This is a genomic window from Nocardiopsis sp. NPDC007018, from assembly GCF_040635075.1.
In the GTDB taxonomy this organism is placed as follows: domain Bacteria; phylum Actinomycetota; class Actinomycetes; order Streptosporangiales; family Streptosporangiaceae; genus Nocardiopsis.
Map to the genome: position 1 here is coordinate 1 of NZ_JBEYHA010000028.1, position 56,399 is coordinate 56,399.

The 56,399-nt window shown below is 72.0% G+C and carries 53 protein-coding genes and 1 pseudogene (1 of these 54 running past the window's edge); 20 read left to right on the forward strand and 34 right to left on the reverse strand.

Annotated elements, in window-relative coordinates:
* Window positions 1–179: 179 nt before the first annotated feature.
* Window positions 180–860 carry a hypothetical protein gene (locus ABZ635_RS16705; protein WP_357765472.1) on the forward strand — a complete coding sequence of 227 codons (681 nt, stop codon included), beginning with the start codon at window positions 180–182 and terminating at the stop codon, window positions 858–860.
* A gap of 86 nt (window positions 861–946) precedes the next feature.
* Here ABZ635_RS16705 and ABZ635_RS16710 read toward each other — a convergent pair whose 3' ends face one another.
* Window positions 947–1,414 carry a hypothetical protein gene (locus ABZ635_RS16710; protein WP_357765475.1) on the reverse strand — a complete coding sequence of 156 codons (468 nt, stop codon included), beginning with the start codon at window positions 1,412–1,414 and terminating at the stop codon, window positions 947–949.
* Window positions 1,415–1,519: 105 nt separating this feature from the next.
* Here ABZ635_RS16710 and ABZ635_RS16715 point away from each other — a divergent pair, with 105 nt between their 5' ends.
* Window positions 1,520–2,131, forward strand: a complete 612-nt coding sequence (locus tag ABZ635_RS16715; RefSeq protein WP_357765478.1) for a hypothetical protein — start codon at window positions 1,520–1,522, stop codon at window positions 2,129–2,131.
* 119 nt (window positions 2,132–2,250) lie between these two features.
* Here ABZ635_RS16715 and ABZ635_RS16720 read toward each other — a convergent pair whose 3' ends face one another.
* The 15 genes from ABZ635_RS16720 to ABZ635_RS16790 form a co-directional block, all read right to left on the reverse strand.
* Entirely contained in the window at window positions 2,251–2,535 is a 285-nt protein-coding gene (locus tag ABZ635_RS16720) for a hypothetical protein (RefSeq protein WP_357765481.1), read from the reverse strand.
* Window positions 2,536–2,542: 7 nt separating this feature from the next.
* Window positions 2,543–2,998, reverse strand: a complete 456-nt coding sequence (locus ABZ635_RS16725) for a GNAT family N-acetyltransferase (RefSeq protein WP_357765484.1) — start codon at window positions 2,996–2,998, stop codon at window positions 2,543–2,545.
* Window positions 2,998–3,204: a hypothetical protein gene (locus ABZ635_RS16730; RefSeq protein ID WP_357765486.1), complete on the reverse strand. Its 207-nt coding sequence runs from the start codon at window positions 3,202–3,204 to the stop codon at window positions 2,998–3,000. The genes ABZ635_RS16725 and ABZ635_RS16730 overlap by 1 nt, the downstream gene beginning before the upstream one ends.
* 73 nt (window positions 3,205–3,277) lie before the next feature.
* Entirely contained in the window at window positions 3,278–3,574 is a 297-nt protein-coding gene (locus ABZ635_RS16735; protein WP_357765489.1) for a hypothetical protein, read from the reverse strand.
* 41 nt (window positions 3,575–3,615) lie between these two features.
* Window positions 3,616–4,368 (reverse strand): metal-dependent hydrolase, encoded by a 753-nt coding sequence (locus tag ABZ635_RS16740; RefSeq protein ID WP_357765492.1) that lies wholly within the window; start codon window positions 4,366–4,368, stop codon window positions 3,616–3,618.
* Window positions 4,365–4,685 carry an HIT domain-containing protein gene (locus ABZ635_RS16745; protein ID WP_357765495.1) on the reverse strand — a complete coding sequence of 107 codons (321 nt, stop codon included), beginning with the start codon at window positions 4,683–4,685 and terminating at the stop codon, window positions 4,365–4,367. Before ABZ635_RS16745 ends, ABZ635_RS16740 begins: the two co-directional genes overlap by 4 nt.
* Window positions 4,682–5,077 carry an RNase adapter RapZ gene (locus tag ABZ635_RS16750; RefSeq protein ID WP_357765498.1) on the reverse strand — a complete coding sequence of 132 codons (396 nt, stop codon included), beginning with the start codon at window positions 5,075–5,077 and terminating at the stop codon, window positions 4,682–4,684. The genes ABZ635_RS16745 and ABZ635_RS16750 overlap by 4 nt, the downstream gene beginning before the upstream one ends.
* Before the next feature lie 81 nt (window positions 5,078–5,158).
* Window positions 5,159–6,316 carry a hypothetical protein gene (locus tag ABZ635_RS16755; RefSeq protein WP_357765501.1) on the reverse strand — a complete coding sequence of 386 codons (1,158 nt, stop codon included), beginning with the start codon at window positions 6,314–6,316 and terminating at the stop codon, window positions 5,159–5,161.
* A gap of 428 nt (window positions 6,317–6,744) precedes the next feature.
* Window positions 6,745–8,517: an FtsK/SpoIIIE domain-containing protein gene (locus ABZ635_RS16760; protein ID WP_357765504.1), complete on the reverse strand. Its 1,773-nt coding sequence runs from the start codon at window positions 8,515–8,517 to the stop codon at window positions 6,745–6,747.
* A 12-nt stretch (window positions 8,518–8,529) separates the two neighbouring features.
* Complete coding sequence (locus ABZ635_RS16765; RefSeq protein WP_357765507.1) at window positions 8,530–8,973, reverse strand: hypothetical protein; 444 nt, start codon at window positions 8,971–8,973, stop codon at window positions 8,530–8,532.
* A complete protein-coding gene (locus ABZ635_RS16770; protein WP_357765510.1) occupies window positions 8,973–9,161 on the reverse strand; it encodes a hypothetical protein in 189 nt (62 codons plus the stop codon). Before ABZ635_RS16770 ends, ABZ635_RS16765 begins: the two co-directional genes overlap by 1 nt.
* 31 nt (window positions 9,162–9,192) lie before the next feature.
* Entirely contained in the window at window positions 9,193–9,342 is a 150-nt protein-coding gene (locus ABZ635_RS16775) for a hypothetical protein (protein WP_357765513.1), read from the reverse strand.
* 3 nt (window positions 9,343–9,345) lie between these two features.
* Window positions 9,346–9,528, reverse strand: coding sequence for a hypothetical protein (locus ABZ635_RS16780; RefSeq protein ID WP_357765516.1), 183 nt, complete (start codon window positions 9,526–9,528; stop codon window positions 9,346–9,348).
* An 88-nt stretch (window positions 9,529–9,616) separates the two neighbouring features.
* Entirely contained in the window at window positions 9,617–9,829 is a 213-nt protein-coding gene (locus tag ABZ635_RS16785) for a hypothetical protein (RefSeq protein ID WP_357765519.1), read from the reverse strand.
* Window positions 9,830–9,930: 101 nt separating this feature from the next.
* A complete protein-coding gene (locus tag ABZ635_RS16790; RefSeq protein WP_357765522.1) occupies window positions 9,931–10,161 on the reverse strand; it encodes a hypothetical protein in 231 nt (76 codons plus the stop codon).
* Between the two features lie 203 nt (window positions 10,162–10,364).
* Between ABZ635_RS16790 and ABZ635_RS16795 the strand changes: the two are divergent.
* A pseudogene (locus ABZ635_RS16795) lies at window positions 10,365–10,991 on the forward strand (AMP-binding protein); the annotation flags it as partial.
* Between the two features lie 355 nt (window positions 10,992–11,346).
* On the forward strand, window positions 11,347–12,165 hold the full coding sequence (locus tag ABZ635_RS16800; RefSeq protein ID WP_357765525.1) for an SAM-dependent methyltransferase: 819 nt from the start codon (window positions 11,347–11,349) through the stop codon (window positions 12,163–12,165).
* Window positions 12,166–12,226: 61 nt separating this feature from the next.
* On the opposite strand, the gene ABZ635_RS16805 is transcribed toward ABZ635_RS16800, so the two are convergent.
* The 7 genes from ABZ635_RS16805 to ABZ635_RS16835 form a co-directional block, all read right to left on the reverse strand.
* Entirely contained in the window at window positions 12,227–12,964 is a 738-nt protein-coding gene (locus ABZ635_RS16805) for a methyltransferase domain-containing protein (protein ID WP_357765528.1), read from the reverse strand.
* Between the two features lie 4 nt (window positions 12,965–12,968).
* Window positions 12,969–13,745 (reverse strand): SDR family oxidoreductase, encoded by a 777-nt coding sequence (locus ABZ635_RS16810; RefSeq protein ID WP_357765530.1) that lies wholly within the window; start codon window positions 13,743–13,745, stop codon window positions 12,969–12,971.
* Complete coding sequence (locus tag ABZ635_RS16815) at window positions 13,742–14,602, reverse strand: TauD/TfdA family dioxygenase (RefSeq protein WP_357765533.1); 861 nt, start codon at window positions 14,600–14,602, stop codon at window positions 13,742–13,744. Before ABZ635_RS16815 ends, ABZ635_RS16810 begins: the two co-directional genes overlap by 4 nt.
* A 29-nt stretch (window positions 14,603–14,631) precedes the next feature.
* A complete protein-coding gene (locus ABZ635_RS16820; RefSeq protein ID WP_357765536.1) occupies window positions 14,632–19,068 on the reverse strand; it encodes an AMP-binding protein in 4,437 nt (1,478 codons plus the stop codon).
* A gap of 17 nt (window positions 19,069–19,085) precedes the next feature.
* A complete protein-coding gene (locus ABZ635_RS16825) occupies window positions 19,086–19,643 on the reverse strand; it encodes a DUF6309 family protein (protein ID WP_357765538.1) in 558 nt (185 codons plus the stop codon).
* The gene (locus ABZ635_RS16830) at window positions 19,640–20,458 is read right to left on the reverse strand and encodes a phytanoyl-CoA dioxygenase family protein (RefSeq protein ID WP_357765540.1); all 819 of its coding nucleotides are present in this window, start codon (window positions 20,456–20,458) and stop codon (window positions 19,640–19,642) included. The genes ABZ635_RS16825 and ABZ635_RS16830 overlap by 4 nt, the downstream gene beginning before the upstream one ends.
* Before the next feature lie 726 nt (window positions 20,459–21,184).
* Window positions 21,185–23,047, reverse strand: coding sequence for a CPBP family glutamic-type intramembrane protease (locus tag ABZ635_RS16835; protein WP_357765543.1), 1,863 nt, complete (start codon window positions 23,045–23,047; stop codon window positions 21,185–21,187).
* Window positions 23,048–23,141: 94 nt separating this feature from the next.
* Between ABZ635_RS16835 and ABZ635_RS16840 the strand changes: the two genes are divergently transcribed.
* Both ABZ635_RS16840 and ABZ635_RS16845 read left to right on the forward strand, forming a co-directional pair.
* Window positions 23,142–23,876 carry a TetR/AcrR family transcriptional regulator gene (locus ABZ635_RS16840; RefSeq protein ID WP_357765546.1) on the forward strand — a complete coding sequence of 245 codons (735 nt, stop codon included), beginning with the start codon at window positions 23,142–23,144 and terminating at the stop codon, window positions 23,874–23,876.
* Between the two features lie 149 nt (window positions 23,877–24,025).
* Window positions 24,026–25,591 carry an MFS transporter gene (locus ABZ635_RS16845; protein WP_357765548.1) on the forward strand — a complete coding sequence of 522 codons (1,566 nt, stop codon included), beginning with the start codon at window positions 24,026–24,028 and terminating at the stop codon, window positions 25,589–25,591.
* A gap of 26 nt (window positions 25,592–25,617) precedes the next feature.
* Here ABZ635_RS16845 and ABZ635_RS16850 read toward each other — a convergent pair whose 3' ends face one another.
* Together ABZ635_RS16850 and ABZ635_RS16855 are read right to left on the reverse strand one after the other, a co-directional pair.
* Window positions 25,618–25,989: a helix-turn-helix domain-containing protein gene (locus ABZ635_RS16850; RefSeq protein WP_357765551.1), complete on the reverse strand. Its 372-nt coding sequence runs from the start codon at window positions 25,987–25,989 to the stop codon at window positions 25,618–25,620.
* Window positions 25,990–26,292: 303 nt separating this feature from the next.
* Window positions 26,293–26,757 carry an Lrp/AsnC family transcriptional regulator gene (locus ABZ635_RS16855; protein ID WP_357765554.1) on the reverse strand — a complete coding sequence of 155 codons (465 nt, stop codon included), beginning with the start codon at window positions 26,755–26,757 and terminating at the stop codon, window positions 26,293–26,295.
* An 82-nt stretch (window positions 26,758–26,839) separates the two neighbouring features.
* Here ABZ635_RS16855 and ABZ635_RS16860 point away from each other — a divergent pair, with 82 nt between their 5' ends.
* Together ABZ635_RS16860 and ABZ635_RS16865 are read left to right on the forward strand one after the other, a co-directional pair.
* Complete coding sequence (locus tag ABZ635_RS16860; RefSeq protein WP_357765557.1) at window positions 26,840–27,844, forward strand: DMT family transporter; 1,005 nt, start codon at window positions 26,840–26,842, stop codon at window positions 27,842–27,844.
* Complete coding sequence (locus tag ABZ635_RS16865) at window positions 27,844–29,064, forward strand: aromatic amino acid transaminase (RefSeq protein ID WP_357765558.1); 1,221 nt, start codon at window positions 27,844–27,846, stop codon at window positions 29,062–29,064. Before ABZ635_RS16860 ends, ABZ635_RS16865 begins: the two co-directional genes overlap by 1 nt.
* Window positions 29,065–29,111: 47 nt before the next feature.
* Here ABZ635_RS16865 and ABZ635_RS16870 read toward each other — a convergent pair whose 3' ends face one another.
* Both ABZ635_RS16870 and ABZ635_RS16875 read right to left on the reverse strand, forming a co-directional pair.
* Window positions 29,112–30,422, reverse strand: a complete 1,311-nt coding sequence (locus tag ABZ635_RS16870) for an AI-2E family transporter (RefSeq protein ID WP_357765561.1) — start codon at window positions 30,420–30,422, stop codon at window positions 29,112–29,114.
* Between the two features lie 188 nt (window positions 30,423–30,610).
* On the reverse strand, window positions 30,611–31,570 hold the full coding sequence (locus ABZ635_RS16875; RefSeq protein ID WP_357765564.1) for a Dyp-type peroxidase: 960 nt from the start codon (window positions 31,568–31,570) through the stop codon (window positions 30,611–30,613).
* 241 nt (window positions 31,571–31,811) lie between these two features.
* On the opposite strand from ABZ635_RS16875, the gene ABZ635_RS16880 reads away from it, so the two are divergent.
* Entirely contained in the window at window positions 31,812–33,281 is a 1,470-nt protein-coding gene (locus ABZ635_RS16880) for a PQQ-binding-like beta-propeller repeat protein (RefSeq protein WP_357765567.1), read from the forward strand.
* 21 nt (window positions 33,282–33,302) lie between these two features.
* Here the strand turns inward: ABZ635_RS16880 and ABZ635_RS16885 are convergent, their stop codons facing one another.
* On the reverse strand, window positions 33,303–35,471 hold the full coding sequence (locus tag ABZ635_RS16885; protein WP_357765570.1) for a hypothetical protein: 2,169 nt from the start codon (window positions 35,469–35,471) through the stop codon (window positions 33,303–33,305).
* Window positions 35,472–35,691: 220 nt separating this feature from the next.
* Here ABZ635_RS16885 and ABZ635_RS16890 point away from each other — a divergent pair, with 220 nt between their 5' ends.
* Window positions 35,692–37,137 (forward strand): PQQ-binding-like beta-propeller repeat protein, encoded by a 1,446-nt coding sequence (locus ABZ635_RS16890; RefSeq protein ID WP_357765573.1) that lies wholly within the window; start codon window positions 35,692–35,694, stop codon window positions 37,135–37,137.
* On the opposite strand, the gene ABZ635_RS16895 is transcribed toward ABZ635_RS16890, so the two are convergent.
* Window positions 37,086–39,371: a hypothetical protein gene (locus ABZ635_RS16895; protein WP_357765576.1), complete on the reverse strand. Its 2,286-nt coding sequence runs from the start codon at window positions 39,369–39,371 to the stop codon at window positions 37,086–37,088. The genes ABZ635_RS16890 and ABZ635_RS16895 overlap by 52 nt on opposite strands.
* A 186-nt stretch (window positions 39,372–39,557) precedes the next feature.
* Between ABZ635_RS16895 and ABZ635_RS16900 the strand changes: the two genes are divergently transcribed.
* From ABZ635_RS16900 to ABZ635_RS16910, 3 genes are all read left to right on the forward strand, one after another.
* Window positions 39,558–40,052 carry a GNAT family N-acetyltransferase gene (locus ABZ635_RS16900; RefSeq protein ID WP_357765578.1) on the forward strand — a complete coding sequence of 165 codons (495 nt, stop codon included), beginning with the start codon at window positions 39,558–39,560 and terminating at the stop codon, window positions 40,050–40,052.
* 232 nt (window positions 40,053–40,284) lie between these two features.
* Complete coding sequence (locus tag ABZ635_RS16905; protein ID WP_357765580.1) at window positions 40,285–42,453, forward strand: fibronectin type III domain-containing protein; 2,169 nt, start codon at window positions 40,285–40,287, stop codon at window positions 42,451–42,453.
* Window positions 42,454–42,494: 41 nt separating this feature from the next.
* Window positions 42,495–42,950 (forward strand): hypothetical protein, encoded by a 456-nt coding sequence (locus ABZ635_RS16910; RefSeq protein WP_357765583.1) that lies wholly within the window; start codon window positions 42,495–42,497, stop codon window positions 42,948–42,950.
* A 216-nt stretch (window positions 42,951–43,166) separates the two neighbouring features.
* Here ABZ635_RS16910 and eccCa read toward each other — a convergent pair whose 3' ends face one another.
* Window positions 43,167–47,060 (reverse strand): type VII secretion protein EccCa, encoded by a 3,894-nt coding sequence (eccCa, locus tag ABZ635_RS16915; RefSeq protein ID WP_357765648.1) that lies wholly within the window; start codon window positions 47,058–47,060, stop codon window positions 43,167–43,169.
* Window positions 47,061–47,400: 340 nt separating this feature from the next.
* On the opposite strand from eccCa, the gene eccD reads away from it, so the two are divergent.
* The gene (eccD, locus tag ABZ635_RS16920) at window positions 47,401–48,747 is read left to right on the forward strand and encodes a type VII secretion integral membrane protein EccD (RefSeq protein ID WP_357765586.1); all 1,347 of its coding nucleotides are present in this window, start codon (window positions 47,401–47,403) and stop codon (window positions 48,745–48,747) included.
* A gap of 39 nt (window positions 48,748–48,786) precedes the next feature.
* On the opposite strand, the gene ABZ635_RS16925 is transcribed toward eccD, so the two are convergent.
* From ABZ635_RS16925 to ABZ635_RS16940, 4 genes are all read right to left on the reverse strand, one after another.
* On the reverse strand, window positions 48,787–49,116 hold the full coding sequence (locus tag ABZ635_RS16925; protein ID WP_357765589.1) for a hypothetical protein: 330 nt from the start codon (window positions 49,114–49,116) through the stop codon (window positions 48,787–48,789).
* A gap of 143 nt (window positions 49,117–49,259) precedes the next feature.
* Window positions 49,260–50,747 (reverse strand): hypothetical protein, encoded by a 1,488-nt coding sequence (locus ABZ635_RS16930; protein WP_357765592.1) that lies wholly within the window; start codon window positions 50,745–50,747, stop codon window positions 49,260–49,262.
* Window positions 50,740–51,360: a hypothetical protein gene (locus ABZ635_RS16935; RefSeq protein WP_357765595.1), complete on the reverse strand. Its 621-nt coding sequence runs from the start codon at window positions 51,358–51,360 to the stop codon at window positions 50,740–50,742. Before ABZ635_RS16935 ends, ABZ635_RS16930 begins: the two co-directional genes overlap by 8 nt.
* Before the next feature lie 69 nt (window positions 51,361–51,429).
* A complete protein-coding gene (locus ABZ635_RS16940; protein WP_357765596.1) occupies window positions 51,430–51,831 on the reverse strand; it encodes a hypothetical protein in 402 nt (133 codons plus the stop codon).
* Window positions 51,832–52,144: 313 nt separating this feature from the next.
* Between ABZ635_RS16940 and ABZ635_RS16945 the strand changes: the two genes are divergently transcribed.
* The 6 genes in view from ABZ635_RS16945 to ABZ635_RS16970 are tightly spaced (at most 48 nt apart) and all read left to right on the forward strand, a layout consistent with a single transcriptional unit that may run on beyond the window.
* Window positions 52,145–52,477 (forward strand): hypothetical protein, encoded by a 333-nt coding sequence (locus tag ABZ635_RS16945; RefSeq protein ID WP_357765599.1) that lies wholly within the window; start codon window positions 52,145–52,147, stop codon window positions 52,475–52,477.
* A 48-nt stretch (window positions 52,478–52,525) separates the two neighbouring features.
* Entirely contained in the window at window positions 52,526–52,822 is a 297-nt protein-coding gene (locus ABZ635_RS16950) for a hypothetical protein (protein WP_357765602.1), read from the forward strand.
* Window positions 52,819–53,241, forward strand: coding sequence for an ABC transporter permease (locus ABZ635_RS16955; RefSeq protein WP_357765605.1), 423 nt, complete (start codon window positions 52,819–52,821; stop codon window positions 53,239–53,241). The genes ABZ635_RS16950 and ABZ635_RS16955 overlap by 4 nt, the downstream gene beginning before the upstream one ends.
* A gap of 30 nt (window positions 53,242–53,271) precedes the next feature.
* On the forward strand, window positions 53,272–54,279 hold the full coding sequence (locus ABZ635_RS16960) for a MoxR family ATPase (RefSeq protein WP_357765607.1): 1,008 nt from the start codon (window positions 53,272–53,274) through the stop codon (window positions 54,277–54,279).
* Window positions 54,279–55,409, forward strand: a complete 1,131-nt coding sequence (locus ABZ635_RS16965; RefSeq protein WP_357765610.1) for a DUF58 domain-containing protein — start codon at window positions 54,279–54,281, stop codon at window positions 55,407–55,409. Before ABZ635_RS16960 ends, ABZ635_RS16965 begins: the two co-directional genes overlap by 1 nt.
* Window positions 55,397–56,399, forward strand: the beginning of a protein-coding gene (locus ABZ635_RS16970; protein ID WP_357765613.1) for a transglutaminase-like domain-containing protein. It continues 1,271 nt past the right edge of the window; only the first 1,003 of its 2,274 coding nucleotides appear in the window; it begins with the start codon at window positions 55,397–55,399; its stop codon lies beyond the right edge, outside the window. Before ABZ635_RS16965 ends, ABZ635_RS16970 begins: the two co-directional genes overlap by 13 nt.

Genomic DNA, 56,399 nt, shown 5'->3' on the forward strand with positions numbered 1-56,399 from the left:
GACGATCTCCCAGAGCCCATCGGGCAACACATCGCTCACAGGACGTGATCATGCCAGGCTCAGGAGCATCTCGCAGGGCTTTTGAGATGAGCTCTAAGCCTGAAACAACAAGCCCGGCCGGTGAACCACCACCGGCCGGGCTCCGACCCCCAACCTGAACCACCAGGAAGAAGGCCAACATGAACCTTACCCCCGACCCCCTCGCAGACTGGCGAATGTTCGTCTTCAAGGCAGGACTCTCACTCGAAGTCACCGAAATCGCGATGGCCATCGCCGACCAGTCCATCGGGAAGAGGAACCCCCTCGACCTGTTCAATGGGGCTCTGGGCTGGGATCGACACCAGTTCCTCGATGCGGTTCGGATCATGATCGACTCTCGCCTGATCGACTACGACAACGAGAGATCCATCGGAAAGTTCTCCATCCTCTTCGCCGAGGAGAACACGCCCCCTGGAGTGGAGGGTGACTTCGTCTTCGATGGCGCCGCCTACCGAAGTAAGCACGGAGACTGGGTAGAAGGCTCGCACGGCGCCCGACGACGCGCCGACGAGACGCTCTTGTACCACTACTACGACGCGAAGGACGTCCTCCTGTACATCGGCATCACGAACTCGCTCCCGAGGCGTCAGGCATCGCATGAGGGCCGTTCCACGTGGATGGACTTTGCGGTGCGGTCGACCATGAAGCGGTTCCCCACGCGTGCGAGCGCGGAGGTTGTGGAGGCCGCATCGATCCGGCACAAGCGCCCGTTGTTCAACGTCGAGCACAACGACCACCCGGATCGTGTCCGCCGCCTCGTGGACTACCTGATCGACCGGGACCGGCGAGACCTGCTGGTGCCGTTGGTCTCGCGCGGCTGACCTTCCCCTCCCGGGGCGTCTCCCGCTGGCGCCCCGGCCCGCTCGGAGTTGTCGGGCGGGACAACCAGTCGCCTTGTCTCGCGACCTTAGCCACCCATGACCCACGCGACAAAGAAGTTCCCAGCAACCCCGATCAACGCGCCAGCGACAATCCCCCACGCGAGATGCCAGTTAGCCTTCCGGCCCGAAGCATCAGCCTTGGTGTGTAGCTCCTTGATCTGCGAATCCAGCTCAGACAGTTTCGTGTCTGCGCTCTCCAGGAAATCGAGGATGGTTTTCCGGTCCTCGGGGGGAAGGTTCTTCGCAACCTCCAAGACCTGCTCGAAAGGCCCCTCCAGTTCGCCCCAGGACTTGCCCTCCAGGTCACCCCACAGGTTGCCCTGCTGTGCCCACGAAGGAACCCTGTCGCGCAGGTCGTCGACACCTGCCGCGCGCTCAATACGCTCCGTGATCTCGCCACTGATGGTAGACCTGGCGTTTTTGCGGGTGAAGTCCTCCAGCATCTTTCTGAAGGGAACCGTGAACGGCTTGCGGGGGCGCTGTTGATCGCTCATGGCGATCATCTTGGCGGACCTGCACCCCCACCGGCAGGGACTTTCGGCAGTGACCGAAAGCGGACACCCAGCGCGGCAGCCCCCAGTAGTCGCTATCTTGTCGCCATGAACGTTGACTGGGAACTCGTCGTCGCCATCACCGCGGCTGTCATCGCGCTCGCGTCTGGTGTCATCTCCGGCTTCAGTCTCTACTTTGCGTGCCGCTCCACCAATGCCTCTGAGCAGTCAGCCAGTGCAGCAGATCGCTCAGCCACAACTGCCGAAGAAGCCACTGGCGTTGCCAAGGAGTCCGCTGGGATCGCCAAGGAGTCCGCTGGGTCAGCGAAGATCTCCGCTGAAGCCGCGCAGCGATCAGCCTCCGCCGACGAACTGGCCACTCGACTCGCCAAAGGACTCTCCCGAACCTGTCATGTGCGGTGGGAGGTGAAGAACAGGGGGGCCGTATGGCGCCGCTTCGCCGACGATAGCTACGAGCCGACCGACGAAGGCTCCGTAAAGGTGAAGAACACAGGCGAAGAGGTCGCGCTCAACGTCACTCTGAAGGGCGAGTCGATCCGTGAGCACGAACCTGCGGAGAAGATCCAGCCTGGTGAGTCGCACGACTTCCCGTACTTCTATGACGTCGAGCTGCCGGATGAGACCAAGGAGCTGGTCATCGAATGGGACCGGCCCGAGGAGTTCGGGGATGAGCGGATGAGCGTTTCGCGCTACTTCTGACGCAGAAGGCCCCGCCGAGGCGGGGCCAACGCTCACATCACACGTGTGGATACCTGGCTCAACATCATCAGATGGGGAACAAGGTCGCGGACGTGAACACAGTCTACCCGTTCAGGAGATCACAAGTCGCCCCGCTGACGACGCTGGCGGCGCGCCTCATCCCTCGTGTTCTGTCGCGCGGCCTCCAAGTTCACAGCAGCCTGATTCGCCGCGCGGGCCAAGCCCGGGTGCACCACCAAACGATGAAAACCCCAGAACATCGAGAACACGCAGGCGAAGAGCGCGAGCAGCGTGACGAGGAACGCTGAAGAGTCGCTCATAGTGGTGATTCCGACAATGGATGAGCCCACGAGAAGAGCGATGGGGCCAAGGCATCCGCCGCCAGCGGAAGGGGGGTTGGTCATGACCCGATTATGCCCGAGCCCACCGCCCCATCGCGGGCCATTCCTCGTCGGGGTCGTCCACCGCCTCGAACCCGGCCGCGCGCAGGAACGCCACCCGGCCCGCGACTTCCTCGCCCTCCTCGGGGAACAAGAACACCCACGAGAGCCCCGCCGCGCGCGCCACCGCCACGAACCCGTCCAACAACGCCCGACCGGCCCCCAGACGACGCCACAACGGGTCCACCACGATCCCCAACACATACCCGTGCGGCGGGGGAACAGGCGCCCCAGGGCCCGTGTACGCGCCATCCAAGACACCCTCAACCCAGCCCACGAGGTGCCCGTCCGAGATGGCCACCAGGACCTCAATCCCGTCCGGCCACCACCCGCGCGGGTAGTCCTTCACCTCAAACCGCGCCGCAGCACGAAGCAGCAGCCCCGCGATCGCGGGACCATCATCAGCGACAGCACGACGGACGAACATCAACCCTCCGGATCAACGAAGCGGTACGTGGCCTTCGCAGCCGCGGCACGGTCCTGCAACAGCTCGTAGGTGTGCACCACCAACCGCCCTTCAACCCGCTCCTCTACCTGCACCGCCGGGGGAAGCCGTCCATCCACCAGCTCCACCGCGATGTACTCGCCGTCCTCCGGGCCACCCACGCACCGGACCCACCACTCCTCCACCATCCGACCATCATCACCGGTCAGACCCCAGACACAAAGAAGGCCCCACCCGAAGGTGGGGCCTGCTCGCGTGTTCTCAGACGTGGAACTCCGGCAGCGGCTCCGGGCCGGTGTACTGCTGGCACCGGCAGTCCTGCTCCGGAGCGCCCTCCGCGGCACACGCGCCCGCGCCAGCCTCAGCGGCAGCGTGGAACGCCCTGCCATGCCCGCACTGGCAGACAGCGGGGGGATTCAGCCGGTCGCGCTTAGCCTGCTCCAGGGCGGCGCGGCGGTCCGAGTGGGACGTTATGGCATCTCTGATGTGGGGCCACCCAAGCAGGCCCACCAGAGCGAGGAGCCCGATGGTCCCTGTGATGGCAGTGAGGGGGTCCATGCCCCCAATGGTAGACGCCCACAGCCAGGAATCTAGGGTGTTCACGCGGCCACTCCCGTCTGCGCGCCGACCATCAGCACGGCCACCGACCCGAGGATGCTCGCCCACTTGATGGCCGTCTCCACCGGCGACTTCCCAGTGTGGAACGCGACCGGCGACCGGAACATCCACCACCGCTTCCCGTTCACCTTCACCGGCCATGCCAGCGGCACCCCCGACCGGGTCAGCCAGTCCCCCAGAACGTGCGTCAGCGACCCCACCGCCACGGTCAGTCCGATCAGCCACGGCGCACCGCCCGGCGCGTACACCGCCGTCGTCGCGCACACCACCGCGAGGACGGCCGCCGCGACGGCCCGTTTCCGTTTCGGGCCCCACCCCTTCAACGACCGGGCGACCGTGCCCGCGCCCAGGGCCGCCATGGCGAACACCACCAGCGCGGTCCCGAGCGGCGCGACGGCGGCGACGACGTATCCGAGGAGGCCGAACACCACCACGGCGGGGATGGTGTGGGTCAGGTGTCGGTGACCGCCGTCCTTCCCCGCGCGCAGCTCGTAGGCGGTCCCGGTCGCCTCGTAGACGGTGCGGGACGCCGACCGCAGCAGACGCGACGTGCCCTCGGTCACCAACCCCAGTGACCGGCCCACAGTGCTGCCCGGCTCGTCGAGGTCCGGCAACAGGGCGGCACCGGCGCCGACCGCCGCGCAGATGAACGGGTCCGCGACGTGGGTACCGAGCAGAGCTCCAACCGTGGCACCGGTCAGCAAACCGGTCGCGGCATGACTGGCCCCCATCATGAGGCCCCCTCCCACGGCATGTCCGAGCCGGTGCACGACCACACGTGAGCATGGAGATGGAACACGGTCTGTCCGGCTGCGGCGCCGACGTTCACGGACACGTGCTGACCGAGGGAAGCGAACTCCGAGGCGCGCCGCATAGTCGCCGCAGTCACCTCTGGGTCGGTGGTGAAATCGGCGACGTGCAGCCTCGGGACGATCAGCGTGTGGTCGTCGGCGCATGGGTTGAGCGGGACGAACGCGATCGCATCAGACCACTCCCGCACGACCTGCGCCGGGGCGTTGCCGCGGACGATGGAACAGAACACGCAACTCATCGCACGACCGCCTTCTCAACGTCGCGATGCACGACACGGACGTCCACGCCCCGAGCCGAGAGGGCGTCGTGCAGTTCCTCGCCAATGGCGACGCTGCGGTGCCTGCCTCCGCGGCAGTACACCAGCACCTGGACGTCGCCGTCGTCGAGCGCTTCCTCGATGTCCGCGAGTGCCTGGTCGCGGATCACGTCGGCGCCGGGGGTGGTCATGACGTGGTCACGCACGCGGGCGTCGAGGCCCGTCATCTCGATCATCGCCGGGTCGTCAGCAGGATTGCGGAGCGCGGTCGTGAGATCGACGCGGACGGGGCTGGCAGCAGCAGGCTCGGGGGCGTGCAGGACACCGAAGGTCGTGATGATGACGCTCATGGGGGACTCCAAGTCTTCGCTCAACTGAACGCACCGCCGATCGATGCGCTCAGATGAACGGGGCGCCCGCTCGCACTGAGCGAGCGCCCACCGATCACCGAGCGATCACTCGCCCATGACCGCCTTCCGATCACGCTTGGCCGTCGGAACGCTCACCGGGTGACCGGCCTCCGTGAGCGCCTGAGCGATCTCCGGTCCGGTCATGTCCGGCCGCTTCTCCAGGAGCTGAGCGACGATCTTCTGCCGCTCGCTCACCGATCCGCTCACCGGTCGCTCGGGCCGCTCAATCGCCGCTGGCTCCGTCGGGGCGTCTTCCGAGCCGGTGCCGCTCAGCAGCCGCTCATAGTCCGCGTCCGACAGCTCACCGGTCCGCTCATCCGGGTTGACCTGCGTGATCGCCGGTCGCTCAACGGGGCGCTCAAGCCCGTTCACGGGTGCGCTCGCCGCTCGCTCGGCGCCCCCGATCACGTTCAGCTCAGCGAGCGTCGGCACCGGCTCCCCGTCACGCTTCTCCGGTTGAGCGCTCGCCACCGCATCGTCGATGATCCCGATCAGCCATGCCGTGAGCGCAGCCCCGAGCGGGCCGATGCTGTGGGCGATCAGAGCGGCCACCGCCGTGAGCGTCCCGCTCTCCGGCCAGTGCCCCGCAGCGTTGAGCGCGATCGACACCGTGAGCGCCGCCCACTCCGCGACCGTCGCCCGCCAGTCCAGATCACCACCGGATGAGCGGAGCACCGCGCGGACGACAATGATCCCCGCGACGATCGTGATGAGCGCAGGCTCCAGGGCCCACCCGGCCCACCACATCGGAGAACCAGCCGGGACGGAGAGCAGGTGCATGAGGCCGGCGTGAACCCCGGCAGTGGACCAGGCAGCGAACGCGACCAGGACCGGCACCAGCACGAACAGCGAGGTGCGCCGCACCTTCTCCACGCGCATGGCGCGCATCTCAGCGGACTGCATGATCTGAGAGCGCACGCGGGCGCGCTCACCGGACACGGAGGCGCGTCGTCGCAGTTCAGCAAGGCTGACGTTCTCGTGTGCGTCCCGGTTCTCCTCGCGGCGCTGACGTCGGTCACGTCGCGCGGCAGCGCGGGCAGCGGACACCGCGATCTGGTGCTGGACGCGTGCGTGGAGACGCTGGACGGAGTCTGTGCGCTTCAGGGAGTCGATGCCGCGGCGGAGTGTGAGGCGCCGGCGGAGGTCTTCTACGGGGCCGGGAGGGCGCTTGTCCTGCTCGGGCTGTTCGATCTCGTGTGTCATGGTGGTGGTGCCCTTTCTGGGGTAAGTGGCCCGCCCTCGTCCGCCAAGACACCGGGGCGGGCCACGCTTGCAGTAGCTCAACTACTGGCATCTTATAGTAGTTCGGCTACCCTGTCCTGTTATGCTGAAGCCATGGACCCAGAAAGCCTCCTGACCAGCCAAGAAGCAGCCGACAGGCTCGGAATCAGCCGCCAGTCCCTCCACAACCTCACCTCCAACGACCCCGACTTCCCCGAGCCCGCGAAACGGTTCGGGCGGACGCCGCTGTGGTCATCGGAAGCCCTAGACGCTTGGCGGGAGCGCCACCCAGCAAGGAAGAAACGGGGCTCCTGACACCTGGCACGTCGCGCCCCCAGGGCCAAAACCCGGGAACCGCTGTCATCAGTGTCATTGCAGGTCAGCGCGTCATCACGGGTGTCAGGAGGGTGTCAGCGCATGACAACCTCAAGGTCTCGCCGGTACCAACCCCGGCCGGACACGCCCGCCATCGGATGCGGCGAGCACACGCCCGCCCCTGCGAGCGCGTCCCGCAATGCATCCTCGTCCCAGCCCATCTCTGCGGCGAGATCCGAGCGGCTCATCCGGTCCACCCCGGCCGACTCCAGCGCGTTCAGGGCGTCGGCGACGACCTCCAGGCGTTCCTCGCGGGACGGTCGGTCGTCGGCGGTCGGGAGTGTTCCCTCCTCGCGGCGAAGCTCCGTCGCGACCTTCACGATGTCGCGCACATGGTCCGGGCCGCCCTCGCCCTCGTCGGGGATACGCAGGAACCCGGTCGTGAGCGCGATCGGGTCTCCGACCTCACCCCGGTAGTAAGAGGCGCCCTTCTGGTCGGCGGTGAACCGGTCGGATCGGTAACCGCGTCCGGCCATGCCGTTGCCCAGGATGGTGTTGGACTGCGAGGCGTCCTCGCTCCTCAGCGCCAGCTTCAACACGAGGTTGTTGCACAGCAGCGGCGGCACCACCGAGTCCTCCGGTCGCTGGGTCGCCACGCTGACGAAGATGCCCAACGCCCGGCACTGAGACGCGAGCAGCGCGATCCGCTGCGCGAGCTTCTGGCCATCCTTGCCCTGGAGCGTATACAGCTGCGCCTCGTCGATGTGGAACATGACGAAGGGCGCGTCGTACAGGCGCCAGTTCTTGCCGGTGATCTTCACGGCCTTCCCGGCGATCGCACGCTTGCGGCGCTGCATCTCCGAGTCGAGGTTGTCCACCAGGTCGGTGAACGCCTCCAGATCGGGTTCGTCCAGGTATTCGTGGGCGATGTCGCGGTAGTGGACGAGCTCGACCATCTTGCCGTCGACGAGCCACAGCTGGGCGTGCGGGTCGAGCGCGACGTGGCAGAGCATCTGGTGGGAGGCGACACTCTTCCCGGACCCGGACACGCCGCCAGTCAGCAGGCCCGGGTTGCCGGGCAGGATTGTTTCGACGGGGGCGCCGTAGGGGTCGATGCCCCAGCGGACGGCTTCAGTCCACACGTCCACCGGATGCACCCGTCCCACGAGAGGGGACGTGGACGGCGGCCCCACCGCCACAGGGCCGGAGCGAGCCACGGGAGTCTGGCGCGGCTGGGGAGCACTCACGACCGGAGCCGGGAGGGTGGCCTCGAATGGCGCCTCCGGCGGCGCCTCCAGGATGGGAGGCATGGGCGCCTCCACGTGGGGGGAAGCCTCCTCCTGCATGGGGGGCGCAGGGGGGCGCGGCGCCTCCACGGGGGAGGCGGGCGCCTCCACAGAGGGGGGCGCGGCAGGGGCGAGCGGCCCCACGGTGGAGACGTCAGCGGGCGCGGGCTCGGGGGCGGAGGCCGGCGCGGTGCGCCATCCCGCCACCACGGCGGCGATCAGCCCGACCGTGGCGACCGCCATGATCCCGTAGGGCGCGAACAGGCTGCACACGACGATGCCGCCAGCTGCCCACCACAACGTCTTCTTCGCCCGCTCGATGCGGTGACCCTTCTCCCGCACCCACTCCCCCCACGTGTCGCCTCCCCGCTTGATGCCGCGGCCGACACAGCACACGCACGCCTTGGGGGCGGCGAGCACGACCCCGCCGACACCGGACGGAAGGGTGGGGAGGGTGCGCTTCTTGCCGGTGATGAGCTCGGGCTCGGGGACGTCGTCGACGGGGGTGACGGTTGTGGTGGTGCGGCGACGGGACGCGAAGTCGATGACGTCAGCGCCAGGGGATTCGGGTGCAGCAGTCATGGTCGGCCCCTCCTAGAAGCCAGTGATGGGAAGAAAAATGACGGTCCCGAGAACACCGCCGATGGAACCGACCACCATGGCCAGCCCACCGAAAATGCCGCCCGTCATATGCCAGATCAACGGAGCGGCGAACGCGGAGAGGGCGGGGGTGATGCGGGCGGCCTTTTTCATCCAGGCCAACTTCCCCATCCACCCGAGCACGATGAACGCGGTGACGGTGACGGCAAGCAGGCCGGGGACGGGGGCGCCGAAGGCGTTCACCATCCCCCCGTCCACCGCCGACATGAGGGTGGAGATGCCATCGAGGATGGACCCGCCGACGAAACCAGCGCCCATACCCGCACCAGCGAGGATGAACAGGATCAGCTGCGCTTTGGGCCAGCTTTTCGACAGCCAGCAGATGATCCCAACGATCAGGCAGACCACCGACACGGAAATGTTCGCGGTCGCGATCATCAGGCGGCCCTCCGATCAGCGTCAGCGCCGTGCAGGATGCCGTCGATCGACAGCCAACGGCGCGGAGAACCCCATCGAGCGATCAGCTTCTCCGCCTGCGCGTTCGCGACAGCGGGATCAAGGCTCAGCCGGTACCAGCCGGTGAGGTCGTCGTGCCCGACAGTCCGGGCAGTGGTGGTGTCGGGCACGGTGGCCTCCTCCATGTAGCAGGGACAGTGGCTAGCGGGACGTGGCCCGGTGGCCAGAGACGACGAGGTAGATCGCGGCGGGCAGGATCACGAACAGGACGATCGCGGTCATGGTGGGGCTCCTCGGTTGGTGGACCGTGTAGTCCCGAAACCGCCCCGAGGGGCGGCAACGGCGCCACACGCTCTAGTCCTGACCCTTCAGGGCCCTCACGAGGGCGTCGAGCTTGGCCTCGTCGCTGCTACCGCCAGCCTCCGCGAGCGTGTGCTCGACGAGCTTGCCGTAGCGCTCGATGGCGTCCTTGTCGCCGGAATTGATGTCGGCCATCGCCTGGTCGAGCTCGGCCTTGCGGCTGCTGAAAAATCCCATGGGTTCTCCTTCTTCGCGGGGGTTGCCGGACCGGTTGGTCCCCTTGCCGCCCAGGACGGTCGGGCGACGCGGGCACCACACGGTGCGGTCAGGGGCGGGACCCGCCCGGCACGAGAGCGTCAGCCTCGGAGCGGAGCAGCCCGTACCGGTCCTGGATCAGCGAGATCGCGGCGTCGCGGGAGATCACACGAGTCCCGTCCACCCAGTACTCAGCCCAGCCGCCACCAGCAGCACGCGAGGCGTGGACGTCGAGGAGATCGGTGTCGAACGCGGAGCCGGGAGCCTTCTGGAGCCAGTCCACAAGCGCGAACGCAGACTCCGAGGGAGACGAGACAGCTCTAGTGATGGCTCGGTTCACGGCGCGCTTGCGGCGCTGCGCGTAGACCTCAGCAGGAGAGAGAGTCATCGTCGGACCCCCGCCTCCAGCTGGTCGCACAGCGAGTCGATGCTGCCGGGGAGGCTGCGCTGCATCGTCACGACGATCTGCGCGGTCTGCACCAGCATCCCCAGCGTCTGCTCAGGGGAGAGGGTCCCGAGGATGTGCGCGGCCTCGATCTCGTCGCCCGTGCCGAGGGCACGCACGAGAGCGATGGACCGGAGGGAGAGATCGGTGGTTCGGGTTACGCTGTTCACGGCTCGACTCCTGCTCACTCAGGTGTTCGGGTCAGCCCTCGGAGTGGTGGTGCAACACCGCCCGGGGGCGTTTTTCGTTTTCGACCCTGGAGCCATCTGGAGTGGATCTGGAGTGGACTACCTCCACTCGCCTACATCCAACTCCACCCAGTGACACTCAAGAGTGCCTCTGAACTGGGGTTTCGCTGATCAGCTGGGGTGTGCCGTCTGTCTATCTCTTCTTCGGGCAGAGCGAGATCGGGCCGCTGGCCACGGTGCTGCGCCCCGAGGACCACGCGGCCCGCCCCTCCTCGGCGGGGCGCTCCGTGCTGTTCGTGGAGTTGCGGGTGGTCGACGAACAGGGGGCGGAGGTCGCCCCGGGGGAGCTGGGCGAGGTGGTCTACCGGTCGCCGCAGCTGTGCGAGGGCTACTGGGACAAGCCGGAGGAGACCGCGGACGCCTTCAGGGACGGCTGGTTCCACTCCGGTGACCTCGTGCGCGCCGACGCCGAGGGGTACATCGAGGTCGTCGACCGGATCAAGGACGTGATCAACACCGGCGGGGTCCTGGTGGCCTCCCGTGAGATCGAGGACGTGTTGTTCGCGCACCCGGGAGTGGCCGAGGCCGCCGTGGTCGGGACGCCCGACCAGAGGTGGATCGAGGCGGTGACGGCGTTCGTGGTCCCGGCGGCCGACGCGGACGCGGACGCGCTGCCGGGAGAGCTGGTGGAGCACGTGCGCGCGCACCTGGCGCCGTTCAAGGTCCCCAAGACGGTCCGGATCGTCTCCGAGCTGCCCCGCAACGCCTCGGGCAAGATCCTCAAGCGCGAGCTCCGGGACGGCCCGGCCTGATCCCCAACGGGCGACGTCCCCACTGACGTCCCCGCCCCGCCTACCTCCGTCCGCCTGCCCCGCCTGCCTCCGCCCGCCTGCCCCCGCCCCGGCTGACGTCTCCGCGCGTTGGGGCCCCTCTTCGGTGGGGGCCTCGGCGGGCGGGAGGTCCGCCGACGGGCGGGTGGTGCCCGGATTCGGGCGGTCCGGGCGGTACGGGCCACCGACGGCACATGACTGACATACGCGCATTCGCGGCGCCTTCCCCTAAGGTGGGGGCGAACGGCCCCGGGACGGGCGCGACCGCCGTCCCCGAACGACCGGCGGCCACCCGGCCGTGGGGCACGACCCCCTGCGTGTAGAGGTAGGCGCCCCGATGTCCGACGCACCCACGCCCGTCTCCGGCGGGTTCCCCGGCCCCTCGCCCATCGACACCACCCGGACCCACTCGGCCCGGATCTGGAACTACTGGATGGGCGGAAAGGACCACTACCCGATCGACCGTGTCGCGGGCGACCAGGTGGCCGAGTCCTTCCCGGAGATCGTGGACCTGGCTCGTACCAGCCGGGACTTCCTGAAGCGCGTGGTCACCCACCTGACGCGGGACGCGGGCATCCGCCAGTTCCTCGACGTCGGCACCGGCATGCCCACGGCCGACAACACGCACGAGGTCGCGCAGCGGATCGCCCCCGAGTGCCGTGTCGTCTACGTGGACAACGACCCGCTGGTGCTCGCGCACGCCCGGGCCCTCCTGGTGGGCACCCCCGAGGGGGTCACCGACTACGTCGACGCCGACCTGCGCGACCCCGAGGCGATCCTGGAACAGGCCGCCCGCACCCTGGACTTCGACCAGCCGGTGGCGCTCATGCTGATGGGCGTGCTCGGCCACGTCACGGACGAGGAGCTCCAGCCGGTCGTCCGGACCCTGCTGGACGCCCTGCCGTCCGGGAGCTACCTGGCCAGCTACGACGGCACCAACACCAGCGAGGCCTACAACGCGGCGATCGAGGAGGGCAACAAGCACGGCGACAACCCGTACCGGCTGCGCAGCCCGGAGGCGGTCGCCGCACGCTTCGAGGGCCTGGAGCTGCTGGAGCCGGGCGTGGTCCCCTGTCCCCGGTGGCGTCCCCTGGAGGGCGAGCTCGCCGCCCGGCGCGGGTTGGACCAGTACGGCGGTGTGGCCCGCAAGGCCTGAGGGCCCGTGTGGGCCCCGGGGCGCGCCCGCGACGGGCGCGCCCCTCGGGGGTCCTCGGCCGTCAGCCGTCCCGGTGCCGCCAGCGCACGGGGTCGCGCTGGTGGGCAACGTCGGCGCTGCGGGGCAGCGCGCCGCGCTCGGCACACTCCAGCACCAGCATCTCCTGGTCACCTGGGTCGAACGCGTACTCCACCGATTCCACCCGCGAGGTCACCCCGCAGTCCGCGAGGAAGTGGCGCATCCGCTCCAGCGCGGGGTAGCGCGTGGAGTCGGCGTGCTGGAACAGCGGGTACAGGCGCACCTGCCAGCGGGCCAGCCGCACGAGCTCCAGCAGCGCCTCGCGGTGGAACCCCTCGTCCAGCTGCCTGCCGTAGGAGAACAGCAGGTGCGAGCTGAGCACGAGGTCGAAGGAGCGGTCAGGGAAGGGCAGGTGCGGCAGCGCGCCCTCCACGTAGTGCCGGGGGTGGGCGGCGATGTCGTCACCGAATCTGCGCGCCGACTCCGAGCGCAGCCGCGTGTACTGTTCGGGGCCCTCGAACCACGTCCACACGAAGTCGGCCCCGGGTTCGACCAGCTCCGCGTGCTTGTGCTCGTTCTCCAACAGGGCGAGTTCGGCCAGCTTCCCCCGCCCGGCCCCGTACTCCGGGTCCACCGACGTGACGCGTGTGCCCCGGGCCCGCGCCTCGGCGGCGAAGCTGGCGGCGCCGCCGGGGCAGTCGAGCAGGCTCAGCGACAGGTCGTGGTCGGTGAGCCCGAACATGGACCGGTACTCGTCGAAGTTCCTCGCGCTGACGAACAACCGTTCACCCCCGCCCGACGAAGGGCATGGTCGTCGGCAGCACCGTCAGGTACTGCACGTTCGACCCCGGCGGCATCGACGCCATCAGCAGCAGGGCCTCGGTGAAGCGCTCCACGGGGATGGTCCGTTCCACCGCCGTGCTCCCGTCCGCCTGACGGGCCGGGGGTTGGGGGAGGCCGTCGGAGGGTTCGACGTTGCCCACGTCGATCTGACCGCAGGCGATCCCCAGGTCGCGCCCGTCCAGGGACAGCGCCTTGGTCAGCCCCAGGACGGCGTGCTTGGCCGTGGTGTAGGCGACGGCGTTGGGCCGGGGGGCGTGCGCGGACGGCGCGCCGTTGTTGATGATGCGCCCGCCCCGGGGCGACTGTTCGCACATCACGCGGAACGCCTCCCGGGCGCACAGGAACGTGCCGGTCACCGTGGTGTCCATGATGCGGTTCCAGTCGTCGACGGTCACGTCGCGCACGGGCACGCGGGGCACGACCGCCCCCGCGTTGTTGAACAGCAGATCCACCCGGCCGAACCTCTCCAGTACGGCGGCGAAGAGCGCCGTGACCTCCTCGGGCCGGGAGATGTCGGTCGGTACCGCCGCCATCCGGTCGGAGTCGGCGCCCGCGAGGGCGACGGTCTCCTCCAACGCCTCCTTGCGGCGGCCCGCGACCGCCACCGACCAGCCGTCCGTCAGGAGGGCGAGCGCCGCCGCCTGGCCGAGTCCGCTGCCGCCGCCGGTGACCACCGCGACGCCCCGCCCGTGGCGCGCGCCCTCGTCCGCCCCGTTCACCGGGCACCCGCGCTCATCCACGCCCGCAGCACGCGTCGGCTGCCCGGGCCGGGCACGTCCACGTAGGGTGAGCGTCCGTGCAGCACCCGGGAGTTGCGGATCACCAGCAGGTCGCCCGCCTCGAGCCGCAGCTGGAAGGCGATCTCCGGCCGGTACAGGACCTCGTCGAGGACGTCCAGCGCCTCCCACTGGCGTGCGGTCAGCGGCGGCCCGCCCCGTTCGGGGGAGGTCCGCACGGTCCGGGTCTGGTAGTAGCAGCCCACGGTCCCGTCCTCCTCGGAGTACAGGATCGGGGAGACGATCACCTGCTGGCCCGCGCGGCCGGTGCGGTCGAAGGTCCAGTCCTCCTCCAGCGTGGCGAGCACGTCCGGGCGTTCCCGGCCGATGATGCTCCGCACGTGGCGGGCGCTGGCGAGCTTGGTGTACCCGCCGCCCCGCACGGCGGGCTGGAGGCACAGCAGGACCAGCAGGTCGCAGGTGTCGCAGTGGAAGCCGAGCTCGGTGTTGCCGTCGCCGTCCTGGTCGCGCAGCACCCGCCACAGGGCGCCCTCGGCGTTCTGGGGGATGATCTCGCCGAAGTCGCGCAGGACGAAGGAGAGCGCGGCGATGACCTCGTCCTCGCCCGCCGCCGGGTCGACCAGGTTGGGCATGTGCGCGAAACCCACCGCCTGGAGGCTCTGTGAGCCGAACGAACGCAGCCGCTCGCGCAGCGGTGCGGCGTCCTCCCACCGCTCGGCGCGGGCGTCCCGCCACAGCAGGGCGCGCTCGTCGTCGCCGAGCGCCATCGACCACAGGTCGCGACGGGTGTCCAGGGTCGTGCTCCCCCAACCGATCTCGGTCGTGGTGTTCTCGCTCATCTGGCGGGCCGTTCCCTTCGTCGTGGGTGTCACCGGGGCGGTGCGGGCAGGAAGCCGGCGTCCGTGGCCCAGGCCATGGCCGCCGACCACCACGCGCGGGTCGGCGGTGCGAAGCGCACGCCGACGCGTTCGAGCGCGGACGTCGTGTGGGAGCTGTCCACCACCACGTTGCGTGATCCGAGCTGGGACCAGGCGGAGGCCAGCCGGGCGGCGGTCGGATGATCCCGCTCCACCCGGGACAGCGCCTCGGCGAACCCGTGGTCGTCGGTCAGCCGGACGGGGTGTCCCAGGCCGACGAGCCAGTCCACCAGCTCGTCGTGCGGCACGGTGTAGGGGGACTCCACGTGGTACACCCCGGGTGCCGCGTGGGCGTGCGACACCATCGCGGCGATCCCGGCCGCCACGGTGTCGACGTGGGAGAAGGCGAACGACTCCGCGGGGCGGCTCGGTGCGGCCCGGGCCAACACGTAGCCGCGCACCAGCTGGTAGATGCGGTTGTCCTCGACGTTGCGCTGGAAGGCGCCCGTGCGGCTGTGCGCGGCGACGTGTCCGCTGCGGTGGACGAAGCAGGGGCGGCCCGAGGCGGCCCAGGCGCGGACCTCCTCTTCGGCGGCGAACTTCGTCCTCTCGTAGGGGGTGCGGAACCGCTGGCCGATCCGCAGGTCGGCCTCGCTGAACCGGCGCGGGACCCCGTCCACGCCGCCCGCCACCGCGAGAGTCGACAGGTGGTGCAGCCGGGCGCCGGGCACCTCGGCGTCGATCCACGCGAGCAGGCGGCGTACCCCTTCGACGTTGGTGCGCTCCAGGTCGCCGGGGGGAGCCACCAGGCGCACGTCGGCGGCGGCGTGCACGACGGCCCGCACGTCCCGGACCCGGTCCAGGCCACGCTCGGACAGCCCCAGCCCCGCCGCGCCGATGTCTCCGGCGACCACGTCGAACCGGCCGCTGCGGGGGTTCGGCCCGTGGTCCGACGTCCCGGCCAGGCGGGCGGCGGCGTCGGCGTCGTCGCGTCCCCGGACCAGGCAGGTGACCCGGGCGCCGCGCTCCAGCAGCGCGTTCAGCAGGTGGCGCCCCAGGTAGCCGGTGGCTCCGGTGAGCAGTGCCCGGACGGGTTCGCGCACCCCCAGGCGGGCGGTCCGGGGTGCGGCGGCCCCGGTGAGCAGGAGCTGTCCGGACGTGGAGACGGCGCTCTCACGGGGTGGGGCGGGAGCGCTCCCGACCTCGGCTGACACGGTCGCGCCGAACTCCCCGAGGACCGCGTGGGCCTCCTCGTGGGAGGTGCGGGGGCGGGCGTACACGAGGTCGGCCACCAGGCGCCCCTCGACGATCCGCGCGGTGAGCCGTAGGCGGTGGTGGGGGTCCGCTCCGGGGCAGCGGGCCGCCCCCGCCGACTCCGGCGCCACGGTCCAGGCCAGGGACGGTTCGTCGGGCAGTTCGAACGTGCCCAGGAAGTTGAACCCGGTGTCGGGGCGCGGCGCGTCCGTGTCCATCGGCATCTGCGGGGTCTCGCGCACCAGGCGCTCGACCCGTGTGGTGGTCTCGGCGGAGACGGAGCGGACCACGGTGCGCACGTCCACGGAGCCGCTCGCCCCGGTGTCGGCGGCGGGCCCCGAGGCCTCTGAGGCGGGCAGCGTCAGGTGCTTGACGGCCGTGAACCAGCCCACGGTGTCCATGTACGCGTCGCCCCGGGCCGTGGTGTCGCGGCCGTGGGTCTCGACCTCCACGGTGAGGTCGGGGCGTCCGCTTCGGCGCAGCGCGGCATCGGCGAAGGCCGTCAGCAGGAAGGCCTCCAGGCGTTGGGAGCGGCCGTGGCGGCCGACCAGACGGGCGGTGGCGTCCTCGTCCAGGGCCCAGGTCAGGGCGGCGGGAACGCCGTCGGGGGAGGCGGGCGGGCGGAGGTTGCGTGCGGCGGTCCGGGGCGTTGGGGGAGCGGTGGTCGCCGCCCAGCGGTAGAAGTCGGCGGTCGCGGGCATCGGGGCGGGGGTTCCGGTGAGCGCCGAGCGGTAGGCGTGCGCGAGGTCGTCGAGCAGAATCCGCCAGGAGAGGCCGTCGACGGCCAGGTGGTGCGCGATCACCGCCAGCCGGTCGTCGGTACCGGTCGTCGCGCAGGCCTCTGGAGCGCCGAGCCGCCCGGGAGGACCGACCTCCCGGGCCGCCCCGGGGGTCCCCGCTGACCCGTGAGCGCCGACAGGGTCGGGAGCGCCGCCCGCCCGGGCGGCCCGGCCGGAGCCGGCAACGCTGCCGGCTCCGGAGAACAGGTGGACGCGCACCAGTCGGCCGGACTCGGGGTCCAGGGCCCGGTGCAGCTCCGAGCAGGTCTCCTCGACCGCTTCGGCCACCTCGCCGGTGGCGCGGGGCAGAGAGGAGAAGGTCACCGCGTCCACCTCGGTGGCCGGGCGGGGCACACCCGGCCCTCCCGCCCCCACGGGTCGGCGCAACGCCGTGTGGCGGTCCAGGACCCGGACGACGGCCGAGGAGAGGGCGGCCGGGTCCACCCGTACCCCGCACCTCAGGACGACGGACTGGTTCCAGTGCCGGGTGTCGCGCAGCGGCTGCCGGAAGAGCCAGCGCTGTGCCGGGGCGAGCCGCCCGGCCGTGTCGGTGCCCGTCGCGGGTGCGGGATCGGGGTCCGGTGCGACCGGGGTGGCGGACGCGGCCAGCAGCGCGGGCGTGGGGTTCAGATAGAAGTCCTCGAACGCCACCCGGTACCCGGCCCGGCGCAGCGCCGTGACCGTGCGCATGGCCAGGATCGAGTCGCCGCCGAGCTCCACCACGTCCGCGTGCGGGGCCACGAGCGGGAGTCCGAGGGCGCTCGCCCAGAGGTCGCGGATGGTCGTGACCAGGGGGTCCGCGTCCGGCGCCGGGTCCGATCCCCCGTCGGACGACCCACCGGCTGACCCTGTGCCGGGGTCGCCGCCGCGTTCCAGGGCCCGGTCCACCAGGGCCGAGAGGGCGTCCCGGTCCAGCTTGCCGTTCGGCCCGGTGGGGAACTCGGGCACCACGACCACCGGTCGCGGGACGGAGTAGGCCGGGAGCCGGTCCCGCAGGTACGAGTCGAGGGAGGTCAGGAGCGCACCGGGGTCGCCGCCCGGGTCGGTCGGGCGCACCGCGGCCAGGAGCTGGGCTCCCGCCGGGGTCCGGCGCACGACCACCGACGATCGGGCCACGCCCGCGAAGCCGTCCATCACCTGTTCCACGTCGGCCGGGTCCACCCGGTATCCGCGGATCTTCACCTGTCGGTCGGCGCGCCCGGAGAAGACCAGGCCGCCGTCCTCGCGGCGGCGGCAGCGGTCGCCGGTCCGGTACCTCGGACCGTCCTCTCCCGGCAGGAAGCCCCGGGCCGTCTCCTCCGGTCGGCCGAAGTAGCCCGCGGTGACGCCGGGGCCGCCGATCAGCAGCTCCCCGTCGACGCCGTCGGGCACCGGGCGACCCTCGGCGTCGACCAGGTGGAGCACGTTGCGGCCGATCGCCGTGCCGATGGGCACCGTGGCCTCGTCCACGGGCAGGTCGGTGGCGGAGGACGCCACGAAGCAGCTCGCGCCGATGGTGGCCTCGGTGGGACCGTAGTGGTTGACCACCCGGGCGGCCACCCCGCGGTCGAGGAGCCCGGCCGCCAGTGGACGCGGCAGCGCCTCACCGCCCAGCAGTAGCGTGTGCAGCCTCGGGGCGCGGCGCGGCCGTCCCTCCAGCAGGGCCGTCAGGTGGGAGGGGGTCGTCTTGAGTACTGACACTCCCGCGGCGGCCAGGGCCTCCCAGAAGGCCTCGGGGTCGCGGGTGCGGTCGTCGGGCACCACGTGCACCGACCCTCCGGTCGCGAGCGCGAGCAGCCAGGAGGTGTGGCCCAGGTCGGCGGCGAGCGTGGTCACGTGGGCGACGCACGGCGCGTCGGTGCGGGTGAGGCCGAGGCGGTCGCGCAGCGAGAGCGCGTAGTGCACGGTGTTGGCGTGCGTGACCGTGACGGCCTTGGGCTCCCCGCTCGACCCCGAGGTGAAGGACAGGTAGGCGGGGTCCGAGGCGCGTACCCGGTGCGGGGGCTCGCCGCCCGCCCACACCCGGCCGGGGGCGGGCAGTGCGGCCGGGTCCACGACCTCGCTCCGGTGCCCGGCGGGGGCGGTGTGGTCGGGGTCAGCGCTGAGCACGTGCCGTACACCGGTGGCCTCCAGCCGCCCGCGCACGTCCGGACCGCTCCAGGAGGGGTCGACGACCACGGCCGCCGCCCCCGCGCGCAGCACCCCGTACAACAGCGTCACGACCCGGGCGTCGCGCGGACCCAGCACCGCGACCCGGTCGCCCGGGCCCACGCCCCGCACGGCCAGGCGCGCCGCCACCCGGTCGGCGGCCAGGAGCAGCTCCCCGTAGTCGAGGAAGCGGACCCCGTCGGAGAGCGCGGGCCGGTCGGGGTGGGAGCGCGCCCCGCGCGCCAACAGGTCGGAGAGGGTCAGGGCCGGGTCTGTCGTACCTGTCAAGGGCGTGGGCCTCCAGTTCAGACGGTGCCTGTGCGGGGCGCCCCGGGCGGGGCGGTGTCGGGGGTGCCCGCGACGAAGGCCTCGGTGCGTTCGTCCTCCGGGAGCCGGTCGGACAGGGCCCACGCGACGGTCCGGTGCAGACCGTCCAGGTGGATCAGCCCGGTCCGCGTCTCCAGGTCGGAGTAGTCGGGGTGGGGGACCGGCACGGTGCTGAGGTAGACGGGGGTCAGGGGCGCCTCACGGAACAGCGCGAGCTTGTCCGAGCAGACCGGGTTGGCCGCCGCCATCCGCGCTCCGCCCTCGCGGACCAGGTCGGCGGCCTCGCCCACCGTCCGCCCCGACCGGGGAACGAGCACGCGTCCGCCGCCCTCGCTCAGGTGCCAGGGCAGGACCACGCCGAGGACCTCCTCCCGGGAGAGCAGGACCCGGTGCCAGGTGCCGAGGAGTTGGTCCGCCATGCGCAGGACGTCCTCGCCGTCCTGGTTGGTGTTGGAGGCGTGGGGGCGGTCGACCGGGTGGTCGCCCCGGTAGACCTCCAGCACCGTGGAGAACGGCACCGTCTCGATCAGTCTCATGTGGTGGAGCCCTGTCCCGTGGTCGTGTACTCGGTGAAGTGGCGCTCGGCGAACAGCTCGGGCCAGCGCCCGCCGCTGAGGTCGAGCTCGCGCGCCCGAGTGAGCATATGGCGCCAGTACGGCTTCACCGGTCGCCACCTGGCGCTCGTCTGGCAGTACGAGGCGTCCACGAAGTAGCGGGGGCGTGTGTCGCCGGTTCCCTCGGGGGCCGGTCTGCGCGCGTGGAACAGGGCGGAGTTCATCAGGACGGTCGACCCCGGCGGGAGCCGGTCGATGACGACCTCGCCCGGGAGCTCCTTCGTGCCCAGGTGGGCGCGGGCCTGCTTGGCGGCGTGTTCCCGGTGGGAGCCCGGTAGGACCGCGAGGTGGCCGACGCTCGGGTCGAGACCGCCGAGGTAGTGCAGGGCGTGGACCATCAGCGGGCCGGGGTCCTGGCCGTCGTGGGCCTCGTGGTCGTGGTGCCAGGCATTGCCGCCGGTCGCGTCGCCGTGCCGGTCGCTGTGCAGGTGGTGGAAGACGAAGGAGGGGCCGGTGAGTTCGGCGACCACCCGCATGAGCGGCTCGTGGGTGAGCAGTTCGCCGTGTGCGGGCAGTTCCAGTTCCAGGACCGGCGGCGTTCCGTGGGTGTCGGGGTCGAGGCAGGCGGCCATGGAGCGTGCGCGCAGCCCTTCGTCCACCCAGCGGTCGACCTCGGGAAGGAGACGGTGGACGAGGGCCGCGGGGAGGAAGCCGGGGAGGACGAGGTAGCCGGACTCCGTGAACCTGCTCCGCCGGGCGGGGGCGTCGTCGAGTTCCGGGGGAAACGTGTGAGTCAAGTCTTCGCCCCTTGTTCGTGCTCGGGTGTCGGGTCGTCCTCCGGGTGTGACGGATTCCTTCTGGGGAGTCGGTCGGGAAAGGGCGGCGCGACGCCCGAGTACGGTGGGCCGTTCGCCTGGATGGGGGTGAGGGCCATTGTCGTGACTGCGGTGGCCTTCGGTGGTGGAGCGTGGATCGTGTCCGGAGGGTCGACAGTATTAGTTTCACCCCGGTTGGGCCGGTGTCAAGGGAATCGGTGGAACACGATCCTGGCCAGGAACTTCGTTACTCCGGTCGTTGGTTCCGCGAATTCTCGTGGGTGTCGGAGTATGAATTTCTCGGGTGCGGGGTAGGTGAGGGTGCGTCGGCCGCGCCCTGTCCTGGGGCGGTGGCCGCAGGGACTCCCGTTGGGGGAGTCTTGTCATCGTCCCAGTTCAGGAAGGTGAGGATGAGGGTGCTGCCGTCGCCCCGGCGGCGGTGGCGCGGGAGCCGCGCGTATGGTCCGGTTCGGTGTTCTCCCGGGGAGAGCCTCCTTTTCCCCAGGTCGATTAGGGCATTTGGGGTGAACGACGAATGGTTGACCAGAGAGGGAACCGGGTCGCGCCGAGGCCAATGGCAAGATCGTTTCCATGGTCCCTCGGGTGGCCGATTCCGGACGGATGAATGGGTGGTCCGGGAAGCTGTGCCCGGGCCCTCGTCCGTGGTAATGGAAGGGCTGTCCATTGTCGCGGAGTTTCGGAATGGTCCTACCGGGGAAGCTCGGCGGCCGCTCCGTAGCGGCGGGCCAGGGCGTGGAAACCCTCTTTGGGTTCCCAGTGGCCGTCGTCGGAGGACAGGCCCGAGCCGAGAGGCGGCGGGCGGACGATCCCGAAACTGGCCATGTCGCAGTCCCGGGCGGGATCGTCGGAGGGGCGGCAGTCGCCCTCGACGAACATGCACAGGAACGCCCCGTGCACGTTCTCCGTCTCGTACACGTCGAGCAGTCGCTCGACGGTGTCGGCCTGGACGCCCTCGTCCCGGACCAGGCCGCCCGTGACCCGTCGGTCGTCCAGGTCGCTCCAGTCCAGCGCGTCGGCCCCGCCCCCGCCCAGTGCCTCGGCCCCCCGGTACGAGCAGCAGCCGAACTCGGTGACCACCACCGGTCTGTCCCAGCGCTCCAGTGCCCGTAGCCCCCGGCGGTAGGTGGGCCGGGTGAGTTCGTCGAGGTAGTAGTCCACTCCCACGAGGTCGAAGGGGGTCCAGTCCACGCGTTCCCATGTCCCCGACCCGTAGGTGAGGGGCCCGGCGAAGCGTTCGCGCGCGGTGGCCGCCAGGCGGCGGAGCAGCGCGTTCAGGCGTGCGTCGTGGTAGGCGGGGAACAGGCCGAACACGGCCAGGGCCCGGGCGCGCCGGTCGACGTCGCGGCCAGGCAGGATGCCCCGGTTGAGGACGGTCAGCTCGCAGCCCACGTTGAGGACGACCCGGCCGGGGTGGTCGGCGTCCAGTCGCCGGGCGAGGTCGGCGGCGTGCCCCACGTGCTCCACCAGCTCCGCTGGCTTGGCGTTGAGGGAGCGCGGCTGCAACCACACGTCCAGGCCGTGGCCGAGGGCGGAAAGGGCGGCCCGTTCCAGCCGTTCCAGATCGTGCCCGAACAGGGTGACGGCCGTGCAGTGCAGGTCCTCGCGGATCACGCGCAGGTCCTCGTGCACGGCATCGGGGTTCCAGCGCTCGCGGGAGTGCTGGCCGGGAATGTAGCTGGACCCGACGTCGTACAGGACGCCGCGCACCGGGAGGGCGCGCCGGTGGCGGGGGGCGGGTTCCTCGGGGGAGGGGGGAGCGCCCTGGTGGTCGGTGCGGCACGTCCGGCGCACCGCCAGGTAGGCGGCCACGCCGGTCGCCACGCTCAGGAGCGTGTTCCAGATCGGCGCGTTCGAGGCGAAGGCGAGGTCGGCCTGCGCGAGCAGAACGGTGGTCCAGGTCAGCGACAGGCGGGCGCCGAACGGCGCCCAGATGCCGCCGGCCGTGCGCAGGAGGCCGAAGAGGACGCCCGACAGGACGAGGCCGAACGGGTCGGCCGACTCTCCCAGGACCAGGCCCGTCACTCCGGCGAACAGCGCGGCCTGGGTGAACAGGGCCGCCAGGGGCGACAGGAGCGTTCCCAGCCGGTGCTGAAGGTGACCTCGGAACACCAGTTCCTCGGCCGCGACCTGCCCGCTGGTCAGCAGGGCCGCGATCAGGGCGGCCAGCGCTGCCGGGGCGAGCGCGGACGTGTCGAGACTGGCGCCGCCGGTCAGCACCGCGCCGCCCACGATCGGTGCGGCGGCCAAGGGGCAGGCCAGCAGCGCGGCGAGCAGCGGGCGCCAGGCGCGGCCCGGGGTGGTCAGGCCGATCGCCGCCGGGGGGACGCGCTCGGCGCGGCACAGGAGCCCGACCAGGGGGACCAGCACCAGGAGCGGTAGCGCCCAACGCACCAGCGGTTCCCCTACCGGGCCCGGGAGCGGTTCGGCCCACGCCCGAATGGTCCAGGAGGTCAGGGCGAGGGCGGCGAGAGGGACGAGGGCGAGCGCCAGCGTGCGACCGGTGCCGCGCGGCACCGGGCGGCGTCCGGTCCTCGGTGTGGACTCGTCCATGGCGCTCCCCCAAAAACTCCGTACAGTGTTCGATGAGGATAGAACGGTGTACGGAGTTATGGCAAAGGCGAGGGTCGTCCGAGGTGGGGGGCGTATGGGAGTCACACGCAAGAGCATCGAGGCCACACTCGACCTGCTCTGGTCGGGGCTGGGGCGCCCCCGGCGCGGCCCCCGCCACCAGCTCACCGTGCAACGCCTGGTCGAGGCGGCCATGACCGTCGCCGAGGAGGACGGTGTCGAGGCGCTGTCCATGCGCAGGGTCGCCGCCCGTCTGGGTGTCGGCACCGCCACCCTGTACACCTACGTGCCCGACAAGGCGGCCCTGCTCGCCCTGATGGTCGACGAGATGGTCGGCCAGGCCACCCCGCCGCACACCCGCCCCGGCGGTTGGCGGGAGAGGGTGGAGGCCTGGGCCCGGGAGGACCTGGCCTCCTTCCGGGCCCACCCCTGGCTGGTCGAGATGACCTCCGGCCCCTACGTCGGGCCGAACGGCTTCGCCTGGATGGACTCCGCCCTGCGGGCCCTGGACGGGACCGGTCTGCCCGAGGAGGAGGCGTACGCGGTGGTGGGCGCGGTCGACGGGCTGGTGCGCGGACACGTAGGCCGGGTGGTCGAGGCGGACCGCGCCGGACGCTGGACCTCCCCGGACGGCGAGTCCTTCGCCAGCGTGCAGGAGGGCTACCTCGCGCGGTGGATCGAGCCCGGGCGCCATCCGGCCATCGAACGCATGGACGCGCCGCCCCCCACACCGGAGGAGGTCTTCGAGCGGGCGCTGGCCTGGCTCTTGGACGGGGTCGAACGCAGGATCTCCGAAATCCGGGACCAATAGAGCGAGGGTCACCGCTCTCACCTGTCAGCTCACTTTCATATAGCGACTTACTCACAGGTGGCTACTTACGAAAAATGGCCAGCTTTCCTAGGGTGTCCCACGTTCCACCAGTGACCGCGGGCCGCATGGCCGAGTGAGGAGATCCCACCGTGACCCAGAACGTGAACGCCCCGCCCCGCGCGGGCCGGAGGGAATGGGCGGGTCTCGCGCTCCTGCTGGTCCCCGCCATGCTCGTGATGATGGACCTCACCCTGCTGCACCTGGCCGTGCCGCAGCTGAGCGCGGACCTCGACCCCTCCGGTACCCAACTGCTCTGGATCACCGACGTCTACGGGTTCTTCGTCGCCGGGCTCCTGCTCACGATGGGGACGATCGGCGACCGCCTCGGGCGGCGGCGCATGGTGATGATCGGGGCCGCCGCCTTCACCTCGGTGTCCGTCCTGGCCGCCTTCTCCAGCAGCCCTGAGATGCTCATCCTCGCCCGGGCCCTGCTGGGTGTGGCCGGGGCGACCCTCGCGCCCTCCACGCTCTCGCTGATCACCACGCTGTTCCGGGACCCGGCGCAGCGCTCAGTGGCGATCAGCCTCTGGATGACCAGCTTCATGGCCGGCGGGGCGCTCGGCCCCGTGGTCGGCGGCGTCCTGCTGGAGTTCTTCTGGTGGGGGTCGGTCTTTCTCCTGGCGGTTCCCGTGATGCTCCCCCTGCTGCTCTTCGGCGGCCGACTCCTGCCCGAGCACAGGAACCCCGAGCCCGGGCCGCTGGACCTGGTGAGCGTGTTCCTGTCCCTCACCGGCGTGCTCACCCTCGTGTACGGGATCAAGGAGACGGTCAGGGACGGGCTCGCGCTGACGCCACTGCTGGCCGTGGCCGTGGGAGCCGTCCTGCTGACGTCGTTCGTACGGCGCCAGCTCCGGGCCAGCGCCCCCTTCTTCGACGTCACCCTGTTCCGGAACCGGGCCTTTGGAACCGCGCTGGTCACCCTGAGCACCACCGCACTGCTCATCGCGGGAGTGCAGTTCCTGGTCGCCCAGTACCTCCAGATGGTCCAGGGGCTGTCGCCGATGGTCGCGGGCCTGTGGATGCTGCCCATGGTGGCGGGAGGGGTGGCGTCCGTCCTGGCCGCGTCCACGGTGGTCCGACGGGTCCGACCGGCGGTGGTGTTCGCGACCGGGCTGCTCGTGGCCGCCCTCGGGTTCGGCCTGCTGACCCAGGCCGGTGCCGACGCGGCACTGGCCGTGGTGGTCGTCGGTTCCACACTGATGTTCGCCGGACTGATGCCGGTGTCGGCACTGGGGACCGACGTCGTCATGTCCACGGCACCCCAGGAGAGCGCGGGCACCGTCGCGGGTATGGCCGAGACCACGCAGGAGCTCGGTGCGGCCCTGGGGATCGCGGTCATCGGAGTGGTGAGCGCGGGGCTCTACGCGGCCAGGACGTCGCTCTCCCTCCCCGCGGAGCTGTCCGAGGCCCAGGCGCGGTCGGCGGGGTCGACGATCGGAGCGGCGCACCAGGTGGCCGAGAGCCTGCCCGAGGCGGTGGGTGCCGAGGTCCTGGACGCGGCCCGCGCGGCCTTCGCCCACGGCCTCCAGGTGAACGCGGCCGTCGCCGCCCTGGTCCTGGTCGTGTTGGCCGCTGTGGTGTCCCTCGTCTTGCGGAGGGTGCCTGCGGCCGGGGAGCTCGAGCCGGTGACCGGGGGCGAGGACAGCGGTACCTGAGCCGGGTGCGCGGGGCCGCGGCCCCTCTAGGGCCGTGCCCCGCGCTCCCGGGCCGCCACGATCTCGTCGGTGCGTAGGCTCACCCAGTCCACGAGCGCCTGGACGCGTTCGCCCAGCTCCTCGCCGAGCGGAGTCAGGGTGTAGGTGACCTGGGGAGGGCTGGTGGGTTCGACCCGGCGTTCCACGAGCCCGTCCTCGGCCAGCAGCCGCAGGTTCTGGGAGAGCATCTTCTCGCTGATCCCGCCGATCCGGTCCCGCAGCATGAAGAAGCGCTGGGGGCCGTCACGCAGACAGGTGACGATGAGCGTCCCCCATCGGCTGGCCACGTGGTTGAGGACGGTGCGGCTGGGGCAGTCGTCGTCGAAGGCGTCGCGCGGTCCGGTCGCGGTCTGGCTCATACTCGTCCTTACCCGGAGTGAGCAGGTGTCGTCGGGAGAGGTGCTCAGCATACGTAAGCGGACCGGCGGGCGTACGCGGGTGGGGACGCCATCGCCGCGGATCGCGCTCCCCGGGCGCGTCGGCCACACTGGACCCGTCGACCCCCCGACGGACGGAGCGGCCGTGCCAACGGACCCCGAACCCCGGCCGTGTCTGCACCTGCCCATGCTGGTCTTCGCCTGGAACCGGGTGGGGAACGGCTGGACCGGGTTCGGGCCGCCGAGCGGGACCCGGGCCGAGCCCGCGCCGGGGGCGGGCCCGGCTCAGTCGACGGGCAGGGGAGAACCCGGCTTGGTGACGCTGATGGCGAAGGTCGTCTCGATCGAGGACACGGACGGGATGGAGCGCAGCTTGGACCGCATGAGCTCCTCGTAGGCGGGGAAGGAGCGTGCGGCCACCTTCAGCAGGTAGTCGTGGTCGCCCGCCAACAGGTAGGCCTCGGTGACCTCCGGGACACCCCGGATGGCCTCCTCCACGCGCTCCACCACACCCGTGCTGTGCGAGTCCAGGCGCAGCCGCACGAACGCGGTGATGTCCAGCCCCACCGACGCCGGGTCGACCACCGCCGTGTACCCGGCCACCACACCGGCCTCCTCCAGACGGCGCACCCGGCGCAGGCACGGCGAGGGGGACAGGCCCACGCGGTCCGCCAGTTCCTGGTTGCTGATCCGTCCGTCGCCCTGGAGCTCATGCAGAATCCGCAGGTCCGTCTCGTCCAGTCGCCGCATGGGGCAGATTCTGCCAAATACGGCGCCGATCGGGCAATCACCGGCAATCGCCGACCCCGACGATCCCCGTACCTTCGCACCCATGAGCACACCTGCCGGAACGTCCCCCTCGCTCGCCACGGGCCTGGCCGCGATGGCCGCGACCGTGGTGCTGTGGGCCGGGTTCGCCCTCAGCATCCGGGGGATCGGCGCCTCCGACCTCACCGCCCCCGACGCCGCCCTCCTGCGGTTCCTCACGCCGCTGGCGGTGTTGGCGCCGTGGATTCCGCGGGCCCTGCGCCGGGCGCGCGGCGAACGCCCCGGCGTGCTGCTGGCGCTGTGCGTCGGCGCCGGTCTCCCGTACTTCCTCCTCGCGGCCTGGGGAGGGTCCCTGACCAGCGCGGCGCTCGTCGGCATCGTCATCCCCGGAACCGTCCCGCTGTTCGTCACCGCTCTCGCGTTCGCGCTCTGGCGGACCCGGGCCCGCGCCGCCCAGCTGGGCGCGCTCGTCCTCATCGTGCTGGGAGCGGCGGTGCCGGTCGCCGCCGCCGTCTCCCCGGACCAGGCCACCGGGGTCGTGGTCCTGCTCTGCGCGGGGCTGGTCTGGTCGGTGTACACCCTGGCGCTGCGCGCGACCGGGCTCGACGCGGTCAGCGCCGCGATCGTGGTCTGTGCCCCCTCGGCGCTGCTGGGCGGGGGCCTGGTCCTGCTGGGCGCCGCGCCCTCGGCGCTGCTCGGCGCCGACCCCCGCGACGTCGCGGTGTACGTCGCCGTCCAGGGCATCGGGGTCGGTGTGCTCGCGGCGCTGTGCTACGCGACCGCCATCCGCGCCCTGGGCGGCCCGGTCGCCGCCACGCTGGGAGCGCTCAGCCCTGTCGTCACCCTCGTCGCGGCCGTCCCGCTGTTCGGGGAGCCCGTCACCGCGGTCACCACCGCCACCCTCCTGCTGGTCCTGGCCGGGGTGGTCGCCTTCAACCTGCTCGGCTCCCGCGGCGCCGGGTCCGCCGGGAACGCCTCACGGACCACCACGCCAACACCCGCCACCGCGCCGCCCCCGGCCGCCGACGCCACCGAAGACCACCGACCCGAGATGGAGCCCTCGTGCTGATGCCCTCCCCGCCGCGGCCGCGCACCGACCCCCTGTGGAGTCTGACCGCCGCCTGCGACGCAGACCCGCGCGCCGACCGCCTCGACCTCCTCGTGGGCGTCTACCGCGACGACACCGGGTCGTCGCCGGTCTTCGGCGCCGTCGCCGAGGCCGAACGCGACCTGGCCGCACGCGCGCCCTCCAAGGAGTACCTCGGCCCCGCCGGGAACCGCGACTTCACCGACGCCCTCACCCGCACGCTGTTCCCCTCGGCGGCCGTACGCGACACGATCCTGGCCGTGCAGTCCGTCGCGGGTACCGGTGCCCTGCGCCTGCTCTCCGAACTCCTGGCCGCCACCGGTCCCGACCGGACCGTGCACCTGGGCACCCCCGCCTACCTCAACCACCGCAGCATCCTCACCACTGCCGGACTGCGCGTCCGCGAGTATCCGATGCTGTTCCCGGACGGCCGACCCGACCCCGACGCCGCCCTCGCGGCCGTCGCCGCCGCCGCGCCCGGAGACGCCCTCCTGATCCAGGGGTGCTGCCACAACCCCACCGGCGCCGCCATGCCCGGCCACCGGTGGGAGGAGCTCGCCCACGCCCTGGCCGCGCGCGGGGTGGTGCCGTTCGTGGACCACGCCTACTTCGGTCTGGGGGACGGTCTCGACGCCGACCTGGAGGGCGTGCGCCGCATGCTGGAGGTCGTCCCCGAAGCGGTGGTCGCGGTCAGCGCCTCCAAGGCCTGGGGCCTGTACAACGAACGCACCGGCTGCGCCGTGGTCGTCTCCGACGACCCCGCCCGTCGGGCCCTCGCCTACGGGGTCATGGAGACCACCGCCCGCGCCGGGTACTCGCAGCCGCCCGACCACGGGGCGCGGATCGTCCACGAGATCCTCACCCGGCCGGGTCTGCGCGCCGACTGGCTGGGTGAACTCGACTCCATGCGCCAACGCCTGGGCCGACTGCGCGACGGGCTCGCCGACGCGCTGGCGGAGCGGACCGGCTCCACCGCGTTCGAGCCGCTCCGGGAACAGCGCGGCATGTTCCTGCGCCTGCCCCTGACCACCGACCAGATGGCGCGGCTCCGCGACGAACACGCGGTCCACGGCCTGCCCTCGGGACGGATCAACCTGACCGGTGTCCCCGCGCCCCTCGTTGAGAGGGTCGCCGAGGCCGTCGCCCGGGTCCACGGTGGGTCAGCGGCCGCGCGGCCCGCGCTGTCGGGCGCCCGGGGCTGAGGGTTCCCGGGCCGCGATCCCCGGGCCGTGATCCCCGGGCCGCGGCCTCAGGCCGGGGGAGGGGGCGGCCCGCCCCCGGCCGGTTCGGGCCCGCCCCCGGCCCGTTCGGACTCGCGCGCGTCCCCGTCGGAGTAGTCGGAGGGACGCACCGCGCGGTTGCGTAGGAGCGCGGCCAGGACCGCCGCGATCGGCGTGGCGAGGAACAGCCCCGCGATCCCGCCGAGGATGCCGCCGACCGTGACCACGATCAGCACCACGGCGGACGGCAGCTCCAGGGCCCGCCCGTAGATGCGCGGCGCGAACACGTTGCTCTCCAGCTGCTGCACGAGCAGGACCGCCCCGAGCACGATCAGCGCCACCACCCAGTTCTCCGTCACGAGTGCCACCAGTACCGCCAGCAGTCCGCTCAGGAAGGCGCCGATGATGGGCAGGAACGCGCCCACGAACGTGAGCACGATCAGCGGGATGGCCAGGCTCGTGTCGATGAGCAACAGCAGGGCGATACCGATGCCGATCGCGTCGATCACGCCCACCAGCGCCACCCCGCGCACGTAGTTGCCCATCACCTCGTAGGAGACGCGCGCCGAATGGCGCAGGACCGGGCGGGAGCGCACCGGCAGCAGGCTCGCGATCCAGTCCATGAGCTTGTCGCCGGAGTGCACGAAGTAGATGGTCAGCACCAGGATCAGCACGATACCGAGCACCACGCGGGTCACGGCGGTGGTCGCCGTCCAGGCGCCGCTCAGGATCTGGTTGCTGTTCTCGGTGATCAGCGACTGCACCTGTTCCCAGGCGCTGTCGATCGCGTCGGTGAGCAGGGCCGGGTCCAGACCGAACGGCAGGGCCATGGCCTGGAGCTGGGAGACGGCGCTGTTGACGCTCTCCACCAGGTCGTCGAAGCTCGCGATCGCGGGGGTCACGATGAGGGTGACCGCTCCGCTGTAGACCGCCAGCGCGACCAGCATGGTGATGGCCGTGGACGACCCCCGTCCGAACCCGCGCCGCCTGATCGGGTTGGGGCGGCGCAGCCAGTTGGCCAGGGGCATCAGCAGCGCGGTGAGGAAGACCGCGATGATCAGGGGGAGCGTGACCACCGACACGCGGGTCAGGGCGAAGATCAGCAGGCCCGCCACCACGCCGATCACCAGGACGCGCCAGGAGACGTCGGCCGCCACGCGGAGCAGGTCGCCCGCGCGGGTGCCGTCGTCGGCGTCCGCGGGCCCGTCCGCCGCCGGGGGCTCCCCGGCGCTCTCCCGGGCCCTCTCCCTGGTCTCCTCCCGCTCCTGCTCGATACGGGACCTGCGGGTGGCGTTCCACTTGTTCACGAGGGCCCCCACACCCGGCCACTGGGCTTGCACATGCGCTCCGATCTCCGGTCGGCGCGGACCGTCGTCACGCGCCACGAACCGTGTCGACGGGGGACGCCACAACCAGACGTGGTCGCACCACGACACGGAGTGACACAGAGTCTGGCGTCCGTGCGCGCCGCGTGCGGGGAGGCGCGCGTGGCGTCACCGGATGGGCGTGTCGCCCCGGTGTGCCCCGCTCACCCGCCGCTGTCGCCGAAGTCGCGGGCCCGGGGAGGGGCCTCCAGGAACTCCTCGGTGGGCACGTGGAACAGGCCGCCCGTCACCGCCGTGGACACGTCCAGGATGCGGTCGTGGTTCCCGGGAGGGTCACCCAGGAACATGTTCCGCAGCATGCGCTCGGTGACGTCGGGGGTCCGCGAGTAGCCGACGAAGTAGGTTCCCGACGCCCCCTCGGCCACCGAACCGAAGGCCATGTTCTCGCGGACGATCTTCAGCTCCCGCCCGTCCGGGCCGGTGATCGTGTTCAGCGCCAGGTGGGAGTCGGGGGCCTTGTCGTCGTCGGGGATCTCGACGTCGCTGAGCTTGTGGCGGCCGATCACCCGTTCCTGCTCCTCCACCGTCAGCGCGTTCCACGCGCCCAGGTCGTGGAGGTACTTCTGCACGATCACGTAGCTGCCCCCGGCGAACTCCGGGTCCTCGTCGCCGACCAGGACGGAGGCCACGGCCAGCGCCCCCTCGGGGTTCTCGGTGCCGTCGACGAACCCGAGCAGGTCACGCTGGTCGAAGAAGCGGAAGCCGTGCACCTCGTCGACCAGGTCCGCGTGCCCCTCCAGCCGTTCCATGACCCTGCGGGCCAGCTCGAAGCACAGGTCGGCGCGTTCGGCGCGCACGTGGAACAGCAGGTCGCCCGGTGTGGACACCGCGCGGTGCCGGGCCCCGTCCAGGGCGCGGAAGGGGTGCAGCCCCGCCGGTCGCGCGCCCTCGTACAGGCGGTCCCACAGGCGCGACCCGATGCCGACGGTGCAGCTCAGGTCGTCCCGGGGCGAACGGAACCCCACGGTCCGGCGCAGCCCCGCCATGTCGGACAGCAGGTCGAGAATCGGACCCTCCCCTCCGTCGCGCACCGTCACGACCAGGAAGAGCGCCGAACCCGGGGGCGTCACGACCACCCGCTGTGGTGTGTACCGGTGCGCCACACGCACCACCTCCGTCACTGGTCCGGGAACGTCGCCCGATCCGTCCCCGCGCAGGTCAACCGTGGTGTGCCGGGGAGCCTCCGGGCGGGCTCAGGCTAACACCCGGGCGACCGTTCCACCGGGAGCCGCGACACCGCGTCCGTGCCCGGTTCTCCAAGCCGGGCCACAGGGCGATCGGGCGCCTCGCACGACGGTGAGGTCCCCTCAGGGCGGCGCCGACACCGCCCGCTACGATGCGCGCATGACCACCGCTGTTCAGTCACCACCCTCCTCTTCCCCGCGCCGCCCCGCCCTGCCCGTCCTTGGGCTGGTGAGCGCCCTCGTGCTCTCCGCCTGCTCCACGGACGGGGCGGACGGCCCCCCGCCCTCGGTGATCAGTCCGGAGGCCCTGGTCACGTGTGAGGACAACGGTGACTGCGGTGAGGCGGGCGCGGTGCGCTGGTCGGTGCCCCTGGAGGGCGACCACCGGCTGTTCCGCGAACCGGAGTGGCCGTCGGAGGTGGTGCCCCCGGAGCTGTGGATGGACCGGGGCCTGCGGGCTCCCGGTGCCGTGGCCGCGGACGGGACGCTCTACTACCACGGCGACTCCCGGGTCACCGCGAGGGCCGCCGACACCGGTGCCGAACTGTGGTCGGAGGCGTTCGACGAGCCGGTCGCGAGTGTGGGCACGGCGGGGGAGACCGTGGTGGTGCGGACACGAGGACCCGGGGAGGAGGGCGCCACCGTCCACCTGCTCCGGTCCGCCGGTGACGGGGTCGAACACCTGGGCACGGAGGTGCCGGACGACCTGGCCGACGTCTGGGTCCGCGGCAACGGCACCCACGTGGCCGTGGGTGAGGATCACGAGGACACCCGTGCGCGCGGCCCGCGCCGCGTCCTAATGCTCGACGCCGCCACCGGTGCGGTGGAGTGGTCCGACGAGGTCACCGGAAGTCTGCTCAACACGAACCTCGCCGCCGACAACGCGCTGTACCTGGCGGTACCGCTGCAGGACTCCGAGGACGGGCCCTCCCGGGTCGCCCGGGTCGTGGACGGGCGGGAGGACCTCGTGTTCGAACGCCCGGAGGAAGCCGGAGGCGACTCCTACGACCTGTGGGCGACCGACACCGGAGAGGTGGTGTTCAACACCGGGCGGTGTGAAAGGCGTGCGATCGGATGCGACACGCGCGGGCTCGTCGCGGTGGAGGCCGACACCGGCCGCACGCTCTGGCAGAGGAAGGGGACCGGATCGGTCGTCTCCCTGACCACGGACGGCGGCGCCACGCTCCTGCACGTCGCACGGGGCGGCGGCTACCGCACCGTCGACGCGCGCACCGGGGAGGTGGTGGCGGAGCGGACCGAGGCCGCGGCCGAGACCGAGGCCCTGTTGCCCGCGTTCACCGGACAGAGGCAGGACCCCGCCGAGGCCCTGCCCCCGGAACTGCGCGCGGACGACGGAGCCGTGCCCGAGGAGGACGCGGCCCGGGCGCAGGAGGCCCTGGATATGGTCCCCACCGAGCTGCGGGGACCCGGGATGGAGCGCCCGGTGGTCCTCGACGGACTGGCCGCCGGAACCCGGCACCTCACCACCTACCTGGACGCGGACGGCCACGTGCTCGGAGCCTTCCTGGGGTGCGCGCCCGACGGGGTCCGGCCGCCCTCCTGGGACGCGGCCAGCCCCGAGGCGGAGTGTGCGGCGCCCCGCCTGTTCACCGTCGACTACGGACTCTGACACCGCGCGGGGAAGCGGGGATCAGGCTCCGGGCGAGACGTCCGCGCTGCCGGGGGCCGCGCCGCAGAGGGGGTCGAGACAGCGCACGTACTCGGAGACGACCCGGTCCTCCCGCAACCAGCTCGCGGGGTCGGCCTGGGCCCACAGCAGGTGCGGGCGGTCGTCCTCGTCCAGGGTCAGCGCCGTCAGCGCCGGTTCCTCCGTGAAGTCGCGCAGGGGCACCGTCTCCGTCTCGGCGCACCCCGGGTCCAGACAGGAGACGAGTACGACCCGCTCATCGGCCATGTCGAAGGTGACGAGCTGGGGGTTGCCCCGGGAGTCGACCGCCAGCCCCGGTACGGGGCGGGCCCAGCCGGGCCCGGTCAACGCGCGGTCGGTGAACTCGGCGCAGGCGGCGTCGTGACAGTCCACCACGTGCGCGGCACCGCCCTGGGCGACCCGGTAGGCGACCACCGGGGTGCCGTCGGGGCGGTACTCCACACGGGCGCCGAACCGGGACAGCAGACGGTCCTCGTACTCGTTCACCAGGGAGGCCGGGGCCACCTCGGTGACCTCCGGTTCGCCGCACGACGTGTCGGGGCAGTGGACCAGGGTCACCCCGCCGTGGGCGCCGTCGTAGGCCGCGACCGCGAACCCGCCTTCGGGAGAGGCGGCCACGTCCAGGAGCGTCCCGTCCGCGAGGAAGCCCCCCACGCGGATCTCGCCGGGCACGTCCACGGTGGTCGGGGCGGAACACGCGGTGTCCTCGCACACGTGCACGGCCAATCCGCCCACGTCGTCCAGACCGTGGAGTTCGTCGGTGCGGGGGTCGGGGCGCACGTAGGAGGCGACGACCCACCCCCCGTCCAGGGGCGCGACCGCGCTGTAGGTGTCGTAGTGGTCACCGCCGAAGTGGCGCAGCGGTGTTCCGGGGCGGCCCTCCGAGCACGCCACGGCGTCGGGCCCGGAGCACTCCGTCAGGTAGAGGCCGGAGTCCTCGTGCGGCGCGTTCTGGTCGTCCTCGTGCCGGTACTCCCGCCAGTTGGTGTACACGAACCCGGCGTCCCCGGCAGGAGCCGCCCCGGCACCCCGGGTCCACAGGCCGTCGCCGACCGGGGCGCAGTCGGGGTCGCAGACCGACGCCAGCACCGTCCTGCCCGCGTGCGTGACCAGGGCGCCGTCGCCGCGCCCGGCCATGGCGACGGTGACCTCGGGGTTGGTCAGGCCCTCCACCGGGCTGGTGAACACCCGGGGGGTGTCCGTGGCCCACAGGGCGACCGGTGTGAGCGCCGTCGGCACGAGTACCGCCAGGGCCAGCAGCGCGGGGACGGCGAGCGCGCGCCCGCGTGGAACGGCCCGAGGGGCGGCCTCCTCGGGTACGTGCCCGGGCAGTTCCCGGTCCGCCGCCGCCAGGTCCAGGTCCCGGTGGGCCGTCCACGGCCGCCCCGTGCTGTCCAGCGTCGCGGGGACGGTCACCAACAACGCCCACAGGGGGGCCAGCAGGGCCCCGAACAGGGCGAGCGCGACCATGACCGGGTAGGGGTCCACGGGCAGGTGCGCCGCCCACGTCGCCAGACGCTCCTCGGCCCGGTTCACCAGGTAGCCGCCGCCGAAGGCCAGACCCACGAAGACCACGTGCGACGCGCGCCGGTGCCGCCCCATCGCCCAGGAGACGGCCACCGCACGGAAGGTCCCGTGCCCCTCCAGCAGGGCGGCGGGGAGCGCCACGGTCAGGACGGCCAGGGAGTACACGGCAGGCGGTACCACCACCGCCAGGACCGGCCACGGTGTGAACTCCAGGACGAACAACCCGGTGAACAGCAGCCCCAGGACGACCGCCGCCCACACCAGCATGAGGAGGAGCCACCCCAGGACGGTCGGATAGCGCCGGAGCGCCCGGCTCCAGGCGGCCCCGACCGGGACACGGCGGCCCAGGAGCGCCCCCGCGGCGACCAGCACGACTCCGCCCAGGGCCACGGGAGCGACGGCCAGAGCGGTGACGAGGGCCAGCCCCAGGAGCACCCAGAGACCGGTACCGGGGTCGACCCGCGTCTCGACGGCCCCGTTGACCACCACCGCGTCAGCGGCGCCCCACAGGGACGCCGCCTCACCCACCAGGACCGCGGGCAGCAGGGGCACCGCGGTCACGACCAACAGGGGCCACAGCCGACGAACGTAGGCGGCGGCCACCGCGGGGAACGCGGCGGGCACGCTCCTGACCAACCGCAGGCCACCACGGTCGCCGGGCCCGGAGAGCGGCGCTTTCGGTGAGTCCGCGGGCGCGTTCCCGGCTGCGAGCGAACCCTCTGGCGGCCTGTCGTCCGACTCCATGACTCCCTCTCCGATGTGACGTCCGGTGCCCGGGCAGGATAGTGAGCGACCGGACGCGTCCCGTTACCGGGGTGACGGTCCGACTCGCTACGATGCGCGCATGTCCACCCCGGTTCGCCCTTCCTTCTCCGTCGGGAGCGCCCGGCGCCGCCGCCGCGCCCTGACCGCCTTCGGCCTGACGGGGGCGCTCCTGCTCACGGGGTGCTCCACCGAGGAGCCCGAACGCGAGCCGGTGGCGGAGGAGGCCACCGTGATCAGCCCGGACACGCTCGTCACCTGTTCGGACACGGGCGACTGCGGTGCGCCGGGCGCGCTGCGCTGGTCACTGCCCCTGGAGGGGGAGTACGTGCTGCACCTGCCCGAGGACGGGCTCGTGCGGACCCCGCTGGCCCGGCTCTACCCGGTCGACCTCCTGGTTCCCCAGGAACACGTGAACGCCGGAGCCACGGTCCGCGACGGGGTGCTCCACTACCACGAGCACGGGCGCTTCCGGGCGTTCGACCTGGCCACCATGGAGGAGCTCTGGGCCGAGGAGGTCGACCCCGGGCGCGCCTTCCGGGTCCACGCGACCCAGTGGGTGGGGGAGCGGTTGGTCGTCCACGCCGGGGACAACCGTGAGTGGGAGGGGACGACGTACCTCCTCACCCCCGGAACGGACTCCCTGGAGTGGGAGGACGTCGACGCCGACACCGGGATCGTCCTCCGGGGAACACCCCCCGCCAACGACACCCACGTCCTATTGGAGGGCGTGCGGGACTCCGGAACCCACCACCTGGTCGACGCGGCCACCGGAGCGGTGGAGTGGTCGGTCCCCCTCGGCGGTGAGCCCGTATCGGGCACCCTGACCGACGACGCCGCGTTCGTGGTCGCGAGCCAGGACGACGGTCCCCGTCTGCTCCGCCGGGTGGACCTGGCGGACGGACGGGTCACGGACGAGGTCCCGCTTCCCGAGGGGCTCGCCAGCCGGGATCACGCGGCCCTCAGCCCGGACGGAGGCCTCCTGGTCGACGACGTCGGCGCGGTGGACACCGACACGGGCGAACTGCTGTGGACCCACGCGGAGGAACCCGTCTCCGCCCGCTCCGGGTTCGAGTGGCGGGCGCGGTTCCCTGTGGACGACCCGGGTCTGGTGTACGTCCAGAACGGCGAGAGGACCCGGGTGCTGGACGCGCGCACCGGCGAGACGGTCCGGGAGGAGGCCCCCGACCCCCCGGCGGACCTCTTCGGGGCACGGCAGCTCTGGTTCGTGGACGGCTTCGACCGCGACGCCCACAGCCAGTACCGGGCCCCCGTCCAGGCCTACGGGCCCGGGGTGGGAGACGACCTCCTGATCGAGACGGCCGCCGGAACGCACTACCTCACCACCTACCGGGCCGACGACGGCGCCTACGTCGGCGTGTACCAGGGGTGCGCCCCCGACGGCATGCGGGCACCGGAGCTGGACGATCCCACCCCGGCGCGCGCGTGTGACGCCCCGCGTCTGTTCGCCGTCGATCACGGCGTGGCGGGCGACGTCCCGCAGTCGGGGTCGGCGCAGGTGAGGTAGCGGGACGTGGCGTTGGTCGGGCCGTGGCCCTCCGTCCACCACCCCACACCCCAGACCATGTGCGGCCGGTCCCGCGAGTCCAGGGCGAGGGCGGTGACCACGGGCCCCTCCTGAAACCCGAGGTCGACCAACGGCCGGGTGTCCGTCTCCGCGCAGGATCGGTCCAGACAGGTGACGAGGGCCAGTCTCTCGTTCCGCAGGTCCGGGGTCAGCAGCCGGACCCGGTCCCGGGTGTCGACCGCCAGCCCCGGTACGGGGCGCGACCACCCCGGACCGGTCACCGCCGTGTCCGTGAACTCCGAACACACCGCGTCGCGGCAGTCCACCACCCGCGCCTCCCCGCTGACCGCGTCCCGGTAGGCGACCACCGGGGAGCCGTCGGAGCGGTGCTCGACCCGCGCGCCGTACCTCGCCGTGAGGTCGTGTTCGTTCTCGGTCCGGAACCGGTCGCCGACCAGCTCGGTCACCTCGGGGTCCGAGCAGTCGTCGTCGGCGCACGTCACGAGCGACAGCGCGCCGTAGGCGGCGTCCGCCACGGCCACCGCGAAACCTCCCCCGGGCGAGGCCGAGGCGTCGAGGTGGCTGACCCCCAACCGCGCGGCCCCTCCCTCGGTCAGGTCCAGGACACGCGGGTCCGCGCAGGTGTCCCGCGCGCACACGTGCAGGCGCAGGCCTCCGACGTCCCCGTCGAAGGCCTCGTCCGGGTCGGTCCGGTCGTCGGGAACCGTGTACGAGGCCACGACCAGACCCCCGGACGCCAGGGGCGCGACCGTCGACCGCGCGTGGCGTAGGTCGGTGACGACCGGACGCAGGTACACCTCGTCCGCGTCCGTGTCGCAGTCGAGGGCGTCCTCGCACACGGCGAGGTAGAGCCCCACCTCGTGACGGACCTCCTCGTCCCGGGTGAGAATCCTGTCGTGCGCCCACGTCCGCCAGTGGGTGCGCAGCAGACGGCCGTCCTCGACCGAGAACCCGGCACCGCGGTCGGCCCCCCACGCGTCGACGACGACCTCGCAGTCCGGGGCGCACCGTTCGACCTGGACGCTGCTGTGGGCCGCCCCGACCAGCGCCCCCTCCTCCGTCGGGGCGATCTCCACCGTCTGGACGTCCCCGGTCACGGTCGGGAGCGGCGAGGTCGTGAGTTCGGGCAGCCCGAAGGGGTTGGCGGTCAGCGCGGCCGGACCGAGCAGCGCGGGCACCACCAGGAGGACGGCCAGGGACGGCACCGTCACCAGGTGTCGGGCCCACGCCCGGGGCGCACCGGAACGCGCGGCGTCGGCCGCGGGGAGCGAGCTCCCGACCCGGGCGAGGTCGAGCACGGGCGGGGTGATGTACCAGTGCGCCGGTACGCCCGCGTAGACGGCCGGGGCGCAGATCAGCAGCAGCGAGAGCGGGGCCGCCAGCACCGACGCGGCCGTGGTGACGCCGACGAGGACGAGGTCGCCCTCGGACCAACCGGACCAGCGCAGCAGTGAGCGCTCCAGCACCGGGCCGAACAGCACCGAGACACCCAGCGACGCGCCCACCAGCGCCATGTGCGTCCTCCAACGGTGCCGCCCCACCCTCCAGGCGAGAACCAGTCCGCGGACCGGGCCGCGCCCCTCCAGGAGGGCCGCCGGAAGCGCCACCGACAGCGGGGTGAGCACGAACAGGGTCGGGGGCAGTACCACCGTCGCGACCAGCGGCACGGGCCACTCCCACGAGAGCATCCGCAGCGCGAGCGCGGCCGCCGCGCCCACCACGGCGAGGAGCGTCAGACTCCAGGCCAGGCTGGTCGGATAGCGGCGGAGGGCGCACCGCCAGGCGTCGCGCACGGAGATCCGCCGACCGAGCAGGGCTCCGCCGCCGAGCAGGACCGATCCACCGATCGGGATCGGCGCGACCAGCAGCGCGAGCACCGCCAGGCCTGCAAGGATGACGAGCGCGGGGCCCCCGGTCGGGTCGGCGGTGCTCTCCAGGGCCCCGTCGAGATAGGCCCCCTCCCGCGCGGGCCAGACCACGTGGAGTTGGGCGGCCAGGACCAGCGGCGCGAGCGGAACCCCGGACACGACCAGAAGGGCCCCCAGGTGGCGCACGTACACCCCGGCCACGCGGGCGAACAGGTCCGGCAGCTCCCGCTCCAGGACGAGGTCGGCGGGCGCGACCTCCTCCTCCGTGGGCGCCGGGTCGTCCGGCTCCCCGCCGTCGCCGTCGGCGTCGTCGCCCCGGTACGGTCCCGATCCCGGCTGATCCATCATCTCCCCTTGTGCCCCGGTCTGTCGTGCGACGGCAGACTACTGGTCCGCAAGAGCCGACCGCGCACTCACCGTGAGTCCGGGTGACGGACGGTCCGGCTCCGCGCGCGGACGGAGGCCGGTGCCGTGTCCCGCGCCCGGAAAACCCGTGGCGGCTCCGCGCCGCGCCCTCTAAGGTGCCTTCTCATGACCGAAACACCTTCCCCCGGCACCACCTCCCCCGACACCACCACGACGCGCCTGGTCGAGATCACCGACGACAACTTCGGGGCCGCGAACCGCATCAAGGTCCACGAGGCGCAGGAGCAGTTCGTCGCCCCCGTCCTGTACTCCCTGGCGCAGGCCTACACGCAGCGCGACACCGCCTGGCCCCGACTGCTCATGGACGGAGACGAGGCGGTCGGCTTCGTCATGGCGACCTTCGCCCCCGAACACGAGGACCCCGACTGCCGGGCCGACCTGTGGCGGCTCAACATCGCCAAGGAACACCAGGGCCGCGGCTACGGGCGCCGCGCGGTCGAAGGCGTCGTCGAGGAGGCCCGGCGCCGGGGGTTCACCCGCGTCACCGTCTCCTGGGTACCGGGAGAGGGCAGCCCAGAGGGGTTCTACCTGGCGCTGGGCTTCGAGAAGACCGGACGCGTGGAGGACGGGGAGACCATCGCGGCCCTCCGGATCGGCTGACCCGGGCGGCGGGCGCTGATCCGGATTCCCCGGCGGAATCCGGAACCGGACCGGGGGTTCGGAGCATCGGAGAAGACGAAACCAGACGGCCCCCCGGTGCGTTGACGACGCACCCGCCGTCTGGTTTCGTACAGGAATCCGACACCCCGGGCACCCCCCAGCGACCCCCCCAGTCCCACCTCCTCCGCCACGGGAGGCCGGACACGTCCGCGGAAGCCGAAGGAGTACGTGGATGGTGAGCCGTAGGACGGCCAGCCCCGACGCCACCCCCCGTGAGCGGGGCCGGTCCCGACGCCTGCTCGGCTCCCTCGCCCGGCGCACCCGCGCCGGGTCCTCGGGGCTCGTGCTCAGCCTCATGGCCACCGCCCTGGTCAGCACGGCCTTCGGGGTCGGCGCCCTGGGCCGGTCCGACGACATGTCCGACGGCGCGGCCTGGCTGTGGAACGCCGCCACCAGCGAAGCCGTCCGCATCAACGGCAACAACGCCGAGATCGACCTCGTGGCCTCCCTGCCCGAGGCGGGCGACGGGCCCGTGGAGATCGAACAGAGCGACGACTACCTGATCCTCACCGACCCCCTCACCGGCAAGGTCACCTCGGTCGACCTCAACGACCTCGGCTTCTCCGGCAGACTCGAACTGGGCTCCGGAGACTTCGGCGTGGTGCTCGGACGCCAGAGCGCCGTGGTCATCGACCGCGCGGGCGGTGAGATCCGGGCCGTGGACCCCGCCACCCTCCAGGCCACGGGGGCCTCCCTCACCCTGGAGGGGCCCCTGGTCGGCGGCGCCTTCGACGACTCCGACACCCTGTGGGTGGGCGCTCCCACCCTGGGCCACGCCGTCGGGATCACCGTCAGTGAGGGCGAGGCCGCCGTCGCCCAGACGGTCGCCGTCGCCTCACCGGGCTCCGACATCGGCGTCACCGTCTTCGACGACGGCGCGCTGGCCGTGGACCGGGGCGGCGACCAGGTGGTGGCCATGCGCTCGGGAGACGACCCCGTGATGGTCACCATGCCCGCACCCATGCGCGACTCCGCCATGCCTGCCCGCACACGTGGGGAGATGGCCGCCGTCACCAAGACCGAGGACGACGAGATCGTCACGCTCCTGCACCCCCACGGCGCGGCCGAGACCACGCTGTTCCCGGTCGGCCGACCCGGCGGCGGCGTCGCCGTCCCCTTCTCCGGACGCGTCTACGTGCCCTTCGAGGCGGAGGGCCTCGTCCGCTCCTACGCGCCCAACGGCCGTGAACTGGACACCGTCACCCTGCCCGGAGCCGAGGGGGCGCTGGAACTCCAGGCGCGCGAGGGCAGCCTGTTCGTCAACTCCCCGGAGACCGGCGTCGCCGCCGTGGTGGACGAGTCCGGTCAGGCCACCCTGGTGGACACCGACGACCCCCCGCCCGGCCCCGGCGAGATCCGCGGCGACACCACCGCGCCCGACCCCGTGGCGCCCGCGCCGCCCACCGGACCGACCGGCGGGACGCCCGACGGACCCGGACCGGAGGAGGGCGGCGGCGACGGGCCCACCGAGGAGGAGACCGGCGCCCCCGCCTCCGAGGGAGGGGGCGAGACCGCGCCCGCCACGGGCCCGCCCGGGGCTCCCACCCCCGTCACCGCGGAGGCCGGGGACGCCAGCGTCGAACTCAGCTGGCCCGAGGCCTACTCTCCGGACGCGCCGGTGGAGTCCTACACGATCACCTGGGAGGGCGGTGAGACCACGGTCGGCGGTTCCGAGCTGCACACCGTGGTCACCGGCCTGGACAACGGCACGGCCTACCGGTTCCGGGTGAGCGCCGCGAACACGCACGGCACCGGACCCGCCGCCCAGTCCCCGCAGGTGACGCCCGGTGCGCAGGCACCGGGTTCCCCCGGCGCGGTCACCGTGGAGGCCACCGGCAACGAGACCGCCACCGTGTCCTGGACCGGCGCGGACGACGCGGCGGACTACCTCGTCTCCGCCACGGCCGACGGTGCCCCCGCCCCCAGCAACCGCACCACCGGGGAAACCGCCCTGGAGGTCACCGGGCTGGTACCGGGAGCCACCTACACGTTCAGCGTCACCTCACGGGGCGACGGCGGTGTCGTCGGTGAGTCGGCCACGGGTCCCCCGGTGACCATGCCCGAGGTCGAGGTGGGTACCCCCGGAGGGGTCGCGCACAGCGTGTCGGGCACCTCGGTGACCGTCACCTGGACGGCGGCGGAGAACGCCGAGGGCTACCGGATCACCCCGCACGGCGACGGTGTGGAGATCGGCTCCGAGACCACGGTGGAGGCCGGGGCCGCGTCCCACACCTTCACCCGGGTCGACCAGCGGTGCTTCTCGTTCACGGTCACCGCCCTGGGGTCGGGGACCACGGAGGGCGGCTCCGCGCGGAGCACCCCGGCCTGTGAGAGGTGGTAGCGGTGTCGCACGAGTCAACGGATCGGGCGGGGAGGACGGCTGTGCCGAGGACCGTGAACAAGAGGGGGCGCTGGGCGGCGGTGGCGGCCGCCGCCACGCTGGTGGCGTCCGGGATGGTGCTGACCTCCTCCACTGCGGCCCAGGGCGCCTCTCCCGCGGACCAGTGCACGGCGGCCCACCCGAGGGACGACGCGCCCGCGTACACGCAGGACGCCGACGGGTGGCCCCTGTCGGTCCCGGGCGACCCCGGCGGCCAGGTCTACGTCTTCTACGAACCGACCTACGGCTACAACTGCGCGATCGTCGTCGCGAACAGCGACTCCGCCTACGTCGACATCGGCCTGCGCCGCAGCGACGGAGGGGCTCCCCAGTGGCGGGACGGCACCGGGGCGAGCGCGGGTCCGGTCCTGATCGAGGCCATGAACGTGTGCATCGACGTCACGGCCGCCGTGGGGGAGCGCTCCCTCACCGTCAGGGACACCAACTGCGGCGCCTGACCCCCTGAGGCAGGGGAGCAGAACGCCCCGGCGGCGCCTTCACGGACGGCGCCGCCACCACCCGTGGTGCTTCCGGAGCCGGGCGTCCCTGTCTCCCCCTCGGTGACGCGCCCCGACACCCGGTGCGGCCCGGTGCCAGTGGGCCCCGGGCGTCCGGCACGCCCTGCTGCTCCCGGGGCCCGCCGATCGGCGGGCCCCAGGGGGCGTGGGCCGAACTCACTCCACCGGATCGGTCCAGGCCACCTGCACCTGCTCGGCGGGGCGACCCCGGCGCGCCAGCAGGGCCCGGCCCTGGGGGAGGCGGCGGGAGACGACCCCGTTGGCGAGCCGTCCCTCCATCCGGTCGCCGGAGAACAGCACGCCCGGTGTGGCCATGTCGGTGAGGGTCTGGGAGACCGGTTCGTACATCGATCTCGACGCCCCGCCCGTCCGCCGGGCCGTGACCAGGTGCAGCCCCAGGTCGGCGCCCTGCGTGAGCAGGTCCGCCAACGGTGCCAGCGGGTTGTTGCGCCCGGCCACCAGGTCCAGGTCGTCCACGAACACGAACACGTCCAACCCCTCCCACCAGCTGCGCTCACGCAGCTGACGGGGGGTGACGTCCGGGCCCGGCAGTCGCTCGCGCACCAGCCCGGCCAGCTCACCCGCCACGCCCTGGGTCTGTTGGGGACTCGTGCTGTACGCCAGCAGGTACTCCTCGGGCACCAGCCCCAGGTGCGCGCGCCGGTAGTCGACCATCACCACGCCCACCTCGCTGGCCGGGCGCGCGATCACCTGCCGGACCAGGGAGCGGATCAGCGTGCTCTTGCCGCTCTGCGGGTCGCCGAAGACCATCAGGTGCGGGTCCTCGCGGGGCCGGTACAGCGCGGGCCCCAGGTCGCCCTCGGCCATGCCCAGCACCAGATCCGTGCCCTGATGCCGGGGGAGCAGCTCCGTCAGCGGGACGAGGGCGGGCAGCACCCGTACCCGGCGCACCGGCGGGTCCGGCCACCGGGCCGAGAGCCGGGCCACCGCGTCACGCACTCCGTCCCCGAGGTCGGTGTCCTCGGCCACGCCGTCCAGCCGCGGCAGCGGCACCTGGACGAAGGCCTCGTCCGATCTCAACCCCCGGCCCGGCACGTCCTTGGGCATACGCTCGGCGACCTTGCGGCCGAACTGGGAGTCGAACGGGTCGGTCAGGCGCAGCTCGAACCGGCCGCCGAACAGCGACTGCAACTTCGTCCGGACCTGGTTGGCGGCGGAGCTGGTCAGCACCGTGTGCACACCCAGTGACGGGCCGCGCGAGACGATGTCGGTGAGGACGTCGTCCACGTCCGGGTAGGCCTCGCGCAGCCCCGCCCAGCCGTCGATGACCAGGAAGACGTCGCCGTGGGTACCGGAGGGCAGGCGCCCCTCGGCCCGGGCCCGGCGCAGCGCGGCGGAGGAGTCCAGCCTCGCCTGGCGGAAGACCTTCTCCCGCCGGTCCAGCTGGACGCGCACGTCGGCCAGGATGCGCTGCGCCAGCTCCAGGTCGGAGCGGCCCGCCACACCCGCCACGTGCGGCAGTTCGGCGAACGGCGCCAGGGAACCCCCGCCGAAGTCGATGGCGTACACGGCCACCCGGCCGGGCGGGTAGCGCCAGGCCAGACTGGCGATCAGGGTTCTGGCCAGGGTCGACTTCCCGGACTGCGGACCGCCCAGCACCACGACGTTGCTCTCCCCACCCGTGAAGTCGAGGTCGGCCGCGTACTGGCGCTGCTCGCGGGGCAGGTCGGCCAGGCCGATGATCGCCCGGACCTCCTCGGGGGCGGGTTCGTCGGGGGCGCCGTCCGACCCCGTCCGGACCTCGTCCACCCGCTCCAGGAGCTGGTCGAGGGTGAGGACGTCGGGGAGCGGCGGCACCCAGACCGGGCGCACGCGATCGCGCCCCGACTCCACGATCCGGTCCACCGCCACCTGGAGCGTGGTGGGAGCGTCCGCCTCCGGTGCGTCCGCGTCCATGTCCGAGTCCGCCTGCTCCACGGGCCGAACCAGCGACGCCAGCCCGTTGAAGGAGATCAGCGGCAGGACCTGGGGCACCTCCTCGGTCTCCTCCTGGGCGGGCGGCACGTACGGCTGGGAGACCATGGCCGCCTTGAACCGCTCGAACACCGTGGTGTCGACCTTCAGGTAGCCGGAACCGGGCTCGGGCGGCAGGTGGTAGGCGTCGCCCACCCCGATCGCCTCGCGGCTCTCGGACTCCGAGAAGGTCCGCAGCCCGATCCGGTAGGACAGGTGGGACTCCAACCCCTTGATCTTGCCCGACTCCAGCCGTTGGGTGGCCAGCAGCAGGTGCACGCCGATGGACCGGCCGATACGGCCGATGGCCACGAACAGTTCGGCGAAGTCGGGGTGCGCGGTGAGCAGCTCGGAGAACTCGTCGATGATCACCAGCAGGTGCGGGAGCGGCTCCAGTTCGGGCCTGCGGGCCCGCGCCGCCTCGTAGGCGTGCAGGTTGGGCAGGTTCCCGGCGTCCTTGAGTACCTGCTGGCGCCGGTTGAGTTCGCCGAACATGGCCTCGCGGAAGCGCTCCACCAGACCGTCGTCGTCGGCCAGGTTGGTGATGAGCCCGGCGCTGTGCGGGAGCCGGTCGGTGTCGGCGAAGGTCGCGCCGCCCTTGAAGTCGACCAACAGCAGGGCGAGCTGGTCGGGCGGGTGGTTGATCACCAGCGACGCCACCAGCGTGCGCAGCATCTCCGACTTGCCCGAGCCGGTGGCGCCCACCACCAGCCCGTGCGGTCCCATGCCGCCGAACGCCGACTCCTTGAGGTCCAGCAGGACGGTGTTGGCCTCCGGTCCCACGCCGATCGGCACCCGCAGGAAGTCGCCGGTGCCCCGGGGCCGCCAGGCCCGCTCGGTGTCCAACCGGGCGACGTCGGGCACCCCGAGGATCTCGGGCAGCCCCACCGTGGCGTGCATGGTGTCGGAGCTGTCACCGGCGGCCAGCCGCAGTGGTGCCAGGGTCCGGGCCAGGGTGGTGAGCAGTCCGGGGCCGACCCGGTCGAGGGAGCCCTCCAGCGGGGGGTCGTCGTCCGTCCCGAAGTCCTCGCCCGGCCGCTGCGGCGCGCGCTCGCGGTCCTCCCGCAGGGTCCCGTCGGCGCCCACGTACAGCCGGGTGTCCACGTGGCCGGGCTCCTCCCGTCGGTCGCCCACCAGGAACACCAGGTGGATGCCGATGTCGGCCAGTGAGGTCACCGGCGGTTCCGCCGCGAGTCCGGACAGGGTCGCCTGGAACTCGCCGTCGACGAGCACCACCAGCCGCTGCGTACCAGGTCCGGGAGGAGCGCCCCGCCTGCGCTGCATGTCGATGGTGCGCTGCTCGATCTCGGCGGTCAGCAGCTCGGTCATCTCCACGGTGTGCCCCGCCACGAGCCTCGCGGGCAGCGGGCCGTCCCGGGCGCCGTCGAAGGTGTTGTGGGGCAGCCACTTCACCCAGTCCCACTCCGACGTCAGCCGCTGGTGGCGCACCACCCCGAGCCGGACGTCCTCGGCGGCGGTGAAGGTCACCAGCTGGGCCGCCAGGGCACGGGCCACCTGGCGTCCGGCGGCGCGGTCGCCGACCACCGAGACCACGCCGCACTCGCGCAGCCGCAGCACCAGGGGCTGCTCGGCCACCTCCGAGTACAGGTCGACGATCTGTTCGGCGATGCCCTGGCAGACCGGGTCGTAGACGATCAGCGGATTGGTGCGGTCGATGTTCAGGTTCAGCCGCCGGGCCAGCGGCCGGGTGCCCTCACCGACGCGCAGATCCAGGAAGTCGGGGTCGCCGGGGCGGCGCTCCCACCGCCGCGCCGTGAGCCGGGCGGTCTCCTCCAGCAGGTGCGGCTCCGGGTGCCGGAACAGCGCCGCGGCCCGTTGGAGCCCCGCCACCTCGCGCACGGTCTCGCGCAGGTGGTCCAGGTAGTCGAGGTAGCGTTCGCGCTGTTCCCGGATGCGCTTGCGCGGCCCGTTGCGCTGGGCGACGAACATGACGATGCCGACCGCGACACTGGCCAGCATGATCATGGCCCCGGCCACCGCGAACAGCGGCCGGTTGCCCAGGGTGATGGTCATCATCAGCGAGCCCGACCCGGTGATGATCGGCATGATGATCATCGCCGAGGAACTCGCCGCCGGGGGGTTCTCCGGTAGCTGCGGCGGGGTCGCGATCACCAGGGGTGTCCGGCCGGGGTCCGGGACCGCCGTACGGGCGGGCCGATGAACCAGCGTCGTCGTCACTGGCACCTCTCCTGTCACGTGCGCCCGGTACGCCGGGAACGCACTCTTGCTACCGTGATGATCCCGCGCCCCGGCGGTGCCGGACAACCGGTGTCACCGGGTCTGTGGACAACCGGGCCACGGCCCGGTGAGATCCTCGCGCGGGGTCTGCGGTTCGCACCCGCCCCCGGGCGGCCGCGCGCCGATCACGACCGACGACGAACGCGGGGAGCCCCAGGTGAGCGGATACTGCCGGGTCACGGTGACCGGACCGGATCGGTGGGCCGACCTCGTCCTGCCGGGAGGGGTGTCCGTGGCGGCGCTGATGCCGCAGGTCGTGCGCGTGTGCTCCCCGGCGGACGACGGCCTGCGGTCCGCCCGCTGGAACCTGGTCGCCGTGGACGGCACCCCGATCCCCTCCGAGGGCTCGCTCGTGGAGGCGGGCGTGCGCGACGGCGACGTCCTCCTGCTGGACCGGGTGACCGCGCCGGACCGCCCGTCCTTCGTGGACGACGTGCGCGGCACGGTGGAGGACCGCGTCGACGAGCGCGCGTGGCTGTGGAAACCCACCACCACGCTCGGCTTCGGGCTGTCCCTCGCCGCCCTGGGGCCGCTGCTGGTCATGGTCGCCCTGGTCCTGGTCCGCTCCTCGCCGCTGGACCTCGCGGTGTCCGTCCTCGGGTTGCTGACGGCGCTGGGAGCGGTGTGGCTGGCCGGTTCCCGCGACCTTCCCGGTGTGGCCCACGCCGCGCAGGCCGCCGCCTGCGGCTGGGGCGCCCTGACCACCGTGCTGGCCGTCCTGGGTGTGGGCGCCACGGCTCCCACGCCCATCGTGACCGTCCTGTTCGCCTGCTTCGGGGCGCTGGCCGCCTCGGTCGGCGGCTGGGCGCTGGCCCACCGCCTGCTGCCCTACCTGGCCGGGCTGAGCGTGGTCACCGCTTCACTGGTGCTGCTGGTGGGGCTCGGCCTGTTCACCGACGGGCCCATGGCGGTGCGCCTGCTCGCCGTCCTGCTGGCCCTGGGCATCGGGGTGCTGCCCCGGATGGCGCTGGCCCTGGGCGGCCTGTCGGGGCTGGACTACGAGGTGCGCCAGGTGGGCCAGACCGACAACCAGCGCTTCGAGGAGAGCCTGGCCAACAGCGACCGCATGCTGACCGGCACCATCCTGGGGGTGTCGGTCGCCGCGACGCTCTCCGTGGGCCTGCTGGCCCTCACTGGTGACGGGCGCCGCGACCTGGTTCTGGCCGCCCTGGTCTCGCTCGCCCTGCTGATGCGGTCCCGCCTGTTCGACCGGGTGTCCCACGTGCTGCCGGTCCGCCTCACCGGTGTGCTGGGCCTGGCCGTGACCGGGGTGGCCGCCACGACGGCCCATCCCGCGCTGGCCGGGGCGCTGCCCGCCGTGGCCCTGGTGGCGTGCGTGGCGGTGGCCGCGCTGAGCGCGATCCGTCTGACCGACGTCCCCCGGGCCTCGCTGCGCCGCCTGCTCAACGGTGTGGAGATCGCGGTGGTCGCCGGGATGTGCGTGGCCGCCGTCTGGTCCCTGGGCGTGTACGAGGCGGTCTCCACCGTCCGCATCGGCGGCTGATCGACGCGTGAGAGGCGGGGGCACAGGGCCGATCCTCTCTCAACCGTTCGTTCTGGCTCCGGGAGCGTAGTAGTTGCGCACACCATTGAAGTAGTCGTTGACGGGGTTCTTGCCGGGTTCGCCCAGTTCCAGACCGACGTCCTCTTGCAGGTTTTCGAGCGTGGCGTAGTTTCCCGTGGCGTTCCTGTCTCCCATGTGACGGATCACCTCGATGGCCGCCTCCTCCTTCTCGCCGTCGAATTCGGATCTGAGTAGGCCGCTCTCCTGGAGAGTCTCGATATCGATCAGATCGCGGTCCAGCATCACTCTCAGGAGTTGGTTCTGGGCGTGTTGGATGGACTGTGGACCGTAGTCCACGATGTCCTTCACGGGCACTTCGTTGCCTTCGTTCTCCGACCGCCACTGTTCCAGGTGGGCGTCCTTGGCGGGATGTTCGTGGAGACGGAGGAGGCTCTCCCCGACGAAGGCCAGTCCGGGGCCCGCGATCGGGACGGAACCGAGGGTCGCGTTGTTCAGGGCGACCCCGATGTTGAACCCCTCCTGCCACCGAGCGGCCGCTTCGTCCTCCGCTTCCTGGCGGTCCCCGTTCGGTCCTCGAACTCGTGAATCATCGCGTCGTGGATGATCGTCCGCATGCCCCCCGTGGTGTTGCCGGCGTTGCGGAGCGCTTCGGGGTGAGGGCTGTCGAGGGCGGCGTTGATGATGTCGATCTCCAGGGCCTCGATCGAGGAGGTGACGAAATCGGCGCTGTCGACGTCGGCTATGAGAAGTTGGACGAATCGCTCCTTGGTCGCGTCATCGATGAACAGGGCCTTGTCGGAGGGCTCATGCAACAGCAGGCTCGACGGACCGGACTCGATGGTGTCGTAGCCGCTCGATTCGGCGTGCAAGGTGAGGTCCGCTAGATAGGTCAGATAGATCCCGGTCAGGCTTTCGGCGATTTCGGGATTGACCTCGGTGACCGCGAGTTGGTAATTGGTGTCGCTCTGGTGTTGGGTGTCGTGGAAGGGGCGGTCGTCCGCCTCTCCCGCCAGCGTCTCCATCAGACCGACGGTGGCGTCGCCGGCCATCTGGGCCTGCCCCGGTGTCCCCTTGGCGAATTCCGTGATCCAGTCGGTGAGACCGGCGACGGCCTCCCCGTCGTCGCGCCAATCGTGGGAGTACAGGCCAGCGAGCGCGTCCCGGTTCTCCCCGAAGTCGGGCATGTGCTCGGACGCGTAGCGGGAGTCCTCCACGCGGGCGGCGGGATGCTCGATGCCGCCCGTGAGAACGGCGTGGTTGGCGCTCTCGTTGCGGGTGGTGACCTCCAGGAGGGAGCCGATGGCGTCCTCCCGGTCCTGCGTGATCGCCAGGTCGTTGTGGCCGAGGTGGTGTCCCGTGCTCAGGGTGACGTTCGCGGAGAACTCCGTGCCGCCGTGCAGGCCTGGATCGGAGTGCTGGAGGAGCCGGGCGAAGTCCTCGGCGTCGGCCAGCCAGTTCAGGGAGCGCACGCCTTTGGCACGGCTGTCGAGCAGCCCGCGTTCGCGCCAGTCCTCCACAGGGAGTCCGTTGGCGAAGTCCCGCACGCGCTCTGGCAGGAGGTACTGGCCGCCGCCGACCCCCTCGTCGGAGAGGGTGAGCAGGCCGTCGGCGACTCCCGCCGCGAAGGCGTCGCGCTCGGCCGAACCCCAGTCAGGCCCCTCGTCCCCCTCCAACCAGGGCATCAGGTGCACGAGACCGTTCGGCGTCATCTCGTCCAGCTCGCCGTAGAAGGTCCGGAGGAACTCGATCTCCTCCTCGCTCAGCCGCGGGGCGAACCTGCTCATCTCGTACGGTTGTCCGATACGTGCCTGGTTGGCCGTCTGGAGCAGCGCGGCCTTGGCACCGACGGCGCTGAGGGCGGCGGCGATCTCGTGGAAGCGCTCGTCCGGTTCCCGCCCGCCGTTCAGGTACTCGTCCATTTCCCCGGCCATCACCATGGCCTCCCTCTCGGAGAGGGGAAGCGGCACGTCCTCAGTCACACCGAGGATGTTGTGCGCGCCCCCAACCGAGGACTCCCGCCTCCACCAGGGTCCTCAGGTGGTGCGGCTCGGGTCCGTCGTCGAGCATGGCGGCGCGTTCGCGCGCCGTGTCGACCAGGGCCTCCTTGAGCTCGATCCCTCGCCGGTCGAAGTCGTGGAGGAGGTTGCGGGCCGCCGCGTCGAAGCGAGGGATCTGTGATAACACGGCGGTGCTGAGGGCCCCGTCGGAGCCGGACAACAGCGGATACTGGCTTTCGAGGTTCGCGAGGCGGGACGCGTAGTCCCGGATGAGGTCGGCGCGTTCGGAACGGAAGTCGTAGACGTCGTCGAGCCAGTGCCGGGCGACGCCCGCCGCGTAGGTCAGCACCATGCAGGCCCTGCGCCACTCCTGTTCGTTGTAGGAGGCGGCAGAACTGATGTCCTCGCTGACGAGATCACTGAACTCCTTCGCCGTTCCGGTGAGCGCCGTGTGTTCGGCGCCGGCGTCACCCAGGATTCGGAGCGCGAGATGCCAGGAGGCCCGGCACAGCTCGCTCAGCCGGACGGTGTCGACATCGGTGTTGGGAGGGGTGAACTCGAGGGAGCTGGGGGATTCGGCCGACGTGTGGCGCATGTCCGTCGTTCCTTCGTTGCCTGGGGGCGGGAGGAGTGAGGGGAGCACGAGCGGTGGGGAAAACAGTGGTCACTGCAAGCGGTGATCCGGAGGGGGCACCTCGCGGTTGATCTCCCGGAGTATGTGGGAGGTGTCGTGGTCATGGGTGCCGTATCCGTGGGGGTCGAGAGTGGGGTGACGGAAGCCCAGCCCGGCCTCGAAGTCGGTCGTGGATATGCGCTCGCCGGCCGCTCTCGCGTTGCGTGCGATGGTCGTTCCGTTCTCCTCGACCGTCCGCACGGCTTCCTTGTGTTCGACGAAGTAGTCGGAGAAGGCGCCGTTGATCCTGGCCTCCACCGAAGCCTCGTCGAGGAGTTCCGCCCTCGTCTCGAAGGCGTGCGTGACCCCGTCCAGGGCGCCGCTCACCCGTTCGGCGATCCGTGCCGCCGCCTCCACCGCCTCGGGGTTGGCCGCTACCTCTGAGTCCGTCATGGTCCACCTCTCGTCGCTTCCGGGGCCCGGGAACGGGCGTCGGGGGAGGGAGCGTCGATCGTCCTCATCGTGGAAGGTGCCGGTGCTCCGTGTGACGCGGACGAGGGCTCCGAGGATGAGAACCTGTCCTGTTCCGGTCACTTGGCGCCTTTGTCGCCCTTTCGTGTTGACAGTGGTCGCGACCTTCACTATTTTCCGGTTCGAGTCGTGATCTGTGACCGGGAACGGACCTCCCCCGAACTCACGGATCGAGCGCCCCTGAGACCGGCGTCGAGCACGGGCCAGGGGGATTCGAGGGGAGAAGGACGGACACATGACGAACAACGTCGGCACGGAGGAGACCACCACCCTGTCGCAGGGCGGGTCGCGTCTCGACGAGCAGGGCGGCGGCCTCAACGACCGTATGCGTTCGCTGATGGCGGTCCTGGACCAGGACAGCCAGGCTCTCAAGGGCAGCGCCTTGGGCGCTTACCGTCAGGGGCAGGCCGAACTCGTGACGGGCTTCAAGGCCCTCACCGACTGGTGCACCAAGTACGGGGTGAACCTCAATCTGGGCCAGGAGAGGATCAACTCCACCGACGCCAAGAGCGAAGAGGACTTCGCCCAGGCACAGTCCGAGCTCAGCTATCTGAGCCGGAACATCTGAGCGGCCGACCGAGACGGTACGGGTCACCAACGCGGGGGAGGACACGTCATGAGTGTGAACAAGTACGAGGTCGGCGCCGACATCGACCAGCTCGACGAACTGAGCGCTGACCAGCGCCACTACCTGGGGCTCTTCCAGGCGATCATGCAGGAGATCGACGGCCAGGCCAAGGAGACCGTCAGCAGGTTCGAGGGCGGTAACGAGGCCTTCCAGGCGAGGGCGGCCGAGTTCACCAGCGCCTTCGAGATGACCAACCGGGGCTTCTCCAAGATGATCGACGCCGTCGACGGCACGGTGGACGGCTACCGGGACACCAAGCGTTACCTCGACAACCTGTTCGAGTGAGCTCCCCCTACGGCACCCAGGGTGTGTCGGGGGCCCCGCCGCACCAGCGGCCCCCGGCCCCCGGACCGGGGGAGCGCCCCGAACCCCCCGCCCCCACCCCGCTCCCCGAAGCGTTCCAGACCACCCCCCACACCGAGCGCTACGTCCTCCAGGCCGACGCCCTGCGGCGTCGGCAGCTGCGTGCCGCCCTGCTGTACGGTTCCAGCCGCTACTGGCGCCAGCGCCACCACGTGTGGCCCTCCGTCGTCGTCGGCCTGATCGTCGCCGCCGTCCTGGCGGCGGGGATCGTGGTCTACGGAGCCTTCCAGACCCAGCGCGAACTCAACGAGCAGCGCGGGCATCAGACCCAGACACAGGACCCGAACACCCCGCTCGTCCCCCAGGAGCGACAGCCCGCGGGCCCGGACCAGACTCCCTGACCCGTCTTCCGCACCCCGAAGGACACCCCCGTGACCCTGCACGCTGCTCCCTCCGTGCCCCTCTCGACGGACGAGGCGGCGGTCCATGCGGACGCCTTCGACGCGATGGCCTCCTCCGTCGGGTCGGCGCTCCTGGGTAAGTCCGAGGTCGTGCGGCTCTCCCTGGTCGCCCTGCTCTCCCAGGGGCACCTGCTGTTGGAGGACGTCCCCGGTACCGGCAAGACCACCCTGGCCCGCGCCGTCGCCTCCACCGTCGACGGGGTCTGGCGGCGGGTGCAGTTCACCCCCGACCTGCTGCCCTCGGACGTGACCGGGGTGACCGTCTTCAACCAGGCCACCCGGGAGTTCGAGTTCCACCCCGGGCCGGTCTTCGCCAACGTCGTGATCGCCGACGAGATCAACCGCGCCTCCCCCAAAACCCAGTCCGCGCTGCTGGAGGTCATGGAGGAGGGCGCCGTCACCGTGGACGGGGTCCGCCACACGGTCCCCGCGCCCTTCCTGGTGGTGGCCACCCAGAACCCCGTGGAGATGTCGGGCACCTACCGGTTGCCCGAGGCCCAGCTGGACCGGTTCCTGATGCGGCTGACCGTGGGATACGCCGACCCCGCCGCCGAACTGGCCATCATGCGCGGCGACCGCCTCACCTCGCCGGACGCCCTGCCCGCCCACACCGACGCCGAACGGATGGAACGCGTGCGCCAGGCGGCCCGTCGTGCCCACGTCGACGACGCCGTGTACGAGTACGTGCTGCGCGTGGCCCGGTCGACCCGCGACCACCCCGCGCTCAGCGTCGGGCTGTCCACCCGGGCCACCGTCGCGATGGCGCACACGGCCCGGACCCTCGCCCTGGTCTCCGGGCGCCCCTACGTCACCCCGGAGGACGTCAAGACCCTGGCGCAACCGGTGTGGGCGCACCGACTGGTGCTCTCCCCGGAGGCATCCGTGGGCGGTCGCACCGGTGTCGACGTGCTCGACGAGATCCTGTCGGCCACCCCGGCCCCCCAACCGGGACAGCCGGGGGCGACGGCGACCCGCTGATGCCGACCACGAGGGGATGGCTGGTGGCCGTCGCGGGGGCGTCACTGCTCGCCGCGGGCATCCTGTCCGACTACCAGGAACTCGCCCTGCTCGGTGCCCTCGCGCTCCTCGCGGTGACGGCGGCGACCCTGTTCGCGGGCCGACCCGCCGCCGTGACCACGACCCGCTCACTGCCCGGAGGGACCCGCACGACTCCGGGACGCTCCGTGCGGGTCCACATGCGGGCGCGCAACACCGGCCGCCGGGGCGTGCGGATCAGCGAACGGGTGGTCGGCCCGGACGGGGAACACGACGTGCCCCTGGCCCCGCTGCGGGGCGGCGGCTCCGGGGGGTCGGACTACTGGCTCCAGCCCCTGCGGCGCGGCCTGATCGAGCTCGGCCCCCTGCGGGCGGGCCGCTCCGACCCCCTCGGCCTGGCGCGGAGCACCCGCACCCACGGTGGCACCGACCACGTGTGGGTCCATCCCACGTGGCAGTACCTGAGGGCGGTGCCGGTCGGCAGCGTCGCCGACCCGGACGGCGAGGTCGACGGAGCGAAGGCCGGCACGCTCACCTTCCACACCCTGCGCGACTACGCCCCGGGCGACGACCTGCGCCATGTCCACTGGCGCAGCTCCGCCCGCCTGGACCGACTCGTCGTACGCGAGTACGTCGACACCTCGCAGACACGCCTGTGCGTGATCGTCGACGACCGGGCCGCGTCCGGTGCCGACGAACGGCTGGACGAGGTCGCCGGGGCCGCGGCCTCGCTGTTGGCCACCGGGGTACGGGCCTCGCTCCACTGCGAACTGCGGTTGGTCAGCGGACGCGGCAGGGACAGCGGGGGTGGTCTGCCCCCACTGCTCGACCTGCTCGCCGAGGCCGCTCCCACCACCGCAACGGACCTGGCCGACGCCCTCCACCTGGCCCGCGGCCGGAGCCAGGGCGACACGGCCATCCTGGTCAGCGGTACCGCCGACGCCACGGACCTGCGTCTGTTCGGCCAGTTGTCCGACCGCTACCCCAGCCTCGTCGCCGTGGTCGTCGGCCAGCGGGTACCGCCTCCCGCGCCCGACTCCGTCAGGCTCGTCGCCGCGGCGGACGCGGCGTCCTTCGCGGATCGCTGGAACGAGGCACCATGGCCACGATGACCGCCCCCGCCCCAGAAGGGGTCGCTCCACCCGGTCGCCCGGCCCCCTCCTTCCCGGGAACGCTCCCGGCCCGCGCGGGCCTGGTCCTGTCCACCGCGGCGGGCGGGGTCGTGGTCTCCGCCTCCTACGCCTCCTCCGGTGTCCTCCTGGCCGTGCTGGCGGTGTGCTCCGCGGTGTCGGTCGCGGTCGCGCTCCTTCTGCGGGCCCGGTACAGCGCGCTCCGCGCGGTGCTCACCGGTGTCCCCCTGCCGCTGGCCGGTGTGGTGGCCGCCGCCGCGTGGGTCCCGGGGGAGGGGGACGGTGTTCTGCTCGGGGCGGGTGAGGCGCTGCTGCACTCGGGGGCGCGCATCCTCACCAGCACGGCGCCGACCCCGCTCACCGTCGACACGCTCGCCCTTCCGCTGCTCGCGACCTGGGTCACCGGCACCGCCACCGCCCTCGCCTGGCGGGCCGAACGCCGAGGGCTGGCCCTGCTGCCGGGCCTGGTGCTGCTCGTGGGCGCCGTCGTGCTCAACGGTCCGGTCGCCCCGCCCGGGTTCGCCGCGATCGGCCTCATCGGCGTTGCGGCGGTCCTCGTCATGACCACGCGGTCGGCAACGGCGACGGGCGGCGACACGGGTTCACCGGCCCTGGGCATCCAGGTGGACCAACGCCCCGCCGGCCCCTCCCCGGTCCGCGACGCGGCCGTCACCGGTCTCCTCTGCCTCCTCACCGCGACACTGGCGGTGTTCGCGGGGCCGGTGCTGCTCTCGGGCTGGACCGCCGAACCCGGCGATCCGCGCGCCGTGCTCGCCCCGCCGATGGACCCGCAACAGGCCCGGAACCCGCTCAGCTACCTCCCGGGATGGGCCGCCGAACCGGACCAGCCGCTGCTCACCGTCGAGTCCGACCAGCCCGTCGAACTGCGCTGGGTGGCGCTCGCCGACTTCACCGGCACCACCTGGCTCCCCGAGAGCGGGTACCGCAACGCCGACCGGGTCCTGCCCGCGC

Bases quoted from the DNA above. Each gene is read 5' to 3' on its own strand.
- eccCa (WP_357765648.1), bottom strand. From the start codon at position 47,060: ATGATCATCATGCCGATCATCACCGGGTCGGGCTCGCTGATGATGACC.
- ABZ635_RS16890 (WP_357765573.1), top strand. From the start codon at position 35,692: ATGTCCACCCCGGTTCGCCCTTCCTTCTCCGTCGGGAGCGCCCGGCGC.
- ABZ635_RS16880 (WP_357765567.1), top strand. From the start codon at position 31,812: ATGACCACCGCTGTTCAGTCACCACCCTCCTCTTCCCCGCGCCGCCCC.
- ABZ635_RS16895 (WP_357765576.1), bottom strand. From the start codon at position 39,371: ATGGATCAGCCGGGATCGGGACCGTACCGGGGCGACGACGCCGACGGC.
- ABZ635_RS16705 (WP_357765472.1), top strand. From the start codon at position 180: ATGAACCTTACCCCCGACCCCCTCGCAGACTGGCGAATGTTCGTCTTC.
- ABZ635_RS16965 (WP_357765610.1), top strand. From the start codon at position 54,279: ATGCCGACCACGAGGGGATGGCTGGTGGCCGTCGCGGGGGCGTCACTG.
- ABZ635_RS16720 (WP_357765481.1), bottom strand. From the start codon at position 2,535: ATGACCAACCCCCCTTCCGCTGGCGGCGGATGCCTTGGCCCCATCGCT.
- ABZ635_RS16950 (WP_357765602.1), top strand. From the start codon at position 52,526: ATGAGTGTGAACAAGTACGAGGTCGGCGCCGACATCGACCAGCTCGAC.
- ABZ635_RS16735 (WP_357765489.1), bottom strand. From the start codon at position 3,574: ATGGACCCCCTCACTGCCATCACAGGGACCATCGGGCTCCTCGCTCTG.
- ABZ635_RS16825 (WP_357765538.1), bottom strand. From the start codon at position 19,643: ATGAGACTGATCGAGACGGTGCCGTTCTCCACGGTGCTGGAGGTCTAC.
- ABZ635_RS16840 (WP_357765546.1), top strand. From the start codon at position 23,142: ATGGGAGTCACACGCAAGAGCATCGAGGCCACACTCGACCTGCTCTGG.
- ABZ635_RS16710 (WP_357765475.1), bottom strand. From the start codon at position 1,414: ATGAGCGATCAACAGCGCCCCCGCAAGCCGTTCACGGTTCCCTTCAGA.
- ABZ635_RS16755 (WP_357765501.1), bottom strand. From the start codon at position 6,316: ATGACACACGAGATCGAACAGCCCGAGCAGGACAAGCGCCCTCCCGGC.
- ABZ635_RS16835 (WP_357765543.1), bottom strand. From the start codon at position 23,047: ATGGACGAGTCCACACCGAGGACCGGACGCCGCCCGGTGCCGCGCGGC.
- ABZ635_RS16800 (WP_357765525.1), top strand. From the start codon at position 11,347: ATGTCCGACGCACCCACGCCCGTCTCCGGCGGGTTCCCCGGCCCCTCG.
- ABZ635_RS16725 (WP_357765484.1), bottom strand. From the start codon at position 2,998: ATGTTCGTCCGTCGTGCTGTCGCTGATGATGGTCCCGCGATCGCGGGG.
- ABZ635_RS16900 (WP_357765578.1), top strand. From the start codon at position 39,558: ATGACCGAAACACCTTCCCCCGGCACCACCTCCCCCGACACCACCACG.
- ABZ635_RS16780 (WP_357765516.1), bottom strand. From the start codon at position 9,528: ATGGGATTTTTCAGCAGCCGCAAGGCCGAGCTCGACCAGGCGATGGCC.
- ABZ635_RS16905 (WP_357765580.1), top strand. From the start codon at position 40,285: ATGGTGAGCCGTAGGACGGCCAGCCCCGACGCCACCCCCCGTGAGCGG.
- ABZ635_RS16945 (WP_357765599.1), top strand. From the start codon at position 52,145: ATGACGAACAACGTCGGCACGGAGGAGACCACCACCCTGTCGCAGGGC.
- ABZ635_RS16715 (WP_357765478.1), top strand. From the start codon at position 1,520: ATGAACGTTGACTGGGAACTCGTCGTCGCCATCACCGCGGCTGTCATC.
- ABZ635_RS16940 (WP_357765596.1), bottom strand. From the start codon at position 51,831: ATGACGGACTCAGAGGTAGCGGCCAACCCCGAGGCGGTGGAGGCGGCG.
- ABZ635_RS16855 (WP_357765554.1), bottom strand. From the start codon at position 26,757: ATGCGGCGACTGGACGAGACGGACCTGCGGATTCTGCATGAGCTCCAG.
- ABZ635_RS16760 (WP_357765504.1), bottom strand. From the start codon at position 8,517: ATGACTGCTGCACCCGAATCCCCTGGCGCTGACGTCATCGACTTCGCG.
- ABZ635_RS16850 (WP_357765551.1), bottom strand. From the start codon at position 25,989: ATGAGCCAGACCGCGACCGGACCGCGCGACGCCTTCGACGACGACTGC.
- ABZ635_RS16865 (WP_357765558.1), top strand. From the start codon at position 27,844: ATGCCCTCCCCGCCGCGGCCGCGCACCGACCCCCTGTGGAGTCTGACC.
- ABZ635_RS16860 (WP_357765557.1), top strand. From the start codon at position 26,840: ATGAGCACACCTGCCGGAACGTCCCCCTCGCTCGCCACGGGCCTGGCC.
- ABZ635_RS16815 (WP_357765533.1), bottom strand. From the start codon at position 14,602: ATGAGCGAGAACACCACGACCGAGATCGGTTGGGGGAGCACGACCCTG.
- ABZ635_RS16740 (WP_357765492.1), bottom strand. From the start codon at position 4,368: ATGATGGGGGCCAGTCATGCCGCGACCGGTTTGCTGACCGGTGCCACG.
- ABZ635_RS16745 (WP_357765495.1), bottom strand. From the start codon at position 4,685: ATGAGTTGCGTGTTCTGTTCCATCGTCCGCGGCAACGCCCCGGCGCAG.
- ABZ635_RS16730 (WP_357765486.1), bottom strand. From the start codon at position 3,204: ATGGTGGAGGAGTGGTGGGTCCGGTGCGTGGGTGGCCCGGAGGACGGC.
- ABZ635_RS16765 (WP_357765507.1), bottom strand. From the start codon at position 8,973: ATGATCGCGACCGCGAACATTTCCGTGTCGGTGGTCTGCCTGATCGTT.
- ABZ635_RS16935 (WP_357765595.1), bottom strand. From the start codon at position 51,360: ATGCGCCACACGTCGGCCGAATCCCCCAGCTCCCTCGAGTTCACCCCT.